This window comes from Streptomyces sp. NPDC060232, from assembly GCF_042726555.1.
Lineage (GTDB): Bacteria > Actinomycetota > Actinomycetes > Streptomycetales > Streptomycetaceae > Streptomyces.
Map to the genome: position 1 here is coordinate 57,672 of NZ_JBHXAG010000008.1, position 57,671 is coordinate 115,342.

A 57,671-nucleotide genomic window follows, 5' to 3' on the forward strand; every position below is an offset into this window, starting at 1 on the left:
GCGGGCGACGACGTCGCCGAGGGCGCTTTCGAGGGCGGCCGCGTCGAGGGGGCCGGTGAGGCGGAGGGCGAGGGTGACGTTGTAGGTGGCGGCGGGGCCCTCGGCCTGGCCGAGGAACCACAGCCGGCGTTGGGCGAAGGAGACGGGCAGGTGCTCGGGCCGGGGCTCGGGGCGCAGCGCGGGCCGGGCCGGGCCGGTGGCGAGCCGGTCGGCGAGGGCGGCGACGGTCGGGGCCTGGAAGAGGTCGGCGATGGCGAGTTCGGCGCCCAGTTCGGTGCGTGCCCGGCCGACCAGGCGGGTGGCCAGCAGGGAGTGGCCGCCGAGTTCGAAGAAGTCGTCGTCGATGGTGATGTCGTCGATGCCGAGGATCTCGCCGAAGAGGGTGCACAGGGCGCGTTCGCGTTCGTCGCGCGGGGCGCGGCCGGTGGTGTCGGCGGCCTGTTCGGGGGCGGGCAGGGCGCGCCGGTCGACCTTGCCGTTGGCGTTGAGCGGCAGGGCGGGCAGGACGACGACGGCGGACGGGACCATGTAGCCGGGGAGGGTGGCGGCGGCGAACTGCTTGAGTTCGGCGTCGAGTCCGGGGTTGTCGTCGAGGGCGGGGCCGTGCACCGAGCAGTAGCCGACGAGCCGGGTGTCGCCGGGGCGGTCCTCCCGGGGGACCACGATGACCTGGCGGACGGCGGGGTGGTGGGAGAGCACGGCCTCGATCTCGCCGAGCTCGATGCGGAAGCCGCGCAGCTTGACCTGGCCGTCGATCCTGCCGAGGAACTCGATCGCGCCGTCGGCGCGGCGGCGTACCAGGTCGCCGGTGCGGTACATGCGCTCGCCCGGTGCGTACGGGTCGGCGACGAAGCGCTCGGCGGTCAGGGCGGGCCGGCGCCAGTAGCCGCGGGCCAGGCCGGCGCCGGCGACGTACAGCTCGCCGGGGACGCCGGGCGGTACGGGCCGCAGCCGGGTGTCGAGGACGTGGGCGCGCATGTTGTCGAGCGGGGCGCCGATGGGCGGCCGGGGGCCGGTCAGGTCGGCGGGGGCGAGGGGGTGGTGGGTGGCGAAGGTGGTGGCTTCGGTCGGCCCGTAGACGTGGGCGAGCAGCAGGTCGGGGCAGTGGTCGAGGACGCGCCGCATGAGGGTGCCGGAGGCGGCCTCGCCGCCGGTGCAGACGGTCCGCAGGGCGCGGAAGGTCTCCGGGGCCTGCTCGGCGACCAGGTCGAAGAGGGCCTTGGTGAGGAAGACGGCGGTGACCTGGTGGCGGGTGGCGACGGCGTGCAGGGCGGCGGCGTCCAGGCTGCCGGGCGGGGCGATGACCACCGTGCCGCCGGCCAGCAGGGGTGTCCACAGCTCGTAGGTGGCGGCGTCGAAGGCGTGCGGGGAGTGCAGCAGGATCCGCCGGTGCCGGCCGTCCTGCCAGCGGCGGTCGGCGGCGAGGTCGACGACGTCGCGGTGGCGGACGGCGACGCCCTTGGGGGTGCCGGTGGAGCCCGAGGTGAACATCACGTAGGCGAGCCGGTCGGGGTGGACGGGGAGGCCCGGGGCGTGCTCCGGGGCGTCCTTGTCGTCGCCGGGGCGGACCACGACGGCGTCGTGCGCGAAACCCGGGTCGGTGCGGTCGGTGAGCAGGACGGGGGCGCCGGTGTCGGCGAGGAGGGCGGCCATCCGCTCCGGGGGCAGGCTCGCGTGCAGGGGGACGTAGACGCCGCCGGCCTTGGCCACGGCCAGGGTGGCGACGACCAGGTCGGCCGAGCGTTCCATCAGCAGGGCGACCGGGGACTCGGGGCCGACGCCGCAGGCGGTGAGGTGGTGTGCCAGCCGGTTGGCGCGGGTGTCGAGCTCGGCGTAGGAGACGGCGGGGCCGTCGTGGGCGAGCGCGACGGCGTCCGGGGTGCGGGCGGCCTGGGCCTCGAACAGTTCGGGCAGCGAGCCGGTGGGGACGGGCGCGGCGGTGGCGTTCCACTCGTCGCGCAGGCGGCCTCGCTCCTCGGGGGCGAGGACGTCGAGGGCGCCGATCGGCGCCTCGGGGGCGGCGGCCGCGGCGGCCAGCAGCCGGCCCAGGCGCTCGAAGAGGGTGGTGACGGTGGCGCGGTCGTAGAGGTCGGCGGCGTATTCGACGGATCCGGTGAGGCCGGCGGGGGCGCCGTCGGGGGTGTGGCGCTCGGTGATGCCGATGTTGAGGTCGAACTTGGCGACCCGCAGGCCGAGTTCCTCGGGCTGCGTCTGCAGTCCGGGCAGGCCGAGTTCGCCTTCCTCGTGGTTCTGGAGCACGAGGAGGGTCTGGAAGAGCGGGTGGCGGCCGAGTGCGCGGGCCGGGTTGACCTCCTCGACCAGCCGCTCGAACGGCACGTCCTGGTGGGCGAAGGCGTCGAGCTGGGCTTCCCGGGCCCGGCCGAGCAGTTCGGTGAAGGAGGGGTCGCCGGAGGTGTCGGTGCGCAGGACGAGGGTGTTGACGAAGAAGCCGACCAGGTCGTTCAGTGCTTCGTCGGAGCGGCCGGCGACGCCGGTGCCGAGGGGGATGTCGGTGCCCGCGCCGAGCCGGGTGAACAGTGCGGCGAGTCCGGCTTGGAGTACGCAGAACAGGGTGGCGCGGTGCCGGCGTGCCAGGTCGGCCAGTGCGGCGTGCAGTTCGGGGCCGTAGCCGAACGCGACGGCGTCGGCGGCGCCAGTCGGGGCGGGCGGCCGGGGGCGGTCCGTCGGCAGCTCCAGTTCCTCGGGCAGGCCGGCCAGGGCCTCGCGCCAGTGGTCGAGTTGCCGGCTCAGCACGCTGCCGGGGTCGCTCTCGTCGCCGAGCAGTTCGCGCTGCCAGAGCGCGTAGTCGGCGTACTGGACCGGCAGCGGCTCCCACGCGGGGGTGCGGCCGGCGCGGCGGGCGGCGTAGGCGGTGGCGAGGTCGCGCAGCAGCGGGCCGAGTGACCAGCCGTCGCCGGCGATGTGGTGCAGCACGACGAGGAGCACGTGCTCGGCCGGGGTGAGCGAGAAGACCGTGACCCGGATGGGCAGTTCGGCACTCAGGTCGAAGGTGCGGGCGGCGGCCCGGTCCCGCAGGGCGGGGTACTCGCCCGGTGCGCAGTCCACCGTGTCGAAGGCGATCTCCGCCTCCGCGGACGGCAGGATCCGCTGCACCGGGACTCCCCCGGCGACCGGGAACACCGTGCGCAGGGCCTCGTGCCGGGCGACCACGTCCGCCGTCGCGGCGCGCAGCGCCCCGGTGTCGAGCGTGCCGCGCAGGCGGACCGCGAACGGCAGGTTGTAGAGCGCGGTCGGCCCTTCGATCTGGTCGATCAGCCAGAGACGCTGTTGTGCGTACGAAACCGGGATCACGGTGCTTCCTCTGCTCACGTCACGGCGTGGATGGTCAGGCGGGGACTGCGGTCGTCGGGCGCACGGTGGGACGGCAGTCGGAGAGGTCCACGGGGCGGCCCATCGCGACGGCGATCTTCCGGTCGCCGCAGAAGGGGTCGCGGCCGTGTGCGCAGAGCACGTTGTCGACCAGCATCACGTCGCCGACCTGCCAGGTCTCGCGGACGGTGGCGGCGTCGTAGGCCGCGTTGAGGGCGTCCACGTCCTCGCGGGAGAGCGGTGCGCCGTCGCCGAAGCCGGTGTTGAAGGGGAGGCCTTCGGGGCCGAACTCCTCGGCCATGGCCTCACGGATGTCCGGGTCGAGGGACCACTCGTTCCAGAAGGCCAGGTGGTTGAACCAGACCTCCTCGCCGGTCTGCGGGTGGTGGATCGTGGCCGAACGCAGCTGGCTGGTGCGCAGGTTGCCGTCGGGCTGCCACTCCCAGGCGATGCCGTTCTCCCGGCAGTACCGCTCGACGCCGGCGCGGTCCTCGGTGCCGAAGGCGGTGCGCCAGCCGAGGGAGATGTAGTCCGAGTAGGTGCGGGTGAGCGTCCAGCCGGAGGCCCGGCCCCGCTCGGCCAGGTGGTCGGGGAGGGCGGCGAGGACCTTGCGGACGTCGGCGGTGGGGGTGGCCCCGCCGGTCGTGGGGGCGGTCAGGCAGGCGAACAGCAGCCGGCCGGGGAAGGTCAGGGTGTAGCTGTTCTCGTTGTGCATCCGGATGGACTGGGCGGGCGGCAGGTCGGTGGAGGAGAAGACGCCGTCGCCGAAGTCGCTGCGCGGGGTGGCCTTCTCCCGGTACGGGGTGGGTTCGGGGATGAGCACGTCGCGGACGGCGGCGACGTCGGCGGCCTGCGCCACCGGCAGTCCGCGCAGGAAGATCGCGCCGTGCTCGTGCAGGGCGGCGCTCAGCGCGGTCTCGTTCTCGCGCAGCCACGCGCACGCCTCGGCGAGGTCGGTGGTGGCCGGCACGCGGGTGAGGGCGGGGCGGCCGGGGTTCAGCTCCCACTTCGGCATGGCGGCGCTCACCGCTGGTCGAGTGTGGCGAGCAGGCTCGCGGGGCGGATGTCGGTCCAGTTGGCCTCGATCCAGTCGAGGCACTCCTGGCGGGAGGCCTCACCGTGGACGGTGGTCCAGCCGGCCGGCACGTCGATCCAGACCGGCCAGAGCGAGTGCTGGTTCTCGTCGTTGACCAGGACCAGGTAGCCGGAGTTGTCGTCCTCGAACGGATTGCTCATGGTGGTCTCCGTAGGGTGAAAGGTGCTCTGGGGTGCGATTCGAAGGTATGGGCGCCGGACCGCTCCGAGCGGCACAAGTTCCGGCAGGTGAGCGGCAGTTGCGGCACTGCCGGATCCCGCTCAGCGGGGGGTGAGGCGGACCGGGAGGTGGTCCAGGCCGAAGTTGATGATCGAGCGGTTGTAGGTGACGGGCCCGGTCGGCTCGATGACGGCGGCCTTCTCCAGTGCGGCCGCGTAGAGCGCGCTCAGCTCGGCCTTGGCCAGCGGCGCGCCGATGCAGTAGTGGGCACCGAGGCCCAGCGCCAGGTGCTTGTTGGGCGAGCGGTCGAGCCGGATCTCCTCGGGCCGGTCGAAGGCCTCCGGGTCCCGGTCGGCGGACCACACCCACACCGCGACCCGGTCGCCGCGGCGGATCCGCCGTCCTGCGAGCTCGATGTCCCGGGTGGCGGTGCGCAGCGTGTGCAGGCCCACCGAGGTCCAGCGCAGGAGTTCGTCGACGGCGGAGTCCATGGACACCTCGCCCTGTTGCAGCTTCCGCCACAGGTCGGGGCGCTGGACCAGGGTGTGCAGGCCCATGGCGGCCGTGTGGCGGACCGTCTGGACACCGCCCACCACGATGTTGTCCAGGTTGAGCACGACGTCCTCGATCGGCAGCAGCCGCCCGCCGACCTTGTACGTGGCCATCATGGAGATCAGGTCGTCGCGCGGGTCGGAGCGGCGCAGCATCACCTGGTGCATCAGGTAGGGGATCAACTTCTGGTGACCGGCGCGCCGTTCCTCGGGGGTGCGGCCGAGGAAGGCGACGTCGCAGACGCGGACCACCATGTCGCGGTCCTTCTCGGGGACGTCCAGCAGGTCGCACATGACCGCGAGCGGGAGGGCCGAGACCACGTCGACGAGGTCCACGTCGCCCTGCTCCACTGCCCGGTCGAAGAGCTCGCCGGCCCGTTCGGTGATCGAGCGGGCGGCGCCGCGCACCCCGCCCTTGGAGAAGAACGGGTTCGCGGGGGCGCGTAGTTCGCGGTGGCGGGGCGGATCGGTGAGGGCCATCATCCGGCCCGAGCCGACGGGCACGTTGCCCTCCCCCGCACCGAGCAGCGAGCCGGACTCCGAGCTGAACACGGCCGCGTTGCGCAGTACGTCCGCCGACTCCCGGTAGGTGAGGACCGACCAGACCGGACCGTCGTCGACGGTCTCGGTGCGGTGGACGGGCGCCTCGCGGCGCAGCTCGGCGATCAGGGCCGGGGTGTCGGGGCGGGCCCACAGGTCGGGGTCGGTGAGGTCGACGGCGGCGGCGGTGCTGGCGGCGGTGGCCGCGGTGGCGGCGGTGGTGGTCGGCATCACTGCTCCCTGGGGGCGTGGCGGGGCGCGGCGGGCATCTGGCGGTCCGCCGGAGGAGGAGTCGGGTGAGAGACCGGGTGAGGGGCCGGGTGAGGGGTCAGGAGGGACGTCAGCAGGTCGGCCGGTCCGGGACGGTCCACGGTGGCGAGCAGGTGCCCGCCGGGGACGACGCGGTGGCCGAAGGCTCCGCGGGTGTGGGCGGCCCAGCCGGTGAGGCCGGTGGTGGCGAGCATCGGGTCGTCGGCGCCGGCCAGGGCGTGGATCGCGGAGCCGATCGGCGCGTGCGGGCGGTGGCGGTAGGTGGCGCTGACGGCGAGGTCGGCGCGGAGGGCACCGAGGGCGAGCTCGGCCAGGTCCGGATGGGCCCGGACCGAGTCCTCCAGTCCGGTGAGCCGCAGGAGTTCGGGCGCCTCCAGGTCCCTGGTCTCGCGTTCGCTCCACTCGGCGGGGCTGGGCGCGCCCACGGCGACCACCAGTTCGGGGCGGCGGTCGGCGGGCAGCGCGCGGGCGACCTCGTAGGCGAGCAGGGCGCCGAAGCTCTGTCCGTAGAAGGCGAACCGGCCGCCCTCGCCGCCGGTCAGGTGCGGGGCCAGCGCCTCGGTGACGGCCGCCGCCAGGGTGTCGAAGTCGGGCGGCATGGGGTGCCGGCTGCGGCCGCCCCGGGCCGGCGGGCGCAGCGCCCAGACCTCGGCCACGGGGGCCAGGGCGCGGGCGAGCGGCGTGTAGGCCGTGGCGTCGCCGCCGGCCTGCGGGAAGCAGAACAGCCGTACGGGCCGGTGGTGCTGGGGCGCGGGGACGAACAGCCAGTCCCCCTCGACCCGGGGGCGGGCGGTCCGCGCGGCGGCAGGGGTGGCAGTGGGGGCAGTGGTCATCGGACGGCCTCGCGGCGGGCGGTGAGGACGGGACGGGCCGCGGCCGGGCCGGCCGCGGCGGCGCGCCGGACCGCGGCGGTGAAGCCGGCCAGGTCGGCGGCGTCCAGCAGGTCGCGGAGCTGGAGTTCCACGTTGAGCTTGCGGCGCAGCAGGTGGACGACCCGCAGGGCGGCGAGCGAGTGGCCGCCGAGGGAGAGGAAGTCGTCGGTCCGCTCGACCTCGGGCACGCCGAGCACGGTGCGCCAGACCTCGGCGACCTGCTCGTCCACCCCGCCCCGCTCGTCCATTCCGCCCTGCGCGGTCGGCTCGGCCGCGGCCGGCGCTGCCGCCGGGGCGGGCAGGGCCGAGTGGTCCACCTTTCCGTTGGGGGTGAGCGGCAGGGCGTCCAGGACGCTCACGGTGGACGGCACCAGGTGGGCGGGCAGGGTACGGCGCAGCTCGGACAGCAGGTCGGCGGGGCGGAGGGCCGCTGCGGTGACGTAGCCGGCCAGCCGGTGGTCCCCGGGCGCGGCCTCGTACAACCTGACGGCGGCAGCGGTGACCCCGGCGACGGCGCCCAGCGCGTACTCGATCTCGCCGAGCTCGATCCGGAAGCCGCGCAGCTTGACCTGGCGGTCGACCCGGCCGACGTACTCCAGCAGGCCTTCGGCGGAGCGGCGCGCCTGGTCGCCGGTGCGGTACATGCGGGCGCCCGGCTCCGGCGCGAACGGGTCGGCGAGGAACCGGCCCGCGGTCAGGCCGGGGTGGCCCGGGTAGCCGTGCGCGAGGCCGGGCCCGGCCAGGTACAGCTCGCCGACCGCGCCGGCCGCCGTCACGGCGGCGAGGCGGGCGTCCAGCAGGTAGGCGCGGACGCCGGGCAGCGGTTCGCCCAGGTGCGGGCCGGAGCCGGCGATCGGGGTGGTGAGGGCGTCGACGGTGCACTCGGTGGGGCCGTACAGGTTGAGGGCGTCGATCCGGGCGTCGGCCAGTTCGCGCCAGGTCCGGGCGGGGACCGGCTCGCCGCCCATGAACAGGCGCGGAACGCGGGCGCCGGCCAGGGGCTCGCGGAGCAGCTGCCAGTGCGAGGGGGTCAGGTCGAGCTCGGTGACGCCGTGTTCGGCGAGCAGCCGCACGAGGCGGGCCGGTTCGGCCCGCTGCGCGTCGTCGATCACCACCAGCGTGTCGCCCCGGCAGATCCGGATCCACTGCTGGACGGAGGCGTCGAAGGAGACGCTGGCGTTCCAGGCGACGACGCCGGGCTCCGGTCGGTAGGCGCCGCTGAGTTCCAGGGCGGCGGCGAGGCCGGCCACGGCGCGGTGCGGGACCTCCACGCCCTTGGGGCGGCCGGTGGAGCCGGAGGTGTAGATGACGTAGGCGGAGTCGAGCGGGTGCGGTACGTACTCGGGCGCCCGGTCCTCGTCGGTGTGGGCATCGGCGTCTGCGTGTGCGCCGGGCCGGAGCACCGGTACGCCGGCCGGTACGGGAGGCGCGGCGTCGGCGCTGACGACGGCGGCGAGGCGGGCGTCGGCGGCCATGAAGGCGATCCGCTCGGCGGGGTAGGCCGGGTCGAGGGGAACGTACGCGGCGCCAGCCCGCCAGGCGGCGAGCAGCGCGACCGGCAGATCGGCGGTCCGGGCGAGGTGGACCCCGACCCGGTCCCCCCGCCGCACCCCGGCCCCCCGCAGAGCGCGGGCCAGTCCGGCGGTTCGCCGGTCCAACTCGGCGAAGTCGAGACTCCCGTCCACGGCATGCACGGCGGCCCGCCCGGGATGAGCGTCGACGGCTGCCGCCAGACGGGACAACAGATCGACGGCGGCGGTCGTGACGGCCGGCTCGGCGAAGGTGGTCATGCGGAACTCCTCGTTCGTCGGTTGTTCGAAAGGGATGGATCGCTGTACGGCCCCAACCGCTCAGCGGCCCGCTGTACCGGCCAGGGCGGAGCCGATGGGCCGGTTGCCCGTACGAGGGCCGACCCGGCCGCTCGGCCAACGGCCGCCGGGTCCGGCGCCGCCCGGGGGTTCCGGCCCGCCCCGGCGGGGCCGGGCGCGGACGGATCCGGCGCCGCCCGCCGCAGGCGGGGCGGGCCGGGCCGGCGGTCCGCGGGGGCGGGCCGGGCCGATCGGCCGCTGACGGCTGCGTACACCGGCCGGACCGGTCGGCCTCACGCGGGCCGTTCGGCCACGGGCCGGCGAGCCGGAGCCCGCCACGGCCCCGCACCCCAGGACCGGCGGAGCCGTGGCGGCGGTGGGTCACGCGTGGGCCGACAGGCGGGTCAGGGCTTCCACGTAGGCGTCGATGAAGTGCTCCGCCGTGGCGTCGTCCACCACCGCCCGCTGGTGGTCCACGGCGAGCAGGACGCGCTGCGACACCGGGTCCTGGATCAGCGAGGCGCCGAAGGCGAAACTGTTGGGCTCGTGCCGCAGCGTCGGCTCGCAGCCGATCCGGCCGTCCTCGATCCGGGCCGCGCTCAGCCGCCCCAGCGCGTGGAAGCGCAGGTAGCCGAACTGGCTGTCCAGCGCGGTGTCGGCCATCATCCGGGCCAGCCGGGCGAACGGCACCCGGCGGTGCGGCATCATGTCCAGCTCCTCCCGGTGCACGTGCCGTACCAGCGCGGCCAGGTCGTCCCCGTCCGGCTCCGCGACCAGCGGCACGGTGTTGAGGAACAGCCCGTACACCTCCGTACCGCCCAGCCGTTCCAGTCGGCCGTTCATCGCCAGCCCGGTGGTGACCCGGCGGCGTCCGGTGATCTCGGCCAGCGCGTACAGGTGGGCGGCGAGCGCGACCGACTTGACCGGGACGGCGAGCGCGTCGGCGACCGCGCGCAGCTGCGCGGGGGCGTCCGGCAGCACCCGCTCCACCGTGCGCGGCAGTTCGTGGACCTCCTCGCTGCCGGGCCACAGCTGGCCGGTGGCGCCGTCGAGCCGGCTCCGCCAGTAGGCCAGGGAGGCCGGGTCGGCGGCGGCCTCGCGTTCCACGGCGGCGAAGTCCCGGAAGGTGGTGCGTGGCGGCGGGGCGGGCGGGCAGGCCGGGTCGGCGGTGAGTGCGGTGTGCCGTTCGAGGATCTCGGCGAGCAGCGAGGTGAAGCTCCAGCCGTCGAGGATGGCGTGGTGCTCGGAGATGGTGAGCTGGAAGACGTCGTCGGCCAGCCGCTGGACGGTGATGCGGAAGAGCGGCGGTTCGGCGAGGTCGAAGGGCCGGTCCCGGTGGTGTTCGAAGACCGCGCGGACGGTGTCGTCCTGCTCGTCCGGGGCCGCTCCGCGCAGGTCGGCGAACTCCACGGGCGCGGGCAGCGTGCCATGCACGATTTGGAGCGGTTCGCCGTAGCCGGAGAGGTCGAGGCCGGTGCGCAGGACGGCGTGCCGGGCCGTGGCGTCCTCCACGGAGCGCCGCAGCGCGCTCTCGTCGAGGTCTCCGGTGATCCGGTAGGAGTTGACGTTGTGGTAGCTGTCGGTGCCGCCCGCGACCTCCATGTGGAAGACCATGGAGAGCTGCATCGAGACCATCGGGTAGGCGTCGACGATCCCGGGCGGCAGCTCGGCCCGGTCCTCCTCGGCGATCAGCGCGAACGGCCGGTCCGCGGCGGGGTCGGCGGCCACCGGCCGTGCCAGTGGCAGGAGTTCGGCGACGGTCGGCGCGTTGAAGACGTCGCGGAGGCTGACCTGCCAGCCCCTGTCGTGCAGGGCGCCGGCGAGCTGGACGGCTCGGATGGAGTCCCCGCCGAGGTGGAAGAAGTCGTCGTGGACGCCGATCCCTGCGACCCCGAGCACCTGCGTCCAGACGCCGGCGAACAGCTCCTCCTGCGGGGTGCGCGGCTCGACGTGCCGGCCGGGCGCCCCGGGTGCGGCCCGATCGGGGTCGGGCAGTGCGGACCGGTCGACCTTGCCATTGACGGTGAGCGGCAGCGCGTCCAGCACGGTGACGCTCGCCGGGATCATGTACTCGGGCAGCGAGCGGCCGAGGAAGGCCCGCAGGTCCGCGGGTTCTGGGGGTTCTGCGGGTTCTGCGGGTTCTGCCCGGCGGCTCCCGGTGATGTAGGCGGCGAGCCGGTCGTCGTGCACGGAGACGACGCAGGCGTCCACCTCGGGGTGTGCGGCGACGGCGTTCTCGATCTCGCCGAGCTCGATCCGGAAGCCGCGCAGCTTCACCTGGAAGTCCGCCCGGCCGACGTACTCCAGTCCGCCGCCGGGCAGCCGCCTGGCGATGTCGCCGGTCCGGTAGAGCCGGGCGCCGGGCGGCCCGTACGGGTCGGCGACGAAGCGTCCGGCGGTGAGGCCGGGGCGGCCCCAGTAGCCGTGCGCGAGGCTGCCGCCGCCGATGTAGAGCTCGCCGGGGACGCCGGGCGGGCTGGGGCGCAGCCAGTCGTCGAGGACGAGCGCGGTGAGGTGCGGCATGGGTTCGCCGACGAGGCTGCGTTCGAACGCCGCGCCGCCTTCGGCGATGTCGTGCGTCGTGACGTGCACAGTGGTCTCGGTGATGCCGTAGAGGTTGCAGAGCCGGGCGGGCCGCAGCGGGTCGAGGTCGTGCCAGCGCTGGACCACGCCGGGATCGAGCGCCTCCCCGCCGAGCATGATCCACCGCAGTGCGGGCAGGGCGCGTGGCCGGCGGCGCAGCGCCGGTTCGAGCTGACGCAGCGCGGAGGGGGTGAGGCAGAGGTGGGTGACCCGTTCCTCGTCGAGCAGGCCGGCGAACTCCTCGGGCGAGCGGCTGGTGAGGTGGGGTACGACGACCAGGCGGGCGCCGTGCAGCAGGGCGCCCCACAGTTCCCAGACCGTCCAGTCGAAGGCGTAGCTGTGGAAGAGCGTCCAGACCGTGTCCGGGCCGAAGCCGAAGTGGTCCCGGCCGGAGTCGAGGAGGCGGCTGACGTGTTCGTGGGCGACGGCGACGCCCTTGGGGCGGCCGGTGGAACCCGAGGTGAAGATGAGATAGGCGATGTCGCCGGGGCGGCCGGCGGCGGGGGGCCGGACGGCCGGCCGGGCGGCGGTCTCGGCGGCGTCGGCGTCGAGGTCGAGGGTCTGCCAGGGGCCGTCCGGTACGCGGTCGGGCCGGTCGGTGAGCACCAGGGTGACGGCGGTGTCGCCGAAGACCAGGGCCGCCCTGTCGGCCGGCGCGGCCAGGTCGACCGGGACGTAGGCGGCGCCGGTCTTGAGCACGGCCAGGATCGCGGCGGGCACGGCGGTGGTGCGTTCCAGCAGCAGGCCCACCCGGTCGCCGGGGCGGACGCCGCGGGCGAGGAGGGTGTGGGCCAGCCGGTTGGCGCGGCGGTCGAGTTCGGCGTAGGTGAGGGTGCCGTCCGGGTCGCTCACGGCGGGCCGGTCCGGGTACGCGTCGGCGGCACGCTCGAAGAGCTGGTGCAGGCAGTGGCCCCGGTCGAGCCGTGCGGGGCGGTGCGGCCGCCCGGCCGAGGTGAGCCGGAGCACGGTGGCGTCCGGGTCGGCGAGGGCGGCGTCCAGCAGGTCGGCGTAGTCGGCGGCGAGGCGGCGTACGGTGCCGGCGTCGAAGAGGTCGGTGCTGTACTCGGCTTCGCCGCGCAAGTCCCCGCCGACGGTGTCCTCGAAGACGGACCAGGTCAGGTCGAACTTGCTGGTGCCGTTGGAGCGGACGGTGCGCACGGCGGTGACCCCGGTGGCGAGCGCGAGCGGCGTGGGGTCCTCGGTGTGGGCGCCGAACACCACCTGGACCAGGGGCGGGTGCTGCGGGGTGCGGGTCGTGCCGAGCAGGTCGACGAGCTGGTCGAAGGGGACGTCGAGGTAGCCGAAGGCGTCGAAGGCGCTGTCCTGGAGGTCGGTGAGCAGCCTGCGGAAGGTGGCGTCGGGCGCGAGCCGGACGCGCAGGGGCAGCAGGTTGACGAAGTAGCCCAGCAGGTCTGCGAGTTCGGGGCGGTTGCGGGTGGTGACGGGCGTGCCGACGAGGAGGTCGTCCCTCCCGGTCCAGCGGCCCATCAGCAGGGCGAAGGCGGCGAGTTGGACGGTGTACGGGGTGACCCCCTCGCGTTCGGCGAGTTCCCGGACCCTGGCGGCGGCGCCGGGGGCGAGGCCGAACGGCTCGGTGGCGCCGCGCTGGCTGCGCTCGGCGGGCCTGGGCCGGTCGCCGGGCAGCTCCAGCAGGGTGGGAGCGCCGTCGAGCCTCTGCTTCCAGTGCGCGAGGTGCTCCTCGTAGGAGGTGTGCTGTTCCACTTCGGCCCAGTCGGCGTACTGGGTGGTGAGCGCCGGCAGGACGGGGGCCCGGTGCTCGGCGGATGCGCGGTAGAGCGCGCCGAGTTCGTGGTCGAAGAGCTCGGCCGACCAGCCGTCCCAGACGATGTGGTGGACCACGAACAGGAGCGTGGTGCGCTCGTCGGCGAGCCGGAACGCCTCGGCGCGCAGCAGGGGTCCGGTGGCCAGGTCGAAGGGCTCGGCCGCCCGCGCGGCAATCAACTCCTCTGCCCGGCAGGCCCGTTGGTCCTCGGGGAGTTCGCGGAGGTCGGTGACGGCGAGCGGTACGGCGAGGCCGGCGTGGACGTGCTGGCGCGGGCCGTCGGGGTGCAGGGCGAAGGTGGTGCGCAGGGCCTCGTGCCGGGCGGTCACGCCGTCCAGCGCCCGCTGGAGCAGGACGAGGTCGAGCGGACCGGTGACGTCATAGGTCCAGGGGGTGGTGTAGGTGGCGGCCTGCGGGTTCCACCGGTCGAGGAACCAGAGTCCGCGCTGGAGGCCCGTGACCGGGGCGGTACGGAGCACGCCGGCGGGCGGCACGGCGGGCAGGTCCGGGGGCACGGTGGCGGGCAGGTCCGGGGGCACGGTGGCGGGCAGGTCCGGGGGCACGGTGGCGGGCAGGTCCGGGGGCACGGTGGCGGGCAGGTCGGCGGACGGGCTCACGGCCTCGTTCCCTTCGCTCGTAGGGGCGGGCTGGCGGTCGGGCTGACGGGTGGGCGGGCTGCGTGGCGCCTCACCGCGGGGCCAGCCGTTCGGCGATGGCCGCGACGGTCCGGCCGCGGAAGACCACCTGGGGCGGGACCCGGGTGCCGGTCTCCTGGGAGAGCCGCATGGCGACCCGTACGGCGGCCAGCGAGTTGCCCCCCATCCGGAAGAAGTCGGCGTCCGGGCCGGGGTCTTCGGCCAGCTTCAGGACGTCTCGCACGGCGTCGGCGACCAGCCGCTGGTCGCGGGGCAGCGGGTCGGCCGGGTCCGCCGGGGCGGCCGTGGAGCGCTCGGCCGGGGCCGGCAGGGCCCGGCGGTCGACCTTGCCGTTCTGGTTGAGCGGCAGCGCCTCCAGCACGTCGAGCGTGGCCGGCACCATGTGCTCGGGCAGCAGCCCGGCCAGGTGGTCCAGCAGCGCGTCCGGGTCGGGCGCCCCTGTCACGCCGGCGGCGGCGGTGACGTAGGCGGCGAGCCGCAGGTCGCCCGGGGCGGGCTCGTGGACGCTGACGGCGGCCTCGCCCACGGACGGATGGCGGGTGAGCGCGTCCTCGATCTCGCCCGGTTCGACCCGGAAGCCGCGGATCTTCACCTGGTCGTCGATCCGGCCGGTGATCTCCAGTACTCCCTCCGCCGTCCGGTGGCCGAGGTCGCCTGTGCGGTACAGGCGTTCGCCGGGCGCGCCGAACGGGGACGCGACGAACCGCTCGGCGGTCAGCCCGGGCCGGCCGACGTAGCCGAGGGCGAGGCCGCCGCCAGCCGCGTACAGCTCGCCGCCGGTGCCGTCCGGGACGGGCCGCAGCCGCTCGTCGAGGACGTGGACGGCCTTGCCGTGCAGCGGCAGGCCGATCGGTATGGAGCCGCCGGCGGCGTCCTGCGGGGTGGCGCGATGGCAGGTGGTGAGGCCGAGGCTCTCGACGGGGCCGTAGCCGTTGGCGACGACCAGGTCCGGGTACTGGTCGAGGGCCTTCCCGACGTGGGTGACGGACGCCCGCTCGCCTGCGGTGAAGGCCACCTTGAGGTCGTCGTAGGTCTCCGGGAACTCCTCCAGGAGGAAGTTGAACAGGCTTGCCGAGAGCTGGAGTTGGGTGACGCCGTGGCGGCGGGTGAGTTCGGCGACGGCCTGCGGGTCGGGCCGCTGGCCGGGCTGGAGCACGCATACCCCGCCGAACGCCAGCGCGCCGTACAGCTCCAGCGCGAAGGCGTCCCAGGAGACCGGGGAGCACTGCAGCCAGACCTCGTCGGTTCCGAAGCGGGCGTAGTCCTGGCCGAGGTAGGTGGTGGTGAGGGCGCGGTGCGGGACGGCGACACCCTTGGGGCGGCCGGTGGAGCCGGAGGTGAACATCACGCAGGCGAGGTCGGCGCCGGTGACCGGCTGGCCCGGGTCGTGGCCGGGGCGGGCCGCGACGGCGGCCGCCGCGGCGTCCAGGTCGAGGTGGCGGGCGACGGGGAACGGCGGGCTCGCCTCGCGGTGCGTGATCAGCAGGGCGGCGCCGCTGTCGGTGACCGCGCCGGCCAGCCGTTCGGCGGGGAAGTCCGGGTCGAGCAGGGTGTAGGCGGCGCCGGCCTTCAGCGCGGCGAGCAGGGCGACCACCAGGTCCGGTCCGCGTTCGACCAGGACGGCGACGGTGTCGCCGCGGCCGATGCCCAGGGCCCCGAGGTGGTGGGCGAGGCGGTTGGCGCGCTCGTTCAGCGTGCCGTAGTCGAGGCGCTCCTCGCCGCAGACCACGGCGGGGGCGTGCGGGGCGCGGGCAGCCCGGTCCTCGAACAGCGTGTGTACGGGTGCCTCGACCGCGGTGGCGAGGGTGCCGAGCCAGGCCTCGCACACCTCGGCCATGGTGGCGGGGTCGAACAGGTCGGAGTCGTACTCGAAGCGTCCGGTGAAGTCGGTCCCCCGGTCGTCGACGGAGACGGACAGGTCGAAACGGGAGACCGGGTTGGAGTGCAGCTCCCGGGTGACCGGGGTGCCGCCGATGGTCAGCGGCCGGTCGTCCAGCGGGTGCAGTTCCAGCAGTACCTGGCAGAGCGGGTTGCGGTCCTCGGTCCGGTCGTCGGGGCGCTCCTCCATGACGGCGCCCGCGATGGCGTCGAAAGGGGCCTCCTGGTGCCGGTAGCCGTCGATGGCCACCTCCCGGACATGACGGACCAGGTCGCGGAAGTCCGCCCCTTCGTCGAGCCGGACGCGCAGCGGCAGCAGGTTGACGAAGTAGCCGATCAGGGAGTCGAGTTCGGCGCGGCCACGGACGCTCACCGGGGTGCCGAGCACCAGGTCGCGCAGGCCGGTCCGCCGGTGGAGGGTGAGCGCGAGCCCGGCGAGCAGCACCATGAACGGCGTCGCGTCCTCGCTGCGGGCCAGCGCCCGGACGGCCTCGGTGACCGGCCGGGGCATCGCGAACCGGTGGAACGCGCCGCGGAAGGACTGGAGTTCGGGGCGGGGCCGGTCGGTGGGCAGCGGGGGCTCGGTGGGCGCCTCACGCAGGTGACCGCGCCAGTAGTCGAGGTGACGCTCGGCGGTGCCGTCGTGGTGCTGCCAGGTGCTGTAGTCGGCGTACTGGAACGCGAGTTCGGGAAGTCCGGCGGGCCGACCCGCGGCCAGGGACTCGTACAGGGCGGCCAGTTCAGCCTCCAGGACGGGGAGCGAGCCCTCGTCCCAGACGATGTGGTGGCAGAGGAGCAGCAGGGTGGACGTCCCGCCGGTGCGGTAGAGGTGGGCGCGGACCAGCGGGCCGGTCTCCAGGTCGAAGGGCACCAGAGCGGCTTCGGCGAGCAGCTCGTCCAGCGCGGCGGCGGTGGTCTCCTCGACGGTGAACGGCAGCTCCACGCACGGGTGGACCACCTGCCGGGGGCCGTCCTCGCCCAGCTCGAAGGTGGTGCGCAGTGCTTCGTGCCGGTCGACCACGCCCGACAGGGCCCGGCGGAGCAGCTCCGGGTCGACCGGCCCGGCGAAGCGGAACACCCAGGGCACGATGTAGGTGGGCGCACCCGGGTTCCATTGGTCGAGGAACCAGAGTCCGCGCTGGAAGTTCGCCAGCGGCGCCTCGGTGGCACCGGTCCGGGTCAGGGCCGGACGGTCGCCGTCGTCCGAAGCAGCGGTGACCGCGGCGGCGAACTCGGCGAGGGTCGGCGCGTCGAAGATGGTGTAGGGGGAGATCATGCCGAACACGTCGAAGACGCGGCCGACCACGCGCACGGCGGTGAGCGAATCGCCGCCCAGGTGGAAGAAGTTGTCGTCGGGGCCGACCTCGGGCACGCCGAGTACGTCGGCCCAGACGGCGGCGATCAGCTGCTCGGCGGCGGTGCGCGGGGCGCGGCGGGCGGCGGCCGGCACGGCGGCCTCGGCCTGGTCCTGGACCTGGACCCGGGACCGGACCTGGGACCGGACCTGGGGCTTGGGTTTGGGCAGCGCCGCCCGGTCCACCTTGCCGCCGGCGGTCAGCGGGAAGGCGTCCAGCGGGGTGACGGTCGCCGGGACCATGTGCTCGGGGAGCCGCTCGGCCAGGTGGGCGCGCAGCGCGGCGGGATCGGCGGCGTCCGGGGCGCCGGCGGTCACGTAGGCGGCGAGCCGGCCCTCGTGCGCCACCACGACCGCTCCGGCGACGCCCGGGTACCCGGCCAGCACCTGCTCGATCTCGCCGGGCTCCACCCGGAAGCCGCGGACCTTCACCTGGTGGTCCGTACGGCCGACGAACTCCAGCGGGGCGCAGGGGCCCGACCGCCGGACCACGTCACCGGTGCGGTACATCCGGGCGCCCGGCTCCGGCGCGAAGGGGTCCGCGACGAACCGGCCCGCGGTCAGGCCCGGGCGGCCGTGGTAGCCGGAGGCCAGCACGGGACCGCCGAGGTACAGCTCGCCGGAGGCACCGGGCGCCACCGGCCGCAGCCGGTCGTCCAGCACGTACGCGCGGCGTCCGCCGAGCGGGCGGCCGATCGGGACCGTGTCGGCCTCGGCCTCGCCGCGGGCCGGGGCGGTCGGCTGGTGGACGGTCGCGGTGACGACGGTCTCGGTCGGGCCGTAGGCGTTGAGCAGAGGCACCCCGGTGGCGGCCCGCCAGCGCGCCGCGGTGTCCGGGTAGAGCCGGTCGCTGCCGGAGATCATCAGGCGGAGGGTGTGCGGCGGGCCGGCGTCGTCGCGCAGCGCGGCCACCACCTCCTGGAAGTAGCCGGCGGCGAGGTTGGCCACGGTGACCCGCTCGGTGTCCAGCAGTTCCAGCAGGGCGGCCGGGGCGAGGAGTCGCTCCTCCGGTACGACGATGCAGGCGCCGACCGAGAGGGCGGTGAGCACCTGTTCGACGGCGACGTCCACGGTCGGACGGGCGAGGTGCAGCACCACGTCGTCCTCGGTGAGGCCGAAGGACTCGACGGCGGCGGCCAGGTGGCCGGCCAGCGCGGCGAGGGGGACGTGCACGCCCTTGGGGCGGCCGGTGGTGCCGGAGGTGTAGAGGAGGTAGCCCGCGGCACCGCCGGGGCCCGGCCGGCCCGGGCCGGCGGCCGTGGTCGCCTCCCGGCCCTCGGCCGGCGGGGGGTCCGTGGCCGGGTGTGGGTCCGTGGCCGGGTCGAGTTCGCCGTCGGTGTAGGCGAGGGCGGCGCCTGCGTCGGCACGGATCCAGCGGTTGCGCTCCTGCGGAGCCTCCCGGTCCAGCGGCAGGTACGTGGCGCCGGCGCGGAGCGCGGCGAGCAGCCCGACCACGTGGTCGAGCCGGTCCCTGCCGGTGACGGCCACCGTCGCGCCGGGCGCGGTCCGGGCGGCGATCCGGGCGGCGAGGGCGCCGCTCAGCTCCTCCAGCTCCCGGTAGGCGACGGTCCGACCGCCCAGCCTCAGGGCCGGGCGGTCCGGGAACCGGCGTGCGACGGATATGAAGGGAAAACCGCGAGATTCCATCATCCAACCCCGATGAATTAACGACGCTGCGGGTAGTCGTCTCGACGATAGGCCCGCTCTTCCGGGCCGATCGGCAGATTGCCCGGAAGGCGATCGGCAGTTTCAACTGCCGCTCGGAAACGCGGTTGACGTGCAGACACGAGAAGCCCGTCCGGGCGCACCAGGGCGCCCGGACGGGCTGCGGCAAAAACCTTCCCGGTTCTTCTCTTTTATTCGGCGAGGGGAATTCCAGGGAAATACGGCGCCCATACGTCGTCCCGGTCCAGCGCGGCCGGGGTGTATTTCCCGAGCGCGCTGATCAGCAGCCGGAGTTCGAGCGCGAGGCACTCCGCGAACCGGATCAGCCCGGCCTGCGCATCCTCGGCCGTGGCGAGCAGGGCCGCCCGGCCCAGACCCACCGCGCGGGCGCCGAGCGCCAGGCTCTTCACCGCGCGGCCGCCCTCCCACATCCGTCCGGAGACCAGCAGGCACGGCGGCGGTCCGGCGGCCGCCAGCCGGCGCAGGCACTCCGCGAGCGGCAGGCCGACCTGCGCCGGGAAGGCCTCCGGCGCCCAGCCGGTGCCGCCTTCGGCGCCGTCGACCGTGACGGCGTCCGCCCCAGCCTCGGCGGCCACCCGGGCTGCCTCGGCGACGTCCCGGCCCGGGTGCAGCTTCACCCAGACCCGGGCCCGGGGGAAGTTGTTGCGCATCAGCCGGACCTGCTGGCGCAGGATCTCCGCCGTGAAGGTGCCCGGCGTACTGGAGCGCAGGACCCGGCCGTCGCCGAACACGTCGTCCAGCCCGTACCGGTCTGCGACCCGGGCGGCCGCTTCCGCGTCCAGTACTGTCATCCCGCCGAGGCCCGGCTTGGCCCCCTGCCCCAGCTTCAGTTCGAAGGCCAGTCGCCCGGATTCGAGGAGCGGCAGCGCCGCCGGGTCGCTGTAGAGGAGGTTCCACACCTCGGCGTCGGCGTCCTCCGTGGACTGCTGCACGGCGACGCCGCCCCGCCCGTCAGGAAGTTCTTCGGCGTAGGCGCGGAGCCGGCCGAGGAGCGCCCGGTCGGCCGCCTCGCCCTGTCTGCCGTAGCCGTTCACCGGGACCACGTTCTCGCCGATCACCATGGGGATGCCGAGCGCGCCCGCCTGCCGGCTGAGGGCGAGTCCGAGATCGCCGCCGGCCGCCCGGGTGGAGCCGAGCGCCGACACGTACACCGGCAGGTCGGAGGTGAACCCGCCGATTTCGGTGGTGAGTTCGACGTCCCGGTAGTCCGGCTCGCGGCCGAGGTCGATCAGCCGGGCGAGCCGCTGCGGCATGAGGACCGGCGGGATGATCCGCAGTGCGTCGAGCGGATCGCGCTCCCCGTCCGGCCGCCGGCAGCCGCCGGGCTCCGCGCCGAACAGGACCCGCCCGTACTCGCCGGGCGGCGGGAAGGCCGCCGCCGCGCCGGCCCGGGCGCGCCGCCGGACCTCCTCCTCGGGGAAGCCGGGTGCCGAGACGTCGCTCACGGCGACACCACCCCGGCGAGCTTGGGGAAGGCGCTGGCCTGCCAGACCGCGTCCAGCCCGGCGACGTAGCGGGTCAGCCGCTCGACGCCGATGCCGAAGCCGGCACTGCCGGGCACGCCCCCGCGGACCAGGTCGAGGTACCAGCGGTACTTCTGCGGGTTCTCGCCGGTCTCCCGCATCCGGGTGACGATCTCCGCGTAGTCGTTGGTGCGCTGGCTGCCGCTGCACAGTTCGCCGTAGCCCTCGGCGGCGATGAGGTCGAAGTTCCGCAGCAGGCCGGGCTGTTCGGGGTCTTCCCGGTCGTAGAAGCCGCGCGAGCCCTTGGGGTAGTCGGTGACGAAGAACGGCCGGTCCCGCTGGGCGGACAGCAACGCCTCCCCGTCCCAGTCGAGTTCGGCGTCGGGGCTCTGCGGGTGGCCGAGCCCCTGGAGTGCGGCGACGGCCTCGGCGTGGCGCATCCGACCGAAGGAGCCCGTCAGCAGTTCGGTGAAGGCATCGACGTCCCGCCCCAGTTCGGCGAACTCCTTGGGCAGCTCGCGAAGCGCGCCGTCGACCATGTGGACCACCAGCTCCTCGACGAGCCGTACGGCGTCGTCCCTGGTGGCGCCCGCCATCTCCACGTCGAGTTGGTGGAACTCGACCAGGTGGCGGCTGGTGCCGGCCGTCTCCAGCGGCTCCAGCCGGACGTTGGGGGCGATGCAGAAGATCTTGTCGAAGGCGAGCAGCGAGGCCTGTTTGTAGAGGATGGCGCTCGTCATCAGCTTGTAGCGGTGTCCGTAGAAGTCGACGTCGACCTGCTTGGAGCCGCGCGAGCCGGGGTCGGTGACGGGCCCGACGATGGGTGGGAGCAGCTCGGTGAAGCCGTGACCGCGCAGGAACTCGCGTGCAGAGAAGAGGAGTTGGTGCTGGATCCGGAGCGCGCTGCGGGTGGACGGGGCGGTCAGGTGGCGCCCGGGGTCCGGGATCGGCGCGGAGGCGGGGACAGGGGCGGAGGCGGCGGAGGCGGAGGGCCCGTCGGTGGTCATGGTGTGGTCAGTCCCAACTCTCGTCGTGGCGTGGACGTCGTACGCGGTGGTACGGGCGGAGGCAGGAGGGTGCGGAGCAGGCCGGCGGCGCGGTCGTCGTAGGTGCGTTGGACGTGGGAGAGCGCCGCGATCAGCCCGGCCGAGCCGAGGATCGGCGGACGCGGGCCGCCGCCGTCCGCGCCCCTGGAGATCGGCATCGAGCCGACGCCCGACCAGAGCAGGCGGCCGTCGGGCGCGAGCGAGGTGCGGGCCCGGCCGGCGTTGTCGGGGTGCAGGCAGTAGGGGACGTCCAGGTAGCCGGCGGCGAAGGCCCGTACCAGCGCCCGGCCGATGTCCGCGTCCAGCTCCAGCACGGCGCCGATCAGTGCCCGCGCCTCCGCCTCGATGCCGGTGTCGCCGGCGTACGGGCCGGGCGCGTCGGCGCACGGCGCCGGGCGGGCGCGCTCGGCGGCGGCGGCCGCGGCGGCCTCCTCCAGCGCCCGGAGGTTCTCGGCCACGGTCGGTATCCGGTGCGCCTCGGCGGTCGTCTTGACGATCAGGCGGGCCGCGCCGGCCCGTACCGCCAGCCGGGCCGCGTCCTCCAGCAGCAGCCGGGCCCCGCCGGGCGAGCGCGGGAAGACGCCCATGTAGGCGTAGAGCACGACGTGGTGGTCGATGTCCGGCAGCAGTTCGCCGGCCAGCCTCCCGAGTACGGTGAGCGCCTCCTCGTCCTGACGCGGATCGGCCTGCTGGGCGTAGCTGAGCGAGACCGAGGTCAGCCCGTGCTGCCGGAAGAACAGCGCCTCCAGCACGCTGACCGCGATCAGCAGGCTCGGCGGACAGAGCTGGCCCATCAGGCAGCCGCCGAAGGTCTCCAGGTGCGGCGAGGCTCCGTACTCCCGCGTGGAGGCCAGCAGTTCGCAGCTGCGCTGCCAGGCGGAGACCGCCTCCCGCAGCGGCGTACGGCTGTAGGGCAGGCAGTACGACACCGGGCCGCCCTCGGTGGCGTCCAGGCCGACCGCCAGCAGCGCCCGGACGATGTGCTCGGGCATCGCCGAACCGTGCCGGACCTGCACCGGGAAGCGGGCGTCCGCGATGCCGCTCAGGACCGCGCGGGTGGTGTCGGCGGGGTGGGTGGCGATCGGGTACCCGTTCAGGCCGACACCCTCGGCGAGCGCGCGCCGAGTGGCTTCGAGGTCACCGGTGCGGGTGTAGCTGTCGAGGGTGATGGTGCCGACGGTGACGGCGTCCGCGTCCCGGGTCGCCCGCAGGCCGTCGCGCATCCGCAGCGGATCGGCCATGCCCATCCGGGGCTGGACGACGAGGACGCCGGCCGCGCGGGCCCGGGCGACGAAGGCCCCGAAGCCGGCCGCCGGGGCGGCGGGCACGGCGGAGGCGGCGACAGGGGCGGAGGCGGCGGACGCTCCCGCCCACGCTGCGGGAGCATCGCCCACCCCGCCCCCGTGGCCGGTCACAGCAGCACCCCGGACCCGGCGGGCAGCGCCCCGGTCCCGGCGGCCACGGACCCCTCGGGCAGCGCGCGCGACGCGGCGGCGGGCAGCGAACCGACGAACGACCGGAACTCCAGCACCGAGCCGCCCTCTTCGAAGACCCCGTCGAAGCCCGCCGTCAGCAGCGCCCGCTGCCGGGCCGGCGTGCCGGATCCGCAGATCCCGAGCTTGCCGCCGATCACGGTCGGCGTGCGGGCCAGTTCGGGGCGGGCGCGCAACGCCTCGATCACCCGCAGTCCGTCGTTGAAGCCGTGCCCGTTGACACTGCTCACGACGATGAGGTCCGGCTCGATCCGGCGGCACTCGGCGACCAGCAGCTCGTCCGGCACGCACGCGCCCAGGTTGGTGACCCGGTGGCCGAGCTCTTCCAGCAGCAGCTGGAGGAAGACCAGGTTCCAGGTGTGCGAGTCCGAGGCCATGGTCGTCACGACGACGTCCAGACCGGTCGGCTCGGCCTTTCCGTGCTGCTCCACGGCATGCTGCTCCACGGCGCAAACCCTCTGTGTCGGTAGGTGGTGGGGAGCCCCGGCCAGGGGCGGGACTCCAGGTGCCCGGGGTGGGTCGGACCTCCGCTGTACGGGTCCGGCTCGCCCGGCCGTGGACAGAACGCTAGGGAGGTTCCGGACACCGGACCGGCAGCTCGTCCGGCAGGATGCGGGCAGTATCGGCCCGGTCCGGAGCGGGCCTGCGAGACGGTGGGCGCGACCTCGTAGGAGACCGCGGGCGCGACCTCGTACGAGACCGCGTACGAGACCGTGGGGCGGGTCTCAGCTCGCCGCCGCCAGTTCCGCGTACACGCCGGTCCCGCACAGCCGCCGGCACAGGTTCAGCACGGTGAACCGGACGCCGTCCCGGGCCGGGACGCTGCGGATCAGGCCGCTCGCCAGCAGCTCGTGCACCGCCGCCAGGCACTCCCGCGGCGGTCGGCCGCTCAGCGCGACGGCGTCCTCGCCGGACCAGTCCCCCGGTGTGGCCGCGAGCCGCTCCAGCAGGTCGCGCTGGCCCGGCGTCAACCGGTCCAGTGCGGCTCCGAGCGCCGCCCCCACGTCCGCCCTGCCGCCGAAGCCCGCCGGGGGCGGCCCCAGATGGAACGGCCCGTCCGTCAGCCGCGCCACCAGCTGGCGCGGCGAGAGTACCGTCGACCAGCCGGCCACCAGCTCCAGCGCCCCGGGCAGCCCGTCGAGCTGGCGGCATATCGAGGCCACGGCCGGCGCCTCCTCGGAGTCCAGGCGGAAGCCGGGCCGCAGCCGGCGCAGGTGGGAGAGCAGCAGCCGTACGGCGCCCACCTCGGCCAGTGCCACCGGATCATGGTCGAGCTCCGGCCCCGGTGTGGGCAGCGGGGCGAGCGGGATCACCTGCCCGCCGGGCAGCGGCTGCGGGACCCGGGCGGTGATCAGCACGCGCAGGCCGGGGCAGCGGTGGAACAGCTCGTCGAGGAAGGCGGTGTCCACTCCGGGGGCGGCGCCGTCGAGCACCAGCAGGGTGGGCCGCTCCCCCGTCGCGCGGGCGAGGTCCGCACGGCGTTCGAGTCCGGCGGCGCCCTGCCGGCCGCAGTCGATCCAGCGCACCGACCACCCTGCGGCGAGGTGCAGCCGTCTCGCGACCTCCAACACCAGCCGGGTCTTGCCGACCCCGCCCAGGCCCGCCACCGTGACCAGCCGGTCGCCGTGCACGGCGAGGGCGTCGGTGAGCACCTCGGCCTCCAGCTCCCGGCCGACGATCGCGCCCCTGGCCACCGGCGGCGCGGTCGGTTCGTCGCGCGGCTCCTCCAGGAGCGCCTGCCGGCGCGCGGCCGCCTCGAAGCTCGACCGGTGGTGGCCCTCCAGCCGCAGCGCGTCGGCCAGCAGCCGGACCGTCTCCTGCCGGGGACGCTGCACCCGACCGCTCTCCATGTCCCGGATCGCCCGGACGCTCAGGGTCGCGTGATCGGCGAGCACCTGCTGGGTCAGCCCGACGCGTTCGCGCCGGACCCTGAGCAGCTCGCCGAAGCCCGTCGTCGACTGCGGAGACGTAACACCGTGCATGCCGCGTCCACCTTCCGTGGGTTGGCCAAGTACCGGGGACCGAGGGGCCCGGCGGGCCGTACGGCCCGCCGAGGGCGGCTGCGACCGGTGGTGACCTCCGAGCCGTGTTCCCCTTGTCGCGATGGTCGCCGTCCCGGCTCTACGACCGATCAACACGGGATCACCACGCACCACGCCCCTCCTGCCACGCCCGGCCCTCGCGGGCCGACGCCAAACCGTCTGGGCAGCCGTACGCCCCGCCCGTCGTCGCACGTCATGCGCCCGCTGTCACGTGGGGGGGGCGGGGCGGGGGCCTGCCCGCCGCAGCCGCCGCTACCGCGAAGGGGCGTCCCGTTCCCGTACGCTCGCCTGCCCGACGCACTGAACACCCCCGCCGGTCACTGCCAGGCGGGGGCGTTCTGCCGTGCTGCACATCCCGGCCGGCCTGCACGGTCCGCACCTGAACCGTCCCGCCCCGCCCGGGCCCGGTCGCGGCTGCGGTCAGCTCCGTGTCGCCCCGCCGCGCACCGCCGTGACCAGCCAGGAACTGCTCCGCAGCCACACCCCGCCGTCCGCCTCGTGGCGCCGCAGGGCGGCCGTCAGGGCCTGACGCGCCGCGTCCTGCGCGGGCGGGGTCACCCGGTCGAGCAGGTGACGCCCGGGACCGGAGTCTGGCAGGCAGCGACGCCGCGGCCATCGCGCTCGCGCTCGTCGGCACGACCCACCACCTGCTGATGACCCGCAGCCCCGGACGGGGCGAGGACACCGAAACGACCACGCAGCGGCTGCTGGCCGTACTCCTCGCCTGCTGAGCCGTCGCCCGGCGTTGTCCAAGGCCCTGCAGTCCTGCGGACCGACGAAACCGGGGGCAGCCACCAGCACGGGCCTGCTACGCAGCGGCGACGGCGCCGCCACCTTCCAGCCCGTCACCGGCGCGCCGACGGCCGCCGCCGTGGAGCAGCCCGAGCCCGGCCGGCTCATCGTTCTCGGCACCGACGGCCGCATCCTCACCGCCCGCGACGGCATCTGGCAGCACACAGGCACCCTGCCCCGGGTGGCAAGCCCACCGTGCTGACCGCGGTCACCCCTGGTCGCCCCCTGGCGGCCGAAACCACCTACACGGTGTACTGGGGTGCCCCGGACGTTTCGGCGGGCCACGCAGGTGGGGAGCCGCACACACCGGGTTGCCCACAGGCGCGGCAGCCCCGGCCACGCCGGCCCGCGCGGCGCGAAGGAGGCTGCCGCGATGTCCAGCACCGTCAAGGACATGCTCGCGACCTACCCCGCCGACCTCGGCGACATCGACCAGACCAAGCTGACCCGCTGCATCGAGGAGTGCATCGCCTGCGCGCAGGCGTGTACCGCGTGCGCAGACGCCTGCCTCTCCGAAGGCATGGTCGGCGACCTGGCCAAGTGCATCCGCACCGACATGGACTGCGCCGACATCTGCACCGCCACTGCCGCGGTCCTCTCCCGCCACACCGGCTACGACGCCAACATCACGGCCGCGATCCTCACCGCCTGCGCCGCCGCCTGCAGGGCATGCGCAGACGAGTGCGTCCGCCACGCGGACACGCACGAGCACTGCCGCATCTGCGCCGAAGCCTGCCGCTCCTGCCAGCAGGCGTGCAACGACCTCCTCGGCGCCCTCGGCTGACCCTCAGCCGCCACAGCCCACGGTGTGGACGCCGCGCAGACGCATCCCCACCCGGTGCTATCTTCCTTCCAGTCCGGGTGGGGACGCCCTGCTGGCCTTCCCACTGCCAAGCCCTCCCATGGTCGTGAGGCGTGATCTCAGGCAACCGTCGCGACCGTCGCAGGGGAACGTTGCTGCGGGCAACGCTCCTCGCGGTGGTGCTTGCCCTCTTCGCGATGCACGTCCTGGCCTCCCATCAGCCAGTCCACAGCGGCCACGCCGCATCGTTCCCGCTCGTCGACGCAAGTGGGACGACCGAGCACACTCACTCTCACGCCGCTCCCGCCGATGCCACCGCACCACCGCACAGCCCGGACGGCGAGTGCGACCACGGCGGAGTCGGAGAGAGCTGCCTGGCGCTGCTGTACATCGTCGCCGCCCTCTTCACGTTCGCCCTCAGGCGCGCAGGCAGCAGCGGAGTCCTGCACGCACGGGCAGCACGCACGCACTCCTGGACCAGCCGCACCGGCGGCCCACCCTGCCTTCACCGACTTTCGATCCTGCGCTGCTGAGAGCTCACCAGCGTGACGCCGCACCACCGGTGCCGGCGCTGCTTTCGCCTGCTCTCATCCACCAAGATCCGAAAGGCCCCTGCCCGCGTGACCACCGCTCTCAAGCCCGAGCTGCCCCAGACCTCCCCCGCAAGGCATCGTCGTCCCGCCTTCGACAAGAAGTCGCTCCCGGCCCGCTACACCGGCCAGATGCTCTACTTCATGGGCGCCGCCCTCATCGCCGGCGCCGTCGTCCACTACCCGATCGACCCCTCGCTGTACGCGATCATCTGCGGCGTCGGCGCCGTCGTCTTCCTCCTCGGCACCATCGTCAACGAGTTCGTGCTGTCTGATGAGCGTCCGGCGGTGAGCCAGGCAGTCTCGCTGGTCGCGTTCTCCCTGCTGCTGTCCTTCGGCGTCGGCCTGGTCGGCGGCGGCATCCAGCACTTCGAGCAGTTCCCCGAGCGCAGCGCCTGGATGACCCCCATCGGCCTGGTCATGTCGTACGCGGCGTTCGTGGCCAAGGACTCCAAGGGCCGCTGGCGGCACCTGATCAGCCCGTTCGCGGCGGTCGTCGTCGTCATCGCGGCCCTCACGTGGCTGGGCATGACCGCTCTGGCCGGCACCATCGGTTCCGATGGCCACAGCCACGACCACGGCACCACGACGGGGACACCTGCACAGCCGGACCAGGCTCCCGTTGAGTCGGCCTCTCCGTCCAAGGCACCCGCCGAGCCGGCGCAGGACGGGCACTCCCACGGCCACTGACGCGCAACGCCGGCGCGCAACGGCGGGCAACCCGGGCGGTGCTCACTGCCCGCCCAGGTGCCCGTCCCCACCGCCGACCTGGGCGGGGATGTCGGGGCTGCGGCGGTGCCAGTTCACCGCCGCAGCCCGCCCCGCCCCGGCCGGTACGGCGGCGTCACCGCGCCGTGAGCATCGCGCGCATCTGGGCGATCTCAGCGGTCTGGCTGCGGATGATGTCGGTGGCGAGGTCCTTCGCCGGGCCATGGGAACCGTGCCGAAGCTCGGACTCGGCCATCTCGATGGCGCCCTCGTGGTGGGGGATCATCATGGTCAGGAACATCGTGTCGAACGCCCGTCCAGAAGCGCGATCCAGGTCCATCATCTGCGCCCTGCCCATCATGCCGGGCATGGACGGCGCGTCATCGTCGTCATGCCCCATCCCCGCCATGTCCTCCATGCTTCCCATGCCCCGAGGCACCGTTTCGCCCCACGCCCTCAGCCATCCGGTCATCGTCTCGATCTCCGTGGCCTGTGCCCTCCCGATCCTCTCGGCCAGTGCCTTGACCTGCGGTGAGGAGTCGTGACTGCGGGCCATCTGCGCCATCACGATGGCCTGGCGGTGGTGCGGGATCATCTCCTGGGCGAAGGTGACGTCGGCCTGGTTGTGCTCGTCGGCCTGCGTTCGGGCCGGCACCACCACACCGGCGGGGCGAGCCGGTTCCGCCGAGGCGGCGGCCATGGCGCCGCCGGAGGTGGTCAGGGCGAACGCGGCGGCAGCTGCGGTCAGGGCCGCGCGGCGGCCGTTCCAACGGTTGGCGGTCATGGTGTGCCTCCTGTGGTGAGTCGGCGGACGGGGCCGCGGGCGCCGTGGAACAGTGCGGCGGCGGCCAGGGACCGGCGCGGCGAGCCAGGCTTCGTCGCCGACGGGGCTCGTCCTACCTGCATCGTCGCGCCGACCCGGCTGCGACGGACGGGCCGAACGGGTCCCTCCGGCGACCGCCCGGCCCCTGCCGCGCACCACCACGGGGCGCATGCTGGAAGGGATGGTTCGAAGAGGGAGGCGAGAGCCGATGGGTGCCCTCGATGTGGTGGTCGTCGTTGCCGCTGTGCTGGTGATCGGCGGCCTGGGCTGGTACTTCTTCGGTCCTCGCCGGGCCGGATCGGCCCGGTTGGAGGACGGTGTGCAGCGCGTGGACGTGGTCGTCCGGGGTGGCTACAGCCCGAACCTGATCAAGGTCCGGCAGGGCACTCCGCTGGAGCTGGTCTTCGACCGGCAGGAGTCCGGCGAGTGCACCTCCCGGGTCGTGTTCCCGGACCTGCACGTGAGCGCCGGGCTGCCCGCCCACACGCGTACCACGGTGCGGCTGAGCCCGGACCGGCCGGGCTCGTTCGGCTTCGCCTGCGGAATGAACATGATCCACGGCACCCTGCTCGTCGAACCGGTCGGGCAGCCGGAGCCCGCGCAACCACCCGCCTCCGGCCACGGGGCCGCCACCGGGCCCGCCAGCGCCCCGGCAGCCGCCGTGGAGCGGTCGGCGGCCGAGGCGGAGGCCGCCGACGTCGCCGAGCGGCAGGCGGAGATCGTGGACCTGACCCGCCGGGTCGTGACCGGTGCGGTCCTCACCGCCCCGGTGCTGTTCGCGGTCATGGCCCACGAGCTGTTCGGGGCCGACTGGGTACCGGAATGGATGCTGGACCACTGGGTCCAGCTGGCCCTGATCACACCGGTGATGTTCTACACCGGGTGGCCGATCCACGTGACCGGCTGGCTCGCGCTGCGCCACCGCAGCGCCGACATGAACTCGCTGATCACCCTCGGTACGAGCGCCGCCTACGGCTACAGCCTCCTCGTCACCTTCGCCCCCGGCCTGCTGCCCGAGGACGTGCGCGAGGTGTACTACGAGGCCGTCGGGGTGATCCTCACTCTCATCCTGCTCGGCAGACTGCTGGAGGCCCGTGCGAAGGCCGGCACGGGTGAGGCGATCCGTTCCCTGCTGGGCCTCCAGGCCCGCACCGCGCGCGTCGTACGGGACGGTACCGAGAGCGAGATCCCCATCGAGGACGTCGCCGTCGGCGACGAGATCGTGATCCGGCCCGGAGAGAAGATCCCCGTCGACGCCGAGGTCCTGAGCGGATCCTCCGCCGTCGACGAGTCGATGGTCACCGGCGAGCCCATGCCGGCCACCAAGCGCACCGGGGACACGGTCATCGGCGCCACCGTCAACACCACCGGCTCCCTGCGTGTACGGGCCGCCAAGGTCGGCTCGGACACGATGCTCGCCCAGATCATCCGCCTCGTACAGGCCGCGCAGGCGTCCAAGGCCCCCATCCAGCGCCTGGCCGACGCCGTCTCCGCCTACTTCGTGCCCGCGGTCATCGCCATCGCCGTCGCCACGTTCGCCATCTGGTTCACCGTCGGGCCGGCGCCGGCCCTCACCCTGGCCCTCGTCTCGGCCGTCGCCGTCCTCATCATCGCCTGCCCCTGCGCGCTCGGGCTGGCCACCCCGCTGTCGGTCATGGTAGGCACCGGCAAGGGTGCCCAGGCCGGCATCCTCATCCGCTCCGCCGAGGCCCTGGAGACCGCCCACAAGATCGACACCGTCGTCCTCGACAAGACCGGCACCGTCACCGCCGGAAAGCCCGTCCTCACCGACGTCCACACCGCCGACGGCACCGACGAGGACGAGCTGCTGCGCCTGGTGGCCGCGGCCGAGGAACTGAGCGAACACCCACTCGCCCAGGCTGTCGTCGCCGGCGCCCGCGAACGCGGCGTGACCTCGCCGGCCGCTTCCGTCTCCGACTTCGACTCCGTCACCGGCCAAGGCGTCAAGGCGACCGTCGACGGCCGCGCCGTCCTCGTGGGCGCACCCCGCCTCCTGTCGGCAGCCGGCATCGACACCGGCTCGCTGAGCGCCGAGGCGGCGCGCCTGTCGGCCGAGGGGAAGACGCCCGTACTGGCCGGGATCGACGGCAGGCCGGCGGGGGTCCTCGCAGTGGCCGACACCGTCAAGGACGACTCCGCGGCCGCCATCGCCGCCCTGCAGCACCTCGGCATCGAGGTGGTCATGCTCACCGGCGACAACGCGCGTACCGCCGCAGCGATCGCCTCCCAGGTCGGCATCGGCCGGGTGCTGGCCGAAGTGCTGCCCGAGCACAAGGCCGACGAGATCCGCCGGCTTCAAGCCGAAGGCCGCACCGTCGGCATGGTCGGCGACGGCATCAACGACGCCCCCGCCCTGGCCGCCGCCGACGTGGGCCTGGCGATCGGCACCGGCACCGACGTCGCCATCGAAGCCGCTGACATCACCCTGATCTCCGGCTCCCTCACCGGAGTCGTCACCGCCGTCCGCCTCTCCCGCGCCACCCTGCGCAACATCCGGCAGAACCTGTTCTTCGCCCTGATCTACAACGCCATCGGCGTCCCCCTCGCTGCCGGCGCCCTCTACCCCGTGTGGGGCATCCGTCTCAGCCCGATCATCGCCGCCGGTGCCATGGCGCTGAGCTCCCTGTCCGTGGTGACCAACGCCTCCCGCCTTCGCCGCTGGCACCCCGATCCCCTACCGCACACCGTGCCGGCCCGCGTCGAGGTCCGGGTCGAGACTCCGGGCGACCCCGCGCCGGCCCACCGCCACCCCACGGATACGGGCCCGCACGCGCCCCAGGGCAGCGCCGGCACCGCACGACAGGCCGTGGACCCCGTATGCGGCATGCGTACAGACCCGGCGGGCGCCGCGGAGCGCCGCCGGACCGACAGCGGCGCGTACTTCTTCTGCTCCGCGCATTGCGCCGCCGCCTTCGACGCCGACCCGAGCCGGTACACCACCGCGCCCCACACCCCGCACGAAAGCCGGTGAGAGAGGCGAGAGCCGGTGAGAGAGGGAGCTGCGCGTCTCACGGCACACCGCCGGTGTGCGGGGGCCCTTCGGCTTTCATCAGCCAGGACACGGTACGGCTGATGTCCGCGTACGCGACGATGCCGACGAGGCTGCCGCTCTCGTCCACGACGAGAGCCCGCTGCCCGCCTCCCGCCGGCATCCGGGCCAGCAACTCGGCCAGCTGGGCGTCCGGGCCGACGACGGTGACGTCCGAGAGCGGGACCATGACCTCCTGGACCGTCACCGACCCCCGTTGCCCCTCGGCAACCCGCCCTGCCGCGGCGAGCGTCAGCAGCCCCACCGGACAGTGCCCGTCGTCACCGATGACGGGGAAGACGGAGTGGCGGTAGCGGTAGCGGGGATCTCCCAGGAGCGCCCCGATGGTCAACCCGGCGGGAACGGTGACCGGAGAGGTCGTCATGGCATCCCGCACCGGCACACCGGCCAGGACCGCGCGCAACTGCGCCTGCTGCCCCTCCGCGGTCGCGGCGGCGATCAGGAACCAGGCGATCATGACGAGCCACAGCCCGCCGACCACGTCACCGCGCGCGAACAACAACAGACCGGCCAGGAGGAGGAACCAGCCGAACCCGCGCCCCGTCGCAGCCGCACCTGCCGCAGCCCTCAGCCGGTCACCCGTCCGCCACCACAGGAAGGCGCGCAGCAGTCGGCCTCCGTCCAGCGGAGCGGCCGGCACCGAGTTGAACAGGGCCAGCAGGAGATTGATCACCGCGAGCCATACCAGCGCCTCACTCACCAGCCCGGGCCCCGCTGCCGCATCGACCAGCCACGCAAGCAGCGCGAAGCCGCCGCTCAGGCCCAGGCTCACCAGCGGGCCGACGCCCGCGATGCGCAGCTCGGCGGCGGGCGTCGACGCTTCCGATCTGAGCCTGGCCACACCCCCCAACAGCCACAGCACGATGTCGTCGACATCCACCTTGTTCCGCCGGGCCACCACGGCATGGGCCAGTTCGTGGGCGAGCAGAGACGCGAAGAACACGGCGGCGGTGACCAACCCCACCAGCCAGTAGATCCACCCGGAACGCCCCGGGTAGGCGTCCGGCAACCGTCCGTCGGCCAGCCCGAGTGCGATCAGCGTGAAGATGACCAGGATGCTCCAGTGCACACCGACCCGGACCCCCGCGATCCGGCCCAGCGTGAATGTCGGCTTCACAGCTCCTCCAGCGTCGTATCCGCTCAGCAGGCACGTACGTCACCCCACTGGGGGGATGCCGCTCAGGGAACGGGGTTCACCCGGTCGTCACGGCGGGGCCCGAGTCCCGGGGTCAACGTGAACGGTCCGATCGGTTCCCCCTCCGCGGTCCGGCGCCCGGGGGCCGGCTGCCGTACGAGGGCGGCGACGATGTCGGAGGCTGTGAGCAGTCCGACCAGCCTGCCTCCGCTGCCGAGCACCGGCACGGCGTCGCAACCGTTCTCCGTCATGGCGAACGCCGCCTTGCGTACGCTTTCCTGCCCGCGGACCGCCACCCGACGACGCCCCGACACCAATGTGCCGACGTCCCGTGCCGAGAGCACGACGGCAGGCGCAGAGCACGCGACCGCGATGTCGCAGCGGTCGAGGAGTCCGGCACACCGGCCGTCCGGCAACAGGACGGGAAGGTGCGCGGCACCGGTCCTTTCCAGCAGCTCCCAGGCCATGAGCACGGTCTCCCCGGCGGCGATGGCCACCACGTCCGTTCGCATGACCTCCCCGACGGTCCAGGTCGTCACGGGCGTGTCCGGACCGTCTGGTGGGGGCTGCGCCTGAGGGTGTGTCGCCGATCTCATGCCCGGCTCCCTTCGCCGCGTCCTGTGGTCTTGTCCCGGACATCCAGCATGGCCCTGGCCGGGCGCCACGGGCAGGTGCCGGTCGGGCCCCTCAAGGGGACCGGGGGGCCCATGCCGGTCCGCTCCGCTGGAACGACCGGGCTGGGCGGATCAAAGATCGTGGCCCGGCGGGGTACGGAGGACGAGCAGGGCGATGTCGTCGTGTCCGTCGCCCAGCTGACTGCCGACCAAGGTCTTGCAGAGCCTCTTCGGGGGAAGGTCCGCGTGCTCGGTCAGGATGCGGGCGAGCGCGGTCAGTCCTTCATCGAGCGGCCGGTAGCGGTGCTCGACGAGACCGTCCGTGTAGAAGACCAAGGACGCGTTCGCAGGCAGGGAACAGCGGTGGTCCCGGCGGGGACGGCCCGTGTCCACGCCGAGGGGCAGACCCGGTTCGCCGTGGAGGTACCGGGCCTCCTCTCCCGGGATGACGAGCGCTGGAGGCAGGTGCCCCGCGGTGCTCCAGTGCGCCTCCCAGGCGCGGCCCGCCGGCTCGACCAGGGCCAGGCACACCGTGGTGACCGGGTTGTCGGTGATCGCCTCCAGCGTGCGGTCCAGCTGGGTGAGCACCGTGCTGGGCGGGGTGTGGCATGCGTAGAGCAGGGCACGCAGCATGTTGCGGATCTGAGCCATCGACGCCGCCGCCTTCAGGTCGTGCCCGACGACGTCCCCGATGACCACCGCGCAGGCTCCCCCGGGCACGAGCACCGCGTCGTACCAGTCGCCGCCGAGTTTGGCTCCCTCGGCCGGGCGGTAGTGCGCTGCGGCGGTGAAGGGAGCCAGGTCCGGCAGCGTGGGCAGCAGCAGGCGCTGAAACCGTTCGGCGCCGGCCCGGATCTGGGTGAGCAGGCGTGCCTTTTCGATGGCCACCCCCGCTGCGCCCGCCAGGGCGAGGACCACGGCCTGGTCATCGGCGTCGAAGGGCCTGCCGTCGCGGCGGTCGGCGAGGTAGAGATCTCCGTACACCTCGCCCTGGACCCTGATCGCCGTTCCCAGCAGTGTGCGCATCGGCGGGTGTCCGGGCGGGAAGCCGGCGGACTCCGGGTGCGCCCCGATGTCATCGACCCGCAGGGGTTCGGGGTGGCGGATCACATGGCCCAGCAGGCCCCTGCCCTGCGGCTTCCCGATGCCCGCAAGGCGGCGCTTCTCCTGCTTGGTCAGGCCCAGCGTGATGAAGTCCTGAAGCCCCTCGCGGCGGTCGTCGAGGATGCCGATGGCTCCGTAGCGGGCGTCGACGAGTGCCATCGCACTGGAGACGATCCTGCGCAGCACACCCGGCAGCTCCTTCTCCCCGCTGACGGCGAGTACCGCGTCGAGCAGACCCCGAAGCCGTTCCTCGGTCTCTGCGAGAGCCCTGGCCCGGTCCGCGATGCGGTCCAGAGCGATGTCCAGATCGAACGGCTGACCGCCTAGAGCCCGAGGGACGTACCTCGCATCCATCGCCACCGCCCCTCTCACCGGCCCCCGTCACCGCGGGTTCCGCTCTTACCAGTCTGCAAGCCCGGACGAGAGTCGGACACCTGGGGATCCGTGTGCGGCGAGAGGCCGGTGGGCGCACACCTGCCCGCCCCATGGCCGATTGCGAGCCCCGAGGGCAGGGGCGGCGTCCATCATCATCGGCACGGCCTCGGCGCGTCGGCAGAGGCTCTGGAAGCGTACGCTCGAACTGGTGGAAGGGTGGGCGGGCAACAGGCGGAGGGAGCACCCCATGCACGCAAACGTCGGAGACTGGATCGTGGTGGAGTCCGTGCACTTGGGCGGGCAGCGCCGCCAGGGTCAGATCCTGCGCCTTGAGCATCCGGACGGCACACCGCCATATGTCGTGCGCTGGACGGAGGATGACCGGGAGACCGTCTTCTTCCCCGGGCCCGAAGCCCACATTGAAACCGCGGACGAGCACACCGCCCGTAGGTCGGCTTCTCACTACGGATGACGGAGTCCGGACCCGAAGCGAGGCAGGCTCTTGCGGATACCTCCTGTCGGCAGGGCGCGAGTACCCCCACAGCAATGTGTGCAGCGCGATCCGGTGCTCCCCCTCCTGATCAGACCCTGCCCCAGGCCGTGCTCGACGACGCCCTGGAAGGCTCCTCGGATCCGCGAGATCGTCGAGCACGGTGAAGCAAGGGCGCGCAGGACGAGGGGGCCTTGGCGGCATGGGCCTTGGGAAGTGAGCGACGAGACACCCGGCACACAGCGTGCGCGCCTTTCCATGGCGTGTCCGTCGATGCCGTCATCCATGGGTCCGAGGTCGCCCGTGAACAGGCGCCATCGGACATCGACCAGCCCGAGGACCGGTTGAGCGTCCTCAAGGCACACGCCCAGATCCCGGCACAGGCCGTGCGAGTCCCCCGCCGAGGGGCGTGAGAGGAATCCGGAGGAACAGGCACTCGACGCACCCCGGCGAGCGGCGCGAAGCCGGGACCACGGGACCACGGCGACCACATCTGGAGCGAACGCCATGAACGAGCGTGAGAAGTACTCAGCGGGCGCCGAGGCCCGCCGAGGCGTGCCGGGGCGTCCCTCGACGCCTGACGAGCCGCTGCGGCAGGACGCCCTCATGCGGTACCTCGGCGCGATCACGGCCGTGTCGGCCACGAAGTCGGCCCGGCCTGCCGCCCGGGCGCCCCGCACCGCCCTCCTCGTACGCGACCTGATGGCCGTGCCCCATCCCTCGGTCACCGCCGACACCGCCCTCCCCGACATCGCCCGAGCCCTCTCCGAGCACGGCACCGGGTCACTGCCCGTCGTCGACACCGACGACCGGGTTCTGGGCGTGGTCTCCGAGGCCGATCTCCTCGCCGTGGTCGCCGCGCAGGCGTTCCGTCCCAGCGCCGTGCGCCGGCTGCGGGAGACCGGGCCGGCGGTCGAGCCCGCCAAGGAGACGGCTGAGGCCCTGATGACCAGCCCTGCCATCACCGTCCTGGCGGACACGACGGTCGCCGAGGCGGCATGGCTGGTGGCTCTCACCCGCCTCAAGCGCCTTCCGGTCACCGAGGCGGACGGGCGGCTCGTGGGTACCGTCGAGCGGCACACCCTGCTGGACGCCCTGCTCCAGGACGACGCGGCCATCCGCGAGGGCGTGGAGGGCCGCCTCCGGGAGACCTTCCCCGAGGCCGCCGACACGGTGGAGGTCACGGTCGAGGACGGAGTGGTCCGTCTCCGGGGCCCCGTGGCAGGTGACGACGCCGCGCGGCTGCTCGCCGATGTGAAAGGGCTCGACGTGGTGACCGCCGTGATCGACGAACTGACCGTACGGGACGGATGAGGAGGCGGCGGCCCCGATGGAACGTCCCCTGACCGTCGGCGTCGACGGCTCCGACTCCGGCTTCGAGGCCCTGGACTGGGCCGTGGACGAGGCCGCGTTGCACGAGCGCCCTCTGCGGATCGTGTACGCCTCCCGGTGGGAGCGGTACGAGAGCCCGGCTCCCGGCCAGGTCCGGTCGGCCGGACAGGTGGTCGGCCATGACCTCGTGGGAGTCGCCGCCAGACTCGCCGAGCGGCGGAACCCGGACCTCAAGGTGGAGACCGAGGTACTCGCCGACGACCCGGTACACGCGCTGCTCCGGGAGAGCCGCACCTCATGGGCCCTGGTCACCGGTTCACGGGGGCGGGGCGAGATCGCAAACCTCCTCCTGGGCTCGGTCAGCCTGTCCGTCGCCGCCCGCGCCCTGTGCCCGGTCGTCATCGTCCGCGGCGACGAGCCCGGCCTCCACGGCACGCACGACCGCGTCCTGCTCGGCGTCGCCGACACCCCCGGAGGCCCGGAGGCCGTACGGTTCGCCCTGCGCGAGGCCACCACGCGCGACTGCGAGCTCCACGCGGTCCGTGCCTGGCGCTGCCCCGCACACGAGACCGTCGACCACCCTTCCCTTCCCGACGGCACGTGCATCTACCACCGGGCACGTGCCGACACCGAGCTGGACGAGGCCCTCACCGGGCTGCTGCGGGACCACCCGCCGGTCCGACTGCACAGGGCTCTGGTGGAGGGGCCCGCGCACAAGATCCTCGTCGAACGCACCGCGGCGGCCGACCTCGTGGTCGTCGGCGCACACCGCCACGAGCGCCACCTGGGCCTGCAACTCGGCCACGTCGCCCACGCCCTGCTGCACCACGCGCTCTGCCCCGTCGCGGTCGTACCGAGGGTCGAGGGGAGCATCCGAGCGTGACATCCGCCGGCCGAGCCGTACCGCGTCAGGAGAGGGACTCCAGGACGAGGGCGCTGATGTCGTACGGGAACTGCTCCGGCGCCGCTTCCAGTGACCGGGTGGGACATGCCGGAAAGCCGCGCGGTGAAGCAGGCGGCCACATCGACCGTGGGGGTCGGACGAGGAGTGTGCCGACAGCCAGATCACATCCAGCGCCCCGGCCGCCCCGCCGGGAGCGCCCCGTACGACAGGCGGCATGACACCGCCGAGGAGGCAGTGATGAGCCCGATGACCGCGATCACGGAGGACGCCCTGCAGTCCCTGCTGCGCCACGAGGGTCCCGTGTGCTCGGTGTACTTCCGTCTGGAAGCGCGGCCCGAGCGGGAAGACGACGCCCAGCAGCGCTGGCACGCCCTGGCCCGGAGCCTGTCCGCCCAGCGGGTCGACACCGCCACGATCGAAGCCCTCGGCGACCGGGTCCGCGCGGCCCTGCCGGGATCCGGTGTCCTGGCCGCCTTCGCGGCCGAGGGCGAAATCCTCTTCGCCACCGAGTTGCCGGGAGCGGACCTGGCCGACACGGCGATCAGGGCCGCCCTGCCGCGTCTGCTGCCGGTGCTGGAGTGGCGGCAGAACCATCCCGCACACGTCCTGGCCCTCGTCGACCGCTCGGGGGCGGACCTGGAGATCTACGCGAACGGAGGCACGGAGGCGCTACGGCAGACGATCACGGGCGCCGACGACGAGATCGTACGCAACGCTCCCGGGGGCATGTCCCAGGGCCGCTTCCAGAACCGGGCGGAGGACTCCTGGGAACACAACGCGACGCGGGTCGCCGCAGCACTGAGCCGTGCCGTCGCCCGCGTCTCCGCGCACCTGGTCCTGCTCGGCGGAGACGTCCGCGCCCTGCAGTACCTGACCAAGCACCTTCCCAAGGCCGTCCGCCACGAGGTGCCCATCCGCACGGTCAGCGGCGGGCGCGGCCACGACGGAGCCGGCACGCTGCGCTCGGCACAGGTCGAGGCGGCCACGCTCGCCGCTGCGGCCGAGGAAACCTCCGAGACCTTGCGGAACCTGGCCGAGGAACGCCGACCGGGCGGGCACGCCGTCGAGGGGATGCAGGCAACACTCACCGCGCTCACCCACAGGCAGGTGAGCACGCTGCTCGTCACCCACGACGGGCCGGACGGACGTACGGCCTGGTTCGGCCCGGCTCCCACCGACGTCTCCGTCCGCCGCCGCAAGGCGCTGGAGCCCGGGGGCCCGGCACTGGACATGACAGGCGCCCCGTTGGCCGATGTGGCCGTCCGCGCGGCCCTGCTCACCGGCGCCGACGTGCGCGTCCTCGACGCGGGCCGGGCCGACGCCCCCGCGCAGGGCATCGGGGCGCTGTGCCGCCACAGCTGACCCGGATCACCGCGGGGCCGGTACCCCCTCGTGCCTGCCCGCGCACTGAGCGGGAAGCCGCCTGACGGAAGGGCCGACGCAGAGGAGGAAGCATGTCCAGGGTGACGACCACGGACCTCTACGAGGTCACCATGGCCCTGTCGTACCTCCGCGAGGGGATGCAGGAGCCGGCCACGTTCAGTCTCTTCGTACGGGATCTGCCCGAAAGCCGCGGGTTCCTGGTGGCGGCCGGGCTGGAGTCCGCGCTCGACTACCTTTCCGGCTTCACGGTCGGCCCGGCCGATGTGCGGGACTTCGCGGAGGCACTGCACCGGCGGCCGGATGAGCTCCGACAGCTCCTCGGACTGCGGTTCGACGGGGAGGTGCGGGCGGTACCGGAGGGACGACTCGTCCTGGCCGGGGAGCCCCTGCTGGAGGTGACCGCGCCGTTGCCGCAGGCGCAGCTGGTGGAGACGTACCTGCTCACGTTGGTCTGCCACCAGACCGCGGTCGCGTCCAAGGCGGCCCGGTGCGTCCTGGCCGCCGCCGAACACCCCGTGATCGACTTCTCGCTGCGCCGCAGCCACGGCCCCGAGGCAGGCAGGGCGTCGGCCCGGCTCAGCGCGATGGTGGGGTTCGCCGGAACCAGCAACGTGGCCGCCGCTGTGCAGTACGGCCTTCCCGCCTCCGGCACGATGGCGCACTCGTACGTCGAATCCTTCCCCACGGAGCACGACGCGTTCCGGGCCTTCGCCCGGGCCCACCCCGGCCCTGTCACCCTGCTCGTCGACACCTACGACACCGAGCGCGGGGTCGAGGCCGCCGCGCGGGTCTTCCACGAGCTGGGCGACCCGGCCGGCTGCGCGGTGAGGCTCGACAGCGGGGATCTCGGCGCCCTCGCCCGGCGCGCCCGCGCCCTGCTCGACGCCGAGGGGCTGACGGGCGTGCGGATCACCGCGAGCGGCGGCCTGGACGAGTACGCGGTCGACGTTCTCGTGCGGTCCGGGGCGCCGATCGACGTGTACGCGGTCGGTACGAAGATGGGCGTGTCCGCCGACGCCCCGTACCTCGACGCGGCGTACAAGCTCGTCGCGTACGACGGCCGCCCGGTGATGAAGCTCTCCTCCGCCAAGGTGACCGCACCCGCGCCCAAGCAGGTCTTCCGCCGGCCGGGCCTCCAGGACACCGTCGGCCTGCGCGACGAGGACATCCCCGAGGGGGCGGAGCCGCTGCTGCGCACCGTGATGCGGGGCGGGCGCAGGATCGGTCCGCACTCCTCCCTGGCGTCGGCGCGCGCCCGGTTCGAGACGGATCTCGCACAGGCACCGGAGGCGGCACGCCGTATCGACGGCCCCCGGGCGCCGGTGGCCGCCGTGTCGCCCCGCCTGGCCGCCTTGACAGACGAGGTGAGGCGGCACATCACCGCCTCGATCGGGACCGGCCTGCCGTGCGGCACCACGGGGCCGCCGAGCTGATCACCGACGGCGGGCCTTCCGCGTCCACACCCTTCGGCGTGCGCGGCCCCGCTTCGGCGGCGGGCTGCAGGAGTCCGCCTCGATCAGAGCTCGCCTCACCGGCATGAGCTGTTGTGCGTGCCGATGAGGACCCCGCCTGCGGCAGCAGACACCAGGCGGTTCAGGAGGGCTTGCCGTAGCCGCCTCCGCCCGGTGTCTCGATGACCAGCAGGTCGCCGGGCTGCACGGCGACGGAGTCGCATGCGGCCATTGGCGTGGGGGTGCCGTCGGCTCGCTCCACGTGGTGGGTGCCCAGTGCGCCGGGGTCCCCGCCGGCCATGCCGTAGGGCGGGATCCGGCGGTGACCGGACAGGGTGCTGACCGTCATGGGTTCACGGAAGCGGATCTTGCGTACGGTGCCGTCGCCGCCCCGCCAGCGTCCCGCGCCGCCACTGCCGGTACGAACGGAGAACTCCTGCACGAGGACGGGGAGGCGCAGTTCGAGGATCTCGGGGTCGGTGAGGCGGGAGTTGGTCATGTGGGTCTGCACGGCTGACGCGCCGTCGAACCCCGGTCCGGCGCCGGAGCCCGAGGCCACGGTTTCGTAGTACTGGTGCCGGTCGTTGCCGAAGGTCACGTTGTTCATGGTGCCGCTGCCCTCGGCCTGCGAGCCCAGGGCGGCGTAGAGGGCCCCGGTGATCGCCTGGGACGTCTCGACGTTCCCGGCCACCACGGCGGCGGGATGGACCGGCGCGAGCATCGACCCGGGCGGAACGATGATCCGCAAGGGCCTGAGACAGCCGTCGTTCAGCGGGATGTCCTCGGCGAGCAGGGTGCGGAAGACGTACAGCACAGCCGCGTTCACCACGGATGTGGGCGCGTTGAAGTTGGTGCTCAACTGGGCCGATGTGCCGGTGAAGTCGATCGTCGCCGACCGCTCCTGCCGGTCCACCGTCACCCGTACGGAGATGACCGCTCCGGAGTCCATCTCGTAGCGGTATCCGCCGTCGGCGAGGGTCACGACCGCTCTGCGGACGGCCTCCTCCGCGTTGTCCTGGACGTGACGCATGTACGCCCGCACCACGTCCAGCCCGAAGTGGTCGATCATCTTGCCGACTTCCTCGACGCCCTTGCGATTGGCGGCGATCTGGGCCCGCAGGTCGGCGAGGTTGGTCTCCGGGGCGCGCGAGGGGTATCTCGCCCCGGCCAGGAGCGCGAGGGTCTCGGCCTCCCGCAGCCTGCCGCCTTCGACGAGCAGCCAGTTGTCGAAGAGGACGCCCTCCTCGTCGATCTCCCGGCTGTCGGCCGGCATGGACCCCGGCGTCAGACCGCCGATCTCGGCATGGTGGCCCCGTGAGGCGACGAAGAACAGGATCTCCGCACCGGGCACGTCGCCCCGCTCGTCGAAGACCGGGGTCACCACGGTGATGTCGGGCAGGTGGGTGCCCCCGTGGTACGGGTCGTTGACCGCGTAGGCCTCGCCGGGCCGCATCGTCCCGGACCGGCGGCGGACGACCTCCCTGACGGCGGTGCCCATGGAGCCCAGGTGCACCGGGATGTGCGGTGCGTTGGCGACCAGGTTGCCGTCGGGGTCGAACAGCGCGCAGGAGAAGTCCAACCGTTCCTTGATGTTGACGGACTGCGCCGTCGCAGCCAGCCGTGCTCCCATCTGCTCGGCGATCGACACGAAGAGGCTGTTGAAGATCTCCAGCATCACGGGGTCGGCCGCGGTCTCCACGTCGGCCTCCGCCGGCACGGTGACGCGTTCGACGAGCAGATGCCCGGTGCTGTTCACGGTCGCCCGCCAGCCGGAGTCCACGACCGTGGTCGCCTGGGCTTCGGTGATCACGGCGGGGCCGGTCACGACGGCGCCCGGGCGCAGGAGTTCACGTCGCCGCAGGGACACCTCGCGCCACGCGCCGTCCGTGTAGAGGGGGACGGTGTCCGGGGAGGCGTCGTCGTCGGCCGGGCCGGTCTCGGCGAGGTGGCTCAGGTCGGGTTGCGGGGTGAGACCCGTTGCTTCGACGGAGAGGGCTTCGACGATGACGGGGCGGTCCATGAGGAACGAGTACATCGCCCGGTGGCTCGCCTCGAAGGCCTCGGTCATGGCCGGGGCGTCGGCCAGTGCCACCGTGACCGCCGTGTCGGTGCCGTCGTATCGCAGCCGTGCGGTCTGCGTGACCAGGATGCGTTCGGCAGGGACGTCCTCCGCGTGCAGCACGGCGCGTGCTGCGGTCTCCAGCTCCTCGACGACGACGTGGATCCTCCGCATGCTCGCCTCTTCCAGGGGCAGTTCGACCGACCGCTCGCGCACGGTGACGGTGTCGGCGAGGCCGATGCCCAACGCGGAGAGCACCCCGGCCATGGGCGGTACGAGGACGGTGCGGATCCCCAGGGCGTCGGCGACGGCGCACGCGTGCTGGCCGCCGGCCCCGCCGAAGGAGGTCAGTGCGTACCGCGTGACGTCGTGCCCCCGCTGCACGGAGATCCGCTTGACGGCGGCCGCCATGTTCGCCACCGCCACCTGTAGAAAGCCTTCGGCCACCTGCTCGGGTGACCGCCGGTCACCGGTGCGCGAGCGGATCTGCCCGGCCAGCTCGGTGAACCCCCGCCGTACGACGTGGTGGTCGAGGGGCTGATGTCCGTCCGGTCCGAAAACGCTGGGGAACCAGGCCGGCTGGATGCGGCCGAGCATCACATTGGCGTCGGTCACCGTCAGCGGGCCCTGCGCGCGGTAGCACGCGGGGCCGGGGTCCGCCCCGGCGGAGTCGGGGCCCACGCGGTAGCGGCTCCCGTCGAAGTGCAGGATGGACCCGCCTCCCGCCGCGACGGTGTGGATGTCGAGCATGGGCGCCTGGAGACGGACTCCCGCCACCTGGGAGGTGGACACCCGCTCATAGCTTCCCGCGAAGTGGGACACGTCGGTGGAGGTACCGCCCATGTCGAAGCCGATGACCTTGTCGAATCCGGCCAGCTGCGACAGGCGTGCCATCCCGACGATGCCACCGGCCGGACCGGACAGGACGGCGTCCTTGCCCCGGAAGTGCCCCGCCTCGGCCAGACCGCCGTTGGACTGCATGAACATCAGCCGCACGCCTCCCATCCGGTCCGCGACCTGCCGGACGTAGCGGCGCAGGACGGGGGAGAGATAGGCGTCGACGACCGCGGTGTCTCCACGGGGCACCAGCTTCACCAGGGGGCTCACTTCGCTGGACAGCGAGATCTGGGGAAACCCGATGCGCTCGGCCAGTTCGCCGATCGCCCGCTCGTGCCCCGGATACAGCGCGCTGTGCAGGCACACCACCGCGACGGCGCGGATGCCGTCGTCGTACGCGCGTGTCAGCTCGACGGCGAGGCCGTCCAGATCGGGCGGGCTCAGCACCGTACCGTCACCGGTGATGCGTTCGGCGACCTCGATGACCCGCTCGTGGAGGGCTTCAGGGAGGAGGATCTGCCGGTCGAAGAGGCGGGGGCGGTTCTGGTATCCGATGCGCAGAGCGTCGCGGAAGCCACGCGTGATGACCAGCGCTGTGCGCTCGCCGGTGCGTTCCAGCAGGGCGTTGGTGGCCACGGTGGTACCCATCCGCACGGCGTCGATCGCGGCATGGGGCATCTCTCCGCCCTGCTTCAGCCCCAGCAGCATGCGGATCCCAGCGAGGGCGGCGTCGCGATAGCGGGCCGGGTTCTCGGACAGGAGCTTGCGGGACAGGAGGCGACCGTCCGGGGTCCGGGCGACGATGTCGGTGAAGGTGCCGCCCCGGTCGATCCAGAACTGCCAGCCGTGACCGGTGCCGGAAGCCATCGCGCGCTGTCCCTTCGTGCCTGAGCCGAGCCGCAGGCGTCCCAGCATGACTCTGTGCACTCATCCGGTGACGGTGCGACTCGCGGTGCGTGGGATTCATACGGGGACTGGGACGCCTTCGGGTGGAGGTGGGCCAGTGGTGACTCCCCTGACTGTAGGCATCTGCCGGGAGAAAGCGCCGGGCGAGAAGCGGGTCGCTCTCGTGCCCGGTCTCGTCGGCGCGGCGCGGACGCTGGGTCTCGGCGTGCTGTTGGAGTCAGGCGCCGGCGCATCGGCGGGGATGCCTGACCGCCTCTACCGGGAGACAGGTGCCGGCGTCACCACGCGCGAGGAACTCCTGGCCCGGTGCGACGTCCTCGCGGGCGTACGGCCGCCCGTCCTCCCGGCAGGCTGCCGGTTCCGGCGGGGGCAGGTACTGATCGCGCTCCTGGACCCGCTGAGCATCCCCTTCCAGGTCCGGCGGTGGGCTGATGAGGGGCTCACCACGATCGGCCTGGATCTCGCGCCGACCGCGCGGGTGGCGGCCGACCCGATGGATGCTGCCGCCTCCCCGGACCGGATCGGCAACGTCGAGGGCGTACGACCCGAGAGCACGTCGACCGCGGGCCCCGGAGTCACCGTCATCGGTGCGGGCCGACTCGCCGCGCACTCCCCCCGAGCAGCCTCCACGGTGTACGCACGGAACGTCACCGCGGTGCTTGAGCGCATCGTGCGAGACGGCAGACTGCGGATCGACCCGGCCGACCCGGTCCTGGCCGTCATGGTCGTCACCCACGGCGGCCTCGTCCTCCACAGAGCCGTGTGGCAGCTGATCCTCGACCAAACCGCCCTGGCAGGCCTGCCCTGACAGCCTCGGGCGCGCTCGTCACCGCCCAGGCGTGGTCTCACTGAGCAGGGCCGCGTGACGGGCCACGGCGACGGCCCGGTACGCGCACTCCTCGTAGCAGCGGCCGATCACCGCCGCGTCGACGGCATCCGCCACTGCGATCGTCTGCTCCCTCCCCAGCAGCAGGCGGCCCAGCGCTTGCTGGCGACGGCTGATGTCCGCCAGTTCCCTGTAGACGACCGCAGGGGGCGCGCAGAGCGCGACGATGTCGCTCGTCCGGCCGATCAACGTGTGACAGACCTCGCCGATCTCCCGAACGGCGAGCCGCAGCTCCTGCGGGAGCGGCCGCATCGACCGCCGCTCCCAGGCGATGTCACCCACCTGCCGGGTCAAGAGGTCGATACGGCCCACGTCCTGACCGACATACAGGCTCGTGAGGACGAAGCGCAGATCTGCAACCTCGTCGGTCGCGGCGAGGTCGTCTGCACCGCTGCGCAGTTCGGTCAAGGCTCTTCCGAGCGCGGTCATCTCCCGCTCCGCGCCGGGCCCGCTCCCCACGAGAACGGCCGTGGCCGAGCGCAACGCGTCGTGAGCCAGCCGAAGCACGTGCGCCACACGCCCGACGGTCCGGTCCGTCTCCACCCGGCCTCTCTCACCCACGTCGAGCTCCTGCTCCCACAGCCGAACGTCCGCCCCCGCGTCCTCTGTACGGCAGCAGGAGGCGCCACGGCGGTCTCCGCAACCGCAGAAGCATGGCAGAGGACCCCGCGACCGCGAGGAGCGGCACGCCGCGCACCGAAGCAGCCGTGCGCCGGTCACCAGGCAGGAAGGGAGCGCGCTCACGAGCGCGACCTCTTCCTCCGGATCGGCAATCAGCCCTCCCGCAGCGCCGGAACGCTCGCGGTCACCGAACGCACCGCCATCCGCAGCGCCCCCATCGAGCCCGCCCGGTCGCCCGCCCACCGTGCCGTGCGTCGGCCGCGGCCGGATCTGCACCGCTGCGGCTAGGGTCTGTATCGAGTTGCCCCGGGCGTCGCGACGCCGCGGGGCAACTCGATACAGACCCTAGAGAGACCCCCGGCACGGCTGCGCCCACCACGCGACCACATTGCGACCACCATGACCCCGGACGCACCAAAGGCCGCCCTCCCATGTATGAGAGAACGGCCTCCGACCTGCGTTTCCGCACAGTCGGGACGACAGGATTTGAACCTGCGACCCCTTGACCCCCAGTCAAGTGCGCTACCAAGCTGCGCCACGTCCCGATGTACCGTCGACCTGCGGGTTTCCCCGTGCTCGGTGGTACATGCAGAACATTACCCCACGCCGAGGGGTGTGCATGCACGGGTAATCGGCGAGCGGGAGGATGGGGTCGTGAACGCACGGGATCGGGACGTGGAGGGGCGGGCGAGGAGCGCCCGGCCGAGGGATGGGCTGGGGCGGCCGCTGGAGTACGGGGCGTCCGGTGTGGAGCGGCAGCCCGAGGGGGTCGTGCGCTCGCCCGCGGAGACGGTGCGGGAGGCGCAGCGGCTGCTGGACGCCGGGATGCCGTTCCATGCGCACGAGGTGTTCGAGGACGCCTGGAAGTCGGGGCCCGAGGCCGCGGCCCCGCTCTGGCGGGGGCTCGCGCAGCTCGCGGTCGGGCTGACGCACGCCGCCCGGGGCAACGCCGTGGGCGGGGCGCGGCTGCTGCGGCGCGGGGCCGCCGGGATCGAGGGGCTGGCCGGAGCCCCGTACGGGATCGACGTACCGGGTCTGGTCCGGTGGGCCCTGGAACTGGCGGGCCGGGTGGAGCGGGCCGGCCCGGCCGTCGACGCCGCACGGGAGGCCCCGCGGCTGGGCGGTACCTCCTAGGGTCTGTATCGAGTTGCCCCGCGGCGTCGCGACGCCCGGCACGCACCCTCGGCGCACGAGCCACATGCCCTGGTAGCTCCGCTACGAGGACATGCGTCCCGCACGCCGAGGGCACGCACCGAACGCCGCTCCTTGCTCCACGGGGCAACTCGATACAGACCCTAGCGCTGTAGCCGGAGAGGTTCTACGGAAGGGCCGGCTGGAGGAGGTCCCAGCGGTTGCCGTACAGGTCTTCGAAGACGGCTACGGAGCCGTACGGCTCGTGGCGGGGGGTTTCCAGGAAGCGGACGCCCTCGGCGGTCATGCGGGCGTGGTCACGGGCGAAGTCGTCCGTGTGGAGGAAGAAGCCGACGCGGCCGCCGGTCTGGTCGCCGACGCGGGAGCGCTGGGCGTCGTCCTTGGCGCGGGCCAGCAGGAGGGCGGACTCGGTGGCGCCGGGCGGGCGGACGACCACCCAGCGGGAGCCGTCCGGGCGGGCCGTGTCCTCGGCCAGGTCGAAGCCGAGGGCGCGCGTGTAGAAGTCGATCGCCTCGTCGTAGTCGTGCACCACGAGGGCGGTCAGGGCGATGTGGGATGGCATGCCCTCATTGTGCGCCGTCGAGGACGTCGGTTCCGGTCTCGGCGACGGCCGGGGCGCAGCCGGGGGCGGCGATGCCGGTCCGCGGGTGCAGCGCGTCGTTGACGCAGGTGGCGAACAGGGCGACACGCGAGGTGGGCACAATAGCCGGGTGAAGAAGTTCTCAGTGATCGGCATAGGCGCGGGCGACCCGGACCATCTGACCCTCCAGGCGGTCAGGGCGATCGGCGCGGCGGACGCATTCCTCATCCTGGAGAAGGGCGAGGAGAAGGCGGATCTGACCGGGCTGCGGCGCGCGATGCTCGACGCGCACGCCCGCCCCGGCCACCGGCTGGTGGAGGGCCGGGACCCGGACCGGGACCGGGCGCCCGCCGACTACACCCCGACGGTGGACGGCTGGCGCAGCGCGCGGGCCGAGCTCTTCGAGCGGTTCATCGCGCAGGACCTGGCGGAGGGCGAGACCGGGGCGTTCCTGGTGTGGGGCGACCCGTCGCTCTACGACTCCACGCTCGCGATCCTCGACGAGGTGCTGGAGCGCGGCCGGGTGGCCTTCGAGCACGAGGTCGTGCCCGGCATCAGCAGCGTCTCCGCGCTGCTGGCGCGCCACCGGACGAACCTGAACCGGGTCGGGCGGCCGGTCCAGATCACCACCGGGCGCCGGCTTGCCGAGGGCTGGCCGGCCGACGTCGACGACGTGGTGGTGATGCTGGACGCGCGGCACGCCTTCACCGCCCACTTGGACCAGGACCTCTACATCTACTGGGGGGCCTACGTGGGCACCCCGGACGAGATCCTGGTGCAGGGCAGGCTGGCGGAGGTCGCGGGGCGGATCGAGGAGCTGCGGACGCAGGCCCGCGCCCGCAAGGGCTGGATCATGGACACCTACCTGCTCAGGCGCACCTGAGGTACGCCGGGAGGGCGGCGGCGAGGCGTTCGTACTCCTCGGGCCGGTTGTAGATCTGCCCGCAGATCCGGATGCCGCCGCCGCCCGGCCAGGGCCAGATCAGTACCCGGATGCGTTCACGGGCCGCGATGTCCTCGCGCAGCGCGCGGGCGCCGTCCGGGGTCTCGGCGACGCCGGGCGGCAGGCGCAGGGTGCGCATGGCGAGGCCAGCGGTGTGCGGGAGCGGTGTGAGCCCGGGGATCCGGGCGAGCAGCGCGGCGCCGTGGGCGGCGAGGGCGCTGTTGTGGGCCCGGAGCTTGGCCGCGTCGAGGGTTTCGATGAGGTCGAGTCCCCCGGGGGCGGCGAGCCAGCCGGTGTAGTCGGCGGTGGCGCGGTTCTCGACGGAGCGCGGGAAGCCGTGCCCGTCCTCCCAGGAGGGTACGAGCGCGCGGATCCGGTGGCGGTGCTGCGGGGCGACGGCGAGCAGGGCGGTACCGGAGGGGGCGTAGCCCCATTTGTGCAGGTTGCCGAACCAGAAGTCGGCGCCGCCGGCGAGCGGGTCGGCGAGCATGCCCGGGGCGTGGGCGCCGTCGACGACGGTGGTGACGCCGCGCTCGCGCAGTGCGGCGAGGAGCCGTGGCGAGGCGATGATCCGGGCGGTGGGCGAGCTGACGTGGTCGAGTACGGCGACCCGGGTCCGGGGCGTCAGCGCGGCCAGCACGGTCTCCCGTACGGCGTCCTCGTCGGGCAGGGCGGGGTCCAGGGCGACGGTGGTGACCGGGGCGCGGCGGGCGGCGGCCGCGGTCACGGTGCCGTAGCCGTGGTCGGTCACCAGGATCTCGTCGCCGTCGTCGAGCGGGACGGCGTCCAGGGCGAGGTTGGCGCCTTCGGTGGCGTTGGCGATGAAGGCGAGGCCGTCGGGGTCGGCGGCGAGGCGGGCGGCGATCCGGGCGCGGGCCTGTTCGAGGCGGTCCGGTACGGCGGTGAAGAACGCGTCGGGGTCGGCGTGCACCTCGGCGCGCAGCGTGGCCTGGGCCTCCTGGACGGGCACGGGGACCGCGCCGAAGGAGCCGTGGTTGAGGTGGGCGACGGCCGGGTCCAGGCGGAACAGGGCGGCCCCGCCGGGGAACTCTCCGGGCCCTTCGCCCGCGGGAGCGGGTTGCCCGGCGGGCGGCTCGGCCGACTGCCCCGCGGGCGGCTCGGCGGGGCGGTCTGCGGGGCGTGTCGTCTCGGTCACGGGACCTCCGGGGTGCGGCGCGGCTGTCGCCCGGATCATCCCCCGGCGCCTGCGGTCGTGGGAACACCACCGCCGTCACCCCGGCCGGAAGCGTACGGCGCCGCCCGCCCTGAGCCTCTACGGTTCGCGGCCGCTGGTCGCCGCGTAGTACTGGAGGTCCTGGACCTCCGCCTTGGGTTCCACCCGGTAGGGGAGGTCGACCTTCGCCGCCGTCTCCCCGTCCCGGGCGACGTGGGCCGAGCTGGTGCCCGCCTTCAGCGGCAGCAGCTCGGAGTGGATCCCGGCGGGGGCGTCGTGGCTTCCCCGGGAGGCACCGACCGTCGTGCGCACGACCGCCGGTCCGGTGAGGAAGCTGAGCACCTCCACCGTGTCCCGGGCGGGGGCGCTGCCCTTGCGCAGTGACATCACCAGCGACTGCTCGCCCGTGGGGCGGGCGTCCGCGAACTGCGTGCGCGCGCTGAGGTACAGGGTGTCCCGGACGATCTTCGGCCAGCCGCCCGTCTTGAACCGGGTCAGGTAGTACGAGGTCAGGTCGAGGTAGGTGTGGCCGTTGTGCAGGGACGGTGCGAACTGGCTGCCCTCGGAGTAGTCGTTCCAGGTGGTGAGCTGGACCCAGTCGGCGTCGTCCTCGATGGCGCGCGTCCATGTGGCGCGCAGCGTCGCGGTGTTGCCGGCCTCGTCGTAGATGCCTTGGTTGGGGCGGGCGTCCTGGACCGAGACGGGCTGCATCCAGATCTTGCCCATCCCGTGGGCGCGCCGGACGTCGCGCGTGGAGCTCTCCTGGCCGACGTAGCTGCGGCTGCCCCACTCGGAGAAGCCGTAGCTGATCGGGGCGAAATCGCCGCTGTGGGCGCCGAAGTCGAGGAAGAGCGGTACGAAGGCGGTGCGGATGCCGTGGTCCGCCTTGAGGACGCGGATGACCTCGGTCCACCAGGCCGCGTTCTTCGCCTCCGCCTTGAAGGGGGAGACGACGAGCCGGCCGTCGGGGAGCCGGTGCGCGGCGGAGGCGTCGGCGAGCGTGGCGAGCGCCTCGGCGAGTACGCGGGGGTCGTCGGTCTTCAGCGAGGTCATGTCCGGCATCAGCATGATCTTGAAGCCCGGGTCCACCGAACGGGCCGCCGCCATCAGCAGGTTGGAGCGGTCCCAGTTCTTGCCGGAGAGGGAGAGCAGGTCGAGGGTGAAGCCGTCGATGCCGGCGGCCCGGGCGGTGCGCACCTCCTGCTGGAGGTTGGCGTACTCCCAGTCGCCGGTCTTGGGTGCCACGGGCAGGGGGCGGTCGCGCAGCAGGCCGCCGTACCGGCCGTGTTTGCCGCTCTCCCCGTCGGGGTTGAGGTAGTTGCGGGTGTAGTAGTCGTTGTCCGCGCTCGCGTTGTCGAGGGAGAGCGGGTACGGGGTGAAGTAGTGGGCGAACACCAGCTTCTTGCCCGCTTCGCCGGAGCGCAGGACGGCCGGCTGGGGCATGTCGAAGGGCAGGGCCCCGGCGGGGCGCCCGGTCCCGGAGTCCGCCGCGCCCTCGGTATCGCCCTTGCCCGCCGCGTCCTGGGCGGGCGGCGGGCTCTGCTCCGGCTGCGCGGGGGCGGCCGGATCGGCGGCGCCGGATGCGGAGTCGGGCCCGGTGGCCTGTGGGGCTGCGGGGCCGTGGGCGGTTGCGTGCTGTGCGGGTTCGCCGCCGAGCGGGTCCCAGGCGATGCCGGTGGCAGCGCACACGCCGACGAGGAGGAAGGCGGAGAGCAGCAGGGCCAGCAGCGGCCGTCCGCCGCGCACGGCCGGCCGGCGCCGGTGCGACACCGGTCGAGCCGGCCGCTCCGCTCCGGGCGTTCTTCGTCGCGCTCGCCGGTCCGTGCGCCGGTCCGCTGTCATTCTGGTCCCTCCCGCTGGTCCCTCCCGCGAATATGCCCCGGTGGGGCTGGACAGCAGTAGAGCCCATTACCGGCTTCCGGACAACCGTTCCCGGGGGCCGGGGTCGGGCGTGCCGGGGCGCTCCACCGCCTCCGGACCGGGTTCGCCGCCGCTGGGACACGCGCAGGAGGACGACGACGGCCTCGCGGTACGCGAGGCGGCGTATACGGATGCGCTACCCGGGGTCGGCGTGCTGCACGAGGCCGGACTCCCGTTCGCCGAGGGTTCGGACTCCCCGCGTGCGCCGCGTGGCGCCGACGGCTGGGCGCGGTTGTCGCCCGGACCGGTTCATCGCGTCGCAGTAGAGGCCGGCCACCCCCCGCGCCGATCCGCGGTACGGTCCGCAGGGGGCCGGCCCGTAGGCGCGCCGCAGCCCGGCCGGTGGCGGTGGTGAAGTCCCGGTGCAGGGGCGGCCGATGGGCCTGACCTGGGCGGCAGCGGACCCTCTGATCGGAATGCGACATTCCCCTGGCGATGCGGCGCAAATGGCGCATAATCATCGTCACACGGCCGAAAGATCCCTGCAGTCGCGGCCGCGCCTGGTCACGCATGCGATGGGGGGCATCGTGCCGATGAGGGAATCAGGGTCGACCGCAAGACTTCCTGCGACGTCCGCCGAGATGTCCCGGCTGCTCACCGCCGTCCGGAGGGGGCGGGTGCTCACCGTGGCGGGCGGCTTCCGCGAGCCGCGGAGCCTGCTGGTGCGGGAGATCGCGCGGCGGCTCGCGTCCAACTTCTACGACGGGGTGGCAGTCGTCGACCTCGACCCGCTGGAGGGCGGCTACGGCGTCCGCGAACTGACGGCCGAACTGGGCTCCGTACCCGGCGTGCCCGCACCGCCCTGCGGGACGACGACGTACGCCGCGTCCTGGCTGGCCGAGCGGGACATGCTGCTCGTCCTGGACGGTACCGAACAGCTCGGCCAGGACGCCCTGGCCTGGCTGCGCAAGCTGCTGGCCGTGGCTCCCGGGCTGCGGATCCTGGCCGCCGGCCGGTCCCCGCTGGCGTTCGACCAGGAGAGCATCCACCGGCTCTGATCCAGCAGACGGGTCCCGGAACAGCGCCGGAGGCGGGTCCGGAAACGGCGTTGGAGGCGGGTCCGGAAACGGGTCCGCCCCGGCCGGGCACGGAGCCGGCCGGGGCGGAGCGCGTCAACGGGTGTCAGCCGAGGAGGCCGAGCGCCTCGTTGAAGGTCGCGGACGGGCGCATGATCGCCGCGGCCTTCGTGGCGTCGGGCTGGTAGTACCCGCCGATCTCCGCCGGGGAGCCCTGCACCGCGATGAGCTCGGCGACGATGGTCTCCTCACGCTCGGCGAGGGTCTTGGCGAGCGGCTCGAAGGCTGCGGCCAGCTTCGGGTCGTCGATCTGCCGGGACAGCTCCTGCGCCCAGTACATGGCGAGGTAGAAGTGGCTGCCGCGGTTGTCGATGCCGCCCAGCTTGCGGCTCGGCGACTTGTCCTCGTTGAGGAAGGTGCCGGTCGCGCGGTCCAGGGTGTCGGCCAGCACCTGGGCGCGGGCGTTGCCCGTGGTGGTCGCGAGGTGCTCGAAGCTGGCGGCCAGCGCGAAGAACTCGCCCAGGCTGTCCCAGCGCAGGTAGTTCTCCTTGACGAGCTGCTGCACGTGCTTCGGGGCGGAGCCGCCGGCGCCCGTCTCGAAGAGGCCGCCGCCGTTCATGAGCGGGACGACCGACAGCATCTTGGCGCTGGTACCCAGCTCCAGGATCGGGAACAGGTCGGTCAGGTAGTCGCGCAGCACGTTGCCGGTCACCGAGATGGTGTCCTCGCCGCGGCGGATGCGCTCCAGGGAGAAGGCGGTGGCCTCGACCGGGGAGAGGATCTTGATGGTCAGGCCCTCGGTGTCGTGCTCGGCGAGGTAGGTCTTGACCTTGGCGATCAGCTGCGCGTCGTGGGCGCGGTCCTCGTCCAGCCAGAAAACGGCCGGGACGCCGGTGGCGCGGGCGCGGGTCACGGCGAGCTTGACCCAGTCCTGGATCGGCAGGTCCTTGGTCTGGCAGGCGCGGAAGATGTCGCCGGCGGCGACCTCCTGCTCCAGGACCGTGTTGCCGGCGGCGTCGACGAGGCGGACGGTGCCCGCGGCGGCGATCTCGAAGGTCTTGTCGTGGCTGCCGTACTCCTCGGCCTTCTGCGCCATGAGACCGACGTTCGGGACCGAGCCCATGGTGGACGGGTCGAAGGCGCCGTGGGCGCGGCAGTCGTCGACGACGACCTGGTAGACGCCGGCGTAGCTGCTGTCCGGGAGGACGGCGAGGGTGTCGGCCTCGTTGCCGTCGGGGCCCCACATGTGGCCGGAGGTGCGGATCATGGCCGGCATGGAGGCGTCGACGATGACGTCGGACGGCACGTGCAGGTTGGTGATGCCCTTGTCGGAGTCGACCATGGCGAGGGCCGGGCCCTCGGCGATCTCGGCGTCGATGGAGGCCTTGATCGCGTCGCCGTCGGGCAGGGCGCCCAGGCCGTTCAGGATGGCTCCGAGGCCGTCGTTGGGCGACAGGCCGGCGGCGGCGAGGGTCTCGCCGTAGCGGGCGAAGGTCTTCGGGAGGAAGGCGCGGACCACGTGGCCGAAGATGATCGGGTCGGAGACCTTCATCATCGTGGCCTTGAGGTGCACGGAGAACAGGACGTGCTCGGCCTTGGCACGCTCGATCTGGTCGTTGAGGAAGGTGCGCAGCGCGTCGACGTGCAGGACGGACGCGTCGACGACCTCGCCGGCGAGGACCGGTACGGACTCGCGCAGCACGGTGGTGGCGCCGTCGGCGGCGACGTGCTCGATGCGCAGGGTGCCGGCCTCGGCGATGACGGCGGACTTCTCGGTGGAGCGGAAGTCGTTCTCGCCCATGGTGGCGACGTTCGTCTTCGACTCGGGGACCCAGGCGCCCATGCGGTGCGGGTGCGTCTTGGCGTAGTTCTTGACCGAGCCGGGGGCGCGGCGGTCGGAGTTGCCCTCGCGCAGGACCGGGTTGACGGCGCTGCCCTTGACCTTGTCGTAGCGGGCGCGGATGTCGCGCTCCTCGTCGGTCTTCGGGTCGTCCGGGTAGTCGGGGAGGGCGTAGCCCTGGCCCTGGAGCTCGGCGACCGCGGCCTTCAGCTGCGGGATCGAAGCCGAGATGTTCGGAAGCTTGATGATGTTGGCTTCCGGGGTCTTCGCCAGCTCGCCGAGCTCGGCGAGGGCGTCGGCGATCCGCTGGTTCTCCTGGAGGTACTCGGGGAACACGGCGATGATCCGACCGGCCAGGGAGATGTCACGGGTCTCGACATTCACACCGGCCGTCGACGCGTACGCCTGGACCACAGGCAGGAAGGAATACGTCGCGAGGGCCGGGGCCTCGTCAGTGTGCGTGTAGATGATGGTCGAGTCAGTCACCGGATGCTCCGCTCCACAGTCTGCGTCTCTCGTCTGCAACATTGCTCGACATCAAGATATCTCGTGATCGGGCCGGTCAGCACAGCCCCCGGCCGCCAGTCGGCGAGACGCACGTCACGCGGGCCCCTGCGGCCCCCGCCAAACGGCGAGAGCGCCGCCCGCGGCTGTTTCCAGCCGGGACGACGCTCTGGCAGTCAGGCCGCGATCGGGCCTGCGCGCCTGATCAGGCGGCGAGGACCTTCGGGTCCTGGCCGTACTGGTTGGGCTGCTGCTGGCCGGCGGTGGCCAGCAGGACCAGCAGCCAGATGCCGCCGACGATGGGCACGAGGGAGATGAGCAGCCACCAGCCGGACTTGCCGATGTCGTGCAGACGGCGCACGGCGACGGCCAGGTTCGGGAGGAGGGTGCCGAGCGCGTAGAGCGCGTACAGCCACGGGGACGTACCGAGGACGGCGTCCAGGATCGAGACGATGATGATGGCGGCGACCTGGAAGAGTACGAACATCCAGTACTCCTGGCGGCGCGCGCGGCCGGAGAAGTCGGCGTACTTCTTCAGGACGTCGAGGTAGTAGTTCATGGGTCCCCCCAGAGGACGGTTGGTTCGGCCCGTCCTGCTGGAGCAAGCCGGGGCAGAACTTATGCCCCCCTTACGTCGGGGTCAAGCCACTTACGGGGAAGCCAAATCGGCTGAACCGCCCGATTTCCGGCACCGGAGTTACGCGTTCGGGACACCACCGCGGCGCCATGTCCCCGGACGTCCGAATCGTCCGCACGCGAGGCCTACTTGACACCCCGTGAGCCACCCGGATCGTTATTCACATCGTTACCGCCTCGCGACTCCCCGGCCCGCTCGCCGGCGGATGCCGTCAGCCGATGGGTCCGGGATCAGAGCCAGCCGTTGCGGCGGAAGCCCCGGTGGATGACGAAGCAGGCGAGCGCCATGACGCCGAGGACGAGCGGGTAGCCGTACGTCCAGTGCAGTTCCGGCATGTGGTCGAAGTTCATGCCGTAGACCCCGCAGACCATGGTGGGGACGGCCACGATCGCCGCCCACGCGGTGATCTTGCGCATGTCCTCGTTCTGGGCGACCGTCACCTGCGCGAGGTGGGCCTGGAGGATGGAGTCCAGGAGGTTGTCGTAGGCGCCGATCTGCTCGGTGGCCCGGGTCACGTGGTCCGCCACGTCCCGGAAGTACGCGCGGATCTCCGGCGGGATGACCGGTATCGGCTGGGTGGCCAGCTGCTCCAGCGGGCGGCCCAGCGGGGCCACCGCCCGCCGCAGCTGCAGGAGTTCGCGCTTGAGCTGGTAGATCCGGCCGGCGTCGCCGCGGCCGCCGTTCTCGCTGAACACCGCGGTCTCGACGGCGTCGATGTCGTTCTGCACGGCGTCCGTGACGGCCATGTAGTCGTCGACCACGTGGTCGACCACGGCGTGCAGGACCGCCGCGGGGCCCTTGCCCAGCTGGTCCGGGGCGGCTTCCAGCTCCTCGCGTACCGGCCCGAGGGTGCCGCGGCCGCCGTGCCGGATGGTGATGACGAAGTCAGGGCCGGTGAAGGCCATCAGCTCGCCGCTCTCCACCACCTCGCTGGTCGCGGTCAGTTCCTCGTGCTCGACGTAGCGCACGGTCCGGAAGACGGAGAACAGCGTGTCGCCGTAGCGCTCCACCTTGGGACGCTGGTGCGCGTTCACGGCGTCCTCGACGGCGAGGGGGTGCAGGCCGAACAGCTCCGCGAGCCCGGCGAGTTCGTCCTGCGCCGGCTCGTGCAGGCCGATCCAGACGAAGCCGTCGCCCGCCTTGCGGACCCGGCGCAGCGCCTCCTCGGCCTCCGCGCAGTCCTCCTGCCGTACGCCGTCCCGGTAGACCAGGCAGTTGACCACCGAGCTGCCGAGCGGGGAGCGGGCGGGGTGGCTGAGGTCGACGGCCCGCCGGTAGCCGCGGCGCACGGCCCGGCGCAGGTTGCTGAACATGGACAACGGCGTACTCCCCTTCGGCGGATCACCGGCCAGTCTGCCATCGCCGCCGGAGCGCCCGTGCCCGGGCTCACCGCCCGCCCGCCGGAGGGCGGGGCCTCAGGCCCGGTCGATGAACACGCTGGTCGACTTCACCCGTGCCGTGGCCCGCGCGCCCACCTCCAGGCCGAGTTCCTCCACCGCCTCCCGCGTCAGCAGCGACACGATGCGGTGCGGGCCGGCCTGGATCTCCACCTGTGCGTCGACCGTGCCCAGCTTCACCCCGGTGACGATCCCGGGGAAGGCGTTGCGCGCCGAGGTGTGGGCGGCCTCCTCGTCTTCGGCACCCTCCCGCGCGGCCTCGACGCAGAACGCGGCCAGGTCCGGCCCGTCCACCATCCTGCGGGTGCCCTCGCGGCGGGTGGGGAAGCGTTCGGCATCCGCCCACCGCCGGGCGGTGTCGATGCTGACGCCGAGCAGCCGGGCGGCCTGGCCGATCGTGTAGGACTCCATGGCCGGCAAGCCTATGCGTCGGCGCGGGCGATCACGCCGAAGCGTTGCGCAGTGCCTCCGCGGCCGCCGCCGCGACGATGTCGGCCACCAGCGACAGGGCCGGTGAGTCCAGCTTCCACTGCTGCCAGTACAGCGGTACGTCCAGCGGCCGCCGGGGCACCACCAGTACCAGCTCACCCGCGCGTACCAGCGGGCCCGCCTGCTGCTCGGGCACCAGCCCCCACCCCAGCCCGGCGACGACCGCGTCGCGGAAGCCCTCCGAGGTCGGCACGTGGTGCCGCACCGGCCCCGCGCCGGCTGCCCCGTCCCCGGTCAGGGAGCGGACGAAGGCGTCCTGGAGGTCGTCCTTGCGGTCGAAGACGATCGTCGGAGCCTCCCGCAGGTCCCGCTCCGGCGTGCCCGTCAGATACCGGGCGGCGAAGGCGGGGCTGGCCGCCGGCAGGTACCGGGCCAGACCCAGCATCCGTACGCTGCACCCGGCCACCGGGTCCGGTGAGGAGGTCACCGCCGCCATGACCTGCCCCTCGCGCAGCAGCGCAGTCGTGTGCGACTCGTCCTCGCGGTGCAGCTCGACGCAGATCGGCGGGTCCTGCGGCACCCTCGTC

The 57,671-nt window shown here is 73.4% G+C and carries 42 protein-coding genes and 1 tRNA gene (2 of these 43 cut by a window edge); 13 read left to right on the top strand and 30 right to left on the bottom strand.

Features of this window, described 5'->3' with window-relative positions; genetic code table 11:
* The 14 genes from ACFWFZ_RS14000 to ACFWFZ_RS14065 all read right to left on the bottom strand — a co-directional run.
* Window positions 1–3,312, bottom strand: the 5' end (the start) of a protein-coding gene (locus ACFWFZ_RS14000) for an amino acid adenylation domain-containing protein (protein ID WP_387121463.1). Its footprint begins 10,125 nt before the window's first position; only the first 3,312 of its 13,437 coding nucleotides appear in the window; it begins with the start codon at window positions 3,310–3,312; its stop codon lies beyond the left edge, outside the window.
* 34 nt (window positions 3,313–3,346) lie between these two features.
* Entirely contained in the window at window positions 3,347–4,345 is a 999-nt protein-coding gene (locus ACFWFZ_RS14005) for a TauD/TfdA family dioxygenase (protein ID WP_387122004.1), read from the bottom strand.
* 8 nt (window positions 4,346–4,353) lie between these two features.
* A complete protein-coding gene (locus ACFWFZ_RS14010; protein WP_387121466.1) occupies window positions 4,354–4,566 on the bottom strand; it encodes an MbtH family protein in 213 nt (70 codons plus the stop codon).
* 120 nt (window positions 4,567–4,686) lie between these two features.
* Complete coding sequence (locus ACFWFZ_RS14015) at window positions 4,687–5,907, bottom strand: cytochrome P450 (RefSeq protein ID WP_387121469.1); 1,221 nt, start codon at window positions 5,905–5,907, stop codon at window positions 4,687–4,689.
* Entirely contained in the window at window positions 5,907–6,779 is an 873-nt protein-coding gene (locus ACFWFZ_RS14020; protein ID WP_387121472.1) for a thioesterase II family protein, read from the bottom strand. The genes ACFWFZ_RS14015 and ACFWFZ_RS14020 overlap by 1 nt, the downstream gene beginning before the upstream one ends.
* Window positions 6,776–8,608, bottom strand: coding sequence for a non-ribosomal peptide synthetase (locus tag ACFWFZ_RS14025; RefSeq protein WP_387121474.1), 1,833 nt, complete (start codon window positions 8,606–8,608; stop codon window positions 6,776–6,778). The genes ACFWFZ_RS14020 and ACFWFZ_RS14025 overlap by 4 nt, the downstream gene beginning before the upstream one ends.
* A 399-nt stretch (window positions 8,609–9,007) precedes the next feature.
* Complete coding sequence (locus ACFWFZ_RS14030; protein WP_387121477.1) at window positions 9,008–13,609, bottom strand: amino acid adenylation domain-containing protein; 4,602 nt, start codon at window positions 13,607–13,609, stop codon at window positions 9,008–9,010.
* Between the two features lie 70 nt (window positions 13,610–13,679).
* Complete coding sequence (locus ACFWFZ_RS14035) at window positions 13,680–18,530, bottom strand: amino acid adenylation domain-containing protein (RefSeq protein ID WP_387121480.1); 4,851 nt, start codon at window positions 18,528–18,530, stop codon at window positions 13,680–13,682.
* A 206-nt stretch (window positions 18,531–18,736) separates the two neighbouring features.
* Window positions 18,737–20,011 (bottom strand): glutamate synthase-related protein, encoded by a 1,275-nt coding sequence (locus tag ACFWFZ_RS14040; protein WP_387121483.1) that lies wholly within the window; start codon window positions 20,009–20,011, stop codon window positions 18,737–18,739.
* Entirely contained in the window at window positions 20,008–21,036 is a 1,029-nt protein-coding gene (locus tag ACFWFZ_RS14045; RefSeq protein WP_387121486.1) for an asparagine synthetase A, read from the bottom strand. Before ACFWFZ_RS14045 ends, ACFWFZ_RS14040 begins: the two co-directional genes overlap by 4 nt.
* Window positions 21,033–22,403: a methylaspartate mutase gene (locus tag ACFWFZ_RS14050; protein WP_387122006.1), complete on the bottom strand. Its 1,371-nt coding sequence runs from the start codon at window positions 22,401–22,403 to the stop codon at window positions 21,033–21,035. Before ACFWFZ_RS14050 ends, ACFWFZ_RS14045 begins: the two co-directional genes overlap by 4 nt.
* Before the next feature lie 83 nt (window positions 22,404–22,486).
* A complete protein-coding gene (locus ACFWFZ_RS14055) occupies window positions 22,487–23,014 on the bottom strand; it encodes a cobalamin B12-binding domain-containing protein (protein ID WP_387121489.1) in 528 nt (175 codons plus the stop codon).
* A gap of 279 nt (window positions 23,015–23,293) precedes the next feature.
* The gene (locus ACFWFZ_RS14060; RefSeq protein ID WP_387121492.1) at window positions 23,294–24,550 is read right to left on the bottom strand and encodes a helix-turn-helix domain-containing protein; all 1,257 of its coding nucleotides are present in this window, start codon (window positions 24,548–24,550) and stop codon (window positions 23,294–23,296) included.
* 480 nt (window positions 24,551–25,030) lie between these two features.
* Window positions 25,031–25,168, bottom strand: a complete 138-nt coding sequence (locus ACFWFZ_RS14065; RefSeq protein ID WP_387121495.1) for a hypothetical protein — start codon at window positions 25,166–25,168, stop codon at window positions 25,031–25,033.
* Window positions 25,169–25,355: 187 nt separating this feature from the next.
* On the opposite strand from ACFWFZ_RS14065, the gene ACFWFZ_RS14070 reads away from it, so the two are divergent.
* The 3 genes from ACFWFZ_RS14070 to ACFWFZ_RS14080 all read left to right on the top strand — a co-directional run bounded on the left by ACFWFZ_RS14070 (window position 25,356) and on the right by ACFWFZ_RS14080 (window position 27,484).
* On the top strand, window positions 25,356–25,604 hold the full coding sequence (locus ACFWFZ_RS14070) for a hypothetical protein (protein ID WP_387121497.1): 249 nt from the start codon (window positions 25,356–25,358) through the stop codon (window positions 25,602–25,604).
* A gap of 171 nt (window positions 25,605–25,775) precedes the next feature.
* Entirely contained in the window at window positions 25,776–26,186 is a 411-nt protein-coding gene (locus tag ACFWFZ_RS14075; protein WP_387121500.1) for a four-helix bundle copper-binding protein, read from the top strand.
* A 638-nt stretch (window positions 26,187–26,824) separates the two neighbouring features.
* Complete coding sequence (locus ACFWFZ_RS14080; RefSeq protein ID WP_387121503.1) at window positions 26,825–27,484, top strand: hypothetical protein; 660 nt, start codon at window positions 26,825–26,827, stop codon at window positions 27,482–27,484.
* Window positions 27,485–27,638: 154 nt separating this feature from the next.
* Here ACFWFZ_RS14080 and ACFWFZ_RS14085 read toward each other — a convergent pair whose 3' ends face one another.
* Window positions 27,639–28,286 carry a DUF305 domain-containing protein gene (locus ACFWFZ_RS14085; protein ID WP_387121506.1) on the bottom strand — a complete coding sequence of 216 codons (648 nt, stop codon included), beginning with the start codon at window positions 28,284–28,286 and terminating at the stop codon, window positions 27,639–27,641.
* Window positions 28,287–28,533: 247 nt separating this feature from the next.
* Between ACFWFZ_RS14085 and ACFWFZ_RS14090 the strand changes: the two genes are divergently transcribed.
* Window positions 28,534–31,317 carry a heavy metal translocating P-type ATPase gene (locus ACFWFZ_RS14090; RefSeq protein ID WP_387121509.1) on the top strand — a complete coding sequence of 928 codons (2,784 nt, stop codon included), beginning with the start codon at window positions 28,534–28,536 and terminating at the stop codon, window positions 31,315–31,317.
* 37 nt (window positions 31,318–31,354) lie between these two features.
* Here ACFWFZ_RS14090 and ACFWFZ_RS14095 read toward each other — a convergent pair whose 3' ends face one another.
* The 3 genes from ACFWFZ_RS14095 to ACFWFZ_RS14105 all read right to left on the bottom strand — a co-directional run bounded on the left by ACFWFZ_RS14095 (window position 31,355) and on the right by ACFWFZ_RS14105 (window position 34,602).
* The gene (locus ACFWFZ_RS14095) at window positions 31,355–32,512 is read right to left on the bottom strand and encodes a site-2 protease family protein (protein ID WP_387121512.1); all 1,158 of its coding nucleotides are present in this window, start codon (window positions 32,510–32,512) and stop codon (window positions 31,355–31,357) included.
* A gap of 62 nt (window positions 32,513–32,574) precedes the next feature.
* Window positions 32,575–33,042: an HPP family protein gene (locus tag ACFWFZ_RS14100; protein ID WP_387121515.1), complete on the bottom strand. Its 468-nt coding sequence runs from the start codon at window positions 33,040–33,042 to the stop codon at window positions 32,575–32,577.
* 234 nt (window positions 33,043–33,276) lie between these two features.
* Window positions 33,277–34,602 carry a PP2C family protein-serine/threonine phosphatase gene (locus ACFWFZ_RS14105; RefSeq protein WP_387121519.1) on the bottom strand — a complete coding sequence of 442 codons (1,326 nt, stop codon included), beginning with the start codon at window positions 34,600–34,602 and terminating at the stop codon, window positions 33,277–33,279.
* 268 nt (window positions 34,603–34,870) lie between these two features.
* Between ACFWFZ_RS14105 and ACFWFZ_RS14110 the strand changes: the two genes are divergently transcribed.
* The 5 genes from ACFWFZ_RS14110 to ACFWFZ_RS14130 all read left to right on the top strand — a co-directional run bounded on the left by ACFWFZ_RS14110 (window position 34,871) and on the right by ACFWFZ_RS14130 (window position 40,165).
* Window positions 34,871–35,095, top strand: a complete 225-nt coding sequence (locus ACFWFZ_RS14110; RefSeq protein ID WP_387121522.1) for a DUF1918 domain-containing protein — start codon at window positions 34,871–34,873, stop codon at window positions 35,093–35,095.
* Between the two features lie 525 nt (window positions 35,096–35,620).
* Window positions 35,621–36,427 (top strand): CBS domain-containing protein, encoded by an 807-nt coding sequence (locus tag ACFWFZ_RS14115; protein WP_387121525.1) that lies wholly within the window; start codon window positions 35,621–35,623, stop codon window positions 36,425–36,427.
* 16 nt (window positions 36,428–36,443) lie between these two features.
* Window positions 36,444–37,328, top strand: coding sequence for a universal stress protein (locus ACFWFZ_RS14120; protein ID WP_387121528.1), 885 nt, complete (start codon window positions 36,444–36,446; stop codon window positions 37,326–37,328).
* Between the two features lie 258 nt (window positions 37,329–37,586).
* Entirely contained in the window at window positions 37,587–38,711 is a 1,125-nt protein-coding gene (locus ACFWFZ_RS14125; protein WP_387121531.1) for a Vms1/Ankzf1 family peptidyl-tRNA hydrolase, read from the top strand.
* A 92-nt stretch (window positions 38,712–38,803) separates the two neighbouring features.
* Entirely contained in the window at window positions 38,804–40,165 is a 1,362-nt protein-coding gene (locus ACFWFZ_RS14130) for a nicotinate phosphoribosyltransferase (protein ID WP_387121534.1), read from the top strand.
* Between the two features lie 160 nt (window positions 40,166–40,325).
* On the opposite strand, the gene ACFWFZ_RS14135 is transcribed toward ACFWFZ_RS14130, so the two are convergent.
* Entirely contained in the window at window positions 40,326–43,946 is a 3,621-nt protein-coding gene (locus ACFWFZ_RS14135) for a hydantoinase B/oxoprolinase family protein (RefSeq protein WP_387121536.1), read from the bottom strand.
* A gap of 139 nt (window positions 43,947–44,085) precedes the next feature.
* Between ACFWFZ_RS14135 and ACFWFZ_RS14140 the strand changes: the two genes are divergently transcribed.
* Window positions 44,086–44,793: a hypothetical protein gene (locus ACFWFZ_RS14140; RefSeq protein ID WP_387121539.1), complete on the top strand. Its 708-nt coding sequence runs from the start codon at window positions 44,086–44,088 to the stop codon at window positions 44,791–44,793.
* An 18-nt stretch (window positions 44,794–44,811) separates the two neighbouring features.
* Here the strand turns inward: ACFWFZ_RS14140 and ACFWFZ_RS14145 are convergent, their stop codons facing one another.
* Window positions 44,812–45,300: a hypothetical protein gene (locus ACFWFZ_RS14145; RefSeq protein WP_387121542.1), complete on the bottom strand. Its 489-nt coding sequence runs from the start codon at window positions 45,298–45,300 to the stop codon at window positions 44,812–44,814.
* A 663-nt stretch (window positions 45,301–45,963) separates the two neighbouring features.
* A tRNA-Pro gene (locus ACFWFZ_RS14150) sits at window positions 45,964–46,037 on the bottom strand.
* Window positions 46,038–46,146: 109 nt separating this feature from the next.
* Between ACFWFZ_RS14150 and ACFWFZ_RS14155 the strand changes: the two genes are divergently transcribed.
* Window positions 46,147–46,626, top strand: a complete 480-nt coding sequence (locus tag ACFWFZ_RS14155; RefSeq protein ID WP_387121545.1) for a DUF309 domain-containing protein — start codon at window positions 46,147–46,149, stop codon at window positions 46,624–46,626.
* A 184-nt stretch (window positions 46,627–46,810) separates the two neighbouring features.
* Here the strand turns inward: ACFWFZ_RS14155 and ACFWFZ_RS14160 are convergent, their stop codons facing one another.
* Both ACFWFZ_RS14160 and ACFWFZ_RS14165 read right to left on the bottom strand, forming a co-directional pair.
* Complete coding sequence (locus ACFWFZ_RS14160; RefSeq protein WP_045321266.1) at window positions 46,811–47,206, bottom strand: VOC family protein; 396 nt, start codon at window positions 47,204–47,206, stop codon at window positions 46,811–46,813.
* 4 nt (window positions 47,207–47,210) lie between these two features.
* Window positions 47,211–47,345, bottom strand: a complete 135-nt coding sequence (locus ACFWFZ_RS14165) for a hypothetical protein (RefSeq protein ID WP_387121548.1) — start codon at window positions 47,343–47,345, stop codon at window positions 47,211–47,213.
* A 9-nt stretch (window positions 47,346–47,354) separates the two neighbouring features.
* Between ACFWFZ_RS14165 and cobF the strand changes: the two genes are divergently transcribed.
* On the top strand, window positions 47,355–48,107 hold the full coding sequence (gene cobF, locus ACFWFZ_RS14170) for a precorrin-6A synthase (deacetylating) (RefSeq protein WP_387121551.1): 753 nt from the start codon (window positions 47,355–47,357) through the stop codon (window positions 48,105–48,107).
* Here the strand turns inward: cobF and ACFWFZ_RS14175 are convergent.
* Window positions 48,094–49,323 carry an aminotransferase class V-fold PLP-dependent enzyme gene (locus tag ACFWFZ_RS14175; RefSeq protein WP_387121554.1) on the bottom strand — a complete coding sequence of 410 codons (1,230 nt, stop codon included), beginning with the start codon at window positions 49,321–49,323 and terminating at the stop codon, window positions 48,094–48,096. The genes cobF and ACFWFZ_RS14175 overlap by 14 nt on opposite strands.
* A gap of 117 nt (window positions 49,324–49,440) precedes the next feature.
* A complete protein-coding gene (locus ACFWFZ_RS14180; protein ID WP_387121557.1) occupies window positions 49,441–51,111 on the bottom strand; it encodes a glycoside hydrolase family 71 protein in 1,671 nt (556 codons plus the stop codon).
* Between the two features lie 731 nt (window positions 51,112–51,842).
* On the opposite strand from ACFWFZ_RS14180, the gene ACFWFZ_RS14185 reads away from it, so the two are divergent.
* Window positions 51,843–52,259: a hypothetical protein gene (locus ACFWFZ_RS14185; protein ID WP_381750311.1), complete on the top strand. Its 417-nt coding sequence runs from the start codon at window positions 51,843–51,845 to the stop codon at window positions 52,257–52,259.
* A gap of 124 nt (window positions 52,260–52,383) precedes the next feature.
* Here the strand turns inward: ACFWFZ_RS14185 and ACFWFZ_RS14190 are convergent, their stop codons facing one another.
* The 5 genes from ACFWFZ_RS14190 to ACFWFZ_RS14210 all read right to left on the bottom strand — a co-directional run.
* Window positions 52,384–54,603, bottom strand: coding sequence for an NADP-dependent isocitrate dehydrogenase (locus ACFWFZ_RS14190; protein WP_387121560.1), 2,220 nt, complete (start codon window positions 54,601–54,603; stop codon window positions 52,384–52,386).
* 223 nt (window positions 54,604–54,826) lie between these two features.
* On the bottom strand, window positions 54,827–55,180 hold the full coding sequence (locus ACFWFZ_RS14195; protein WP_387121563.1) for a DUF805 domain-containing protein: 354 nt from the start codon (window positions 55,178–55,180) through the stop codon (window positions 54,827–54,829).
* A gap of 308 nt (window positions 55,181–55,488) precedes the next feature.
* The gene (gene corA / locus ACFWFZ_RS14200) at window positions 55,489–56,571 is read right to left on the bottom strand and encodes a magnesium/cobalt transporter CorA (protein WP_387121566.1); all 1,083 of its coding nucleotides are present in this window, start codon (window positions 56,569–56,571) and stop codon (window positions 55,489–55,491) included.
* A 102-nt stretch (window positions 56,572–56,673) separates the two neighbouring features.
* Window positions 56,674–57,066 carry a molybdopterin-binding protein gene (locus tag ACFWFZ_RS14205; protein WP_387121569.1) on the bottom strand — a complete coding sequence of 131 codons (393 nt, stop codon included), beginning with the start codon at window positions 57,064–57,066 and terminating at the stop codon, window positions 56,674–56,676.
* Window positions 57,067–57,097: 31 nt separating this feature from the next.
* Window positions 57,098–57,671, bottom strand: the 3' portion of a protein-coding gene (locus ACFWFZ_RS14210; RefSeq protein WP_387121572.1) for a LysR family transcriptional regulator ArgP. Its footprint extends 335 nt past the window's final position; 574 of the gene's 909 nt are visible here — the last part of the coding sequence; the start codon falls outside the window, past its right edge; it ends in the stop codon at window positions 57,098–57,100.

Coding starts and splice junctions, on each gene's coding strand:
- ACFWFZ_RS14005 (WP_387122004.1), bottom strand. CDS start 4,345: ATGCCGAAGTGGGAGCTGAACCCCGGCCGCCCCGCCCTCACCCGCGTG.
- ACFWFZ_RS14010 (WP_387121466.1), bottom strand. CDS start 4,566: ATGAGCAATCCGTTCGAGGACGACAACTCCGGCTACCTGGTCCTGGTC.
- ACFWFZ_RS14015 (WP_387121469.1), bottom strand. CDS start 5,907: ATGCCGACCACCACCGCCGCCACCGCGGCCACCGCCGCCAGCACCGCC.
- ACFWFZ_RS14020 (WP_387121472.1), bottom strand. CDS start 6,779: ATGACCACTGCCCCCACTGCCACCCCTGCCGCCGCGCGGACCGCCCGC.
- ACFWFZ_RS14025 (WP_387121474.1), bottom strand. CDS start 8,608: ATGACCACCTTCGCCGAGCCGGCCGTCACGACCGCCGCCGTCGATCTG.
- ACFWFZ_RS14035 (WP_387121480.1), bottom strand. CDS start 18,530: ATGATGGAATCTCGCGGTTTTCCCTTCATATCCGTCGCACGCCGGTTC.
- ACFWFZ_RS14045 (WP_387121486.1), bottom strand. CDS start 21,036: ATGACCACCGACGGGCCCTCCGCCTCCGCCGCCTCCGCCCCTGTCCCC.
- ACFWFZ_RS14060 (WP_387121492.1), bottom strand. CDS start 24,550: ATGCACGGTGTTACGTCTCCGCAGTCGACGACGGGCTTCGGCGAGCTG.
- ACFWFZ_RS14075 (WP_387121500.1), top strand. CDS start 25,776: ATGTCCAGCACCGTCAAGGACATGCTCGCGACCTACCCCGCCGACCTC.
- ACFWFZ_RS14085 (WP_387121506.1), bottom strand. CDS start 28,286: ATGACCGCCAACCGTTGGAACGGCCGCCGCGCGGCCCTGACCGCAGCT.
- ACFWFZ_RS14090 (WP_387121509.1), top strand. CDS start 28,534: ATGGGTGCCCTCGATGTGGTGGTCGTCGTTGCCGCTGTGCTGGTGATC.
- ACFWFZ_RS14100 (WP_387121515.1), bottom strand. CDS start 33,042: ATGCGAACGGACGTGGTGGCCATCGCCGCCGGGGAGACCGTGCTCATG.
- ACFWFZ_RS14105 (WP_387121519.1), bottom strand. CDS start 34,602: ATGGATGCGAGGTACGTCCCTCGGGCTCTAGGCGGTCAGCCGTTCGAT.
- ACFWFZ_RS14110 (WP_387121522.1), top strand. CDS start 34,871: ATGCACGCAAACGTCGGAGACTGGATCGTGGTGGAGTCCGTGCACTTG.
- ACFWFZ_RS14115 (WP_387121525.1), top strand. CDS start 35,621: ATGAACGAGCGTGAGAAGTACTCAGCGGGCGCCGAGGCCCGCCGAGGC.
- ACFWFZ_RS14120 (WP_387121528.1), top strand. CDS start 36,444: ATGGAACGTCCCCTGACCGTCGGCGTCGACGGCTCCGACTCCGGCTTC.
- ACFWFZ_RS14125 (WP_387121531.1), top strand. CDS start 37,587: ATGAGCCCGATGACCGCGATCACGGAGGACGCCCTGCAGTCCCTGCTG.
- ACFWFZ_RS14130 (WP_387121534.1), top strand. CDS start 38,804: ATGTCCAGGGTGACGACCACGGACCTCTACGAGGTCACCATGGCCCTG.
- ACFWFZ_RS14135 (WP_387121536.1), bottom strand. CDS start 43,946: ATGGCTTCCGGCACCGGTCACGGCTGGCAGTTCTGGATCGACCGGGGC.
- ACFWFZ_RS14145 (WP_387121542.1), bottom strand. CDS start 45,300: ATGACCGCGCTCGGAAGAGCCTTGACCGAACTGCGCAGCGGTGCAGAC.
- ACFWFZ_RS14160 (WP_045321266.1), bottom strand. CDS start 47,206: ATGCCATCCCACATCGCCCTGACCGCCCTCGTGGTGCACGACTACGAC.
- ACFWFZ_RS14185 (WP_381750311.1), top strand. CDS start 51,843: ATGTCCCGGCTGCTCACCGCCGTCCGGAGGGGGCGGGTGCTCACCGTG.
- ACFWFZ_RS14195 (WP_387121563.1), bottom strand. CDS start 55,180: ATGAACTACTACCTCGACGTCCTGAAGAAGTACGCCGACTTCTCCGGC.
- corA (WP_387121566.1), bottom strand. CDS start 56,571: ATGTTCAGCAACCTGCGCCGGGCCGTGCGCCGCGGCTACCGGCGGGCC.
- ACFWFZ_RS14205 (WP_387121569.1), bottom strand. CDS start 57,066: ATGGAGTCCTACACGATCGGCCAGGCCGCCCGGCTGCTCGGCGTCAGC.